A 46,891-nucleotide genomic window follows, 5' to 3' on the forward strand; every position below is an offset into this window, starting at 1 on the left:
GGTTTAAGCTTGAATTCGTAGGTTAGATTAAACACTTTACATCACCTCCGGACACCATTATACACACGTTTTAGCCATCGTCCAGGCGTTTGTTAAAGTCCCCCTAGAAGGGGGAGGTTTTAGACCCAAGTTTTCCGATAAAATCACCTAATTGTTTAATCTGGACACTCCCCCGGCTAAAGGCAGGGGGGATTCTAAGCGGATGTTTTGCAACGGGTTAAAACCACGTTGCTACACTTTTTCCTATGAGCTGACCAAGCAAGGTAGGTGTGCACTGCCCACCCTACCGTATATCAGCCATTGAACTTAGGAACCAACGATGCCACCATCCTTGCGAGTAATCACAACCGTTAGATCACGGGGTATTTTGCCGCTACCTTGGGGTGCCGGAAAGTTTGTCAAAGCTGGATTGCCATTACCCGGATGCTGAAGGTTGACAAACAGGGTTCGACGATCAGGGGTTCTGGTCAAACCCGTCACTTCACAGCCTGTTACCCCAGTGAAGAGGCGACAAATCTCACTCGTGTTTGTGTCAGCAACCAGCAGTTGGTCATTCGGTCTCACGCCATTGATTTCAGGCTGAGTGCCGTCGGTTTCAATGAACAGCCTGCCATCGGGATCAGACCAGAGACCATCCGGGCTACCAAAGGCGCTTTTGTCGGTATCATGGGTATCGACAGCGAGAACAAAGATGTCCCAGGTGAAGGTGGTGCCAACGTGGTTGTCGCTGTCTCGCCACTTGATGATGTGACCAAAGGGATTGGGTGCCAGAGGGTTAGGGGCATCAGGAACTTGACGGCGGCTGTTGTTCGTGAGGGTGCAATAGATATCCCCATTGGGAGCAGCAGCGATCCACTCCGGACGATCCATCGGTGTGGCACCCAGGGTGTCACCGGCGAGACGGGCAAAGGTTAACACTTCAGCTTGATCCGTAAACCGAGCCGCAAGGGCTGGATTTTTAATCGTGAGTTCCAGCCACTCGCCTGTGCCATCATCATTAAACTTGGCGACATAGAGCGTCCCTCGGTCTAATGGGCTGATACCCCGTGCCCGCATCGACCGCCAGTTGCTTTGTGAAACAAACTTGTAAATATAGTCAAAGCGTTCGTCATCGCCCATGTAAACCACGGCACGACCGCCTTGTCCGACGACAAGCTCGGCGTTTTCGTGCTTAAACCGACCTAATGCAGTCCGCTTAACGGGTGTCACAGAAGCATCCATCGGATCAATCTCGACCACCCAGCCAAAGCGATTCTCTTCGTTGGTGTAACTGGCGTTCGAGAGGTCAAAGCGCGGGTCAAATTTGTGCCAATCATAGCCAGAGCCTCCGGCACTGAAGCCGTAGCGCTCTTGTGCTTCCGTGGGTGTCCAGCTATCGGTAGCGCCGAAGTAACCGTTGAAGTTCTCCTCACAAGTCAGGTAAGTCCCCCAGGGAGTGTGACCATTCGCACAGTTGTTCACTGTACCTTTTGGGGAATTGCCTGCTGGTGTTTGCAACAGTGAATGATCGGCAACCGGTCCACTGAACGTTACAGGTGTATTGACATGGATGCGACGAGCATTCGAGCTGCCAACCCTTTGCCACTTGCCGTTAATCTTTTGAATTTCAACTATGGATACGCCGTGAGCATGCTGAGAGAGGCGCACATCTTCAAGACTGTCCGGTGCTTCCTTGCCGAGGACATGGAAGTTTCTACCAAACTCGTGGTTAATCGCCAGCATCCCCCTGTCATTACTATCCCCAATCGGGAACAGCCACATGCCATCGTGACCAATCCCAACTTGTTGAGCTTGCTCGGCAGCCGTCGGGCGTGTATTCGGGTCTCCATTGTATTCTGGATCACCGGGCTGAATCGAGGTTCCCCAGGGAATCAGCACGTCAAACTGGTAATCCGCTGAAATGGTGGGTATGGGTCCTGTACCCTTAACAGCAGGAACAGGTTTGAAGTTGATCAAACGGCTGCCTGGAGCTTGAGCGATCGCGGTAGACCTTTCAGCCGTCGCTGCCGCACCTCGATCTAAAACCCGATCGCCTACCAGTGCGGCTAAGAAGCCAGTGGCTGACAGCGCTGCACCACGAGCGAGTACGTTTCGTCGAGACATTCTGGCTTGGAGTACGTCCTGAAACGGACGATTGCCTGACTTATTGCTGCTTCTGTTGTCGTGAATCAATTGCACTCTCCTGTTAATATTGACGCTGTTGTGGGTAACGCTTGTGAACTGAAAACCGCTCTATACTCGAACTCAGCCACGTCAAATCAACCCCGTTTTAAACCTGAAGCTTTTCCCTGGCAGGACGCTACCTTTATTAATCGGGAAACGTTAAGATCTTTTGTGTCAGTGAAGGGTCATACCTAACTTGCCAAACATCACTGTCACTAATCCAATTCATCTAAATACTCCTGCGCCACTGTTCCAGCCAGACGACCTTCATCTAAGGCTTGATCAATTTGTGAGTTCGGACGTTGAGTCCCGATAGTCGCCCTAACTGGAGTTCTTGCCACTATTTCTGTCGGCTGCCTTTCATAACGCTGGAGTAGCGCGTAGGAGGCACTATAGTAATCAGTCCAGAAACTCACACGGGGAGTTTCTTGCCACTGAGTACGAGAAACAGTAATCCTGAGAATGGGAACAATTTCGCCGTCGCGATCGCCGACAACCACTACCTGAATCTCTGAAAGAGTGGGGTTTTGACTAAATTGATGACTAATTTCGTCGCTAGCCATCGCCTCTGCTCGCCCGAAAAAGTCTCCATACTCAACTTGACCATAGACAGACATATCAACAACGATGCTTTTCGCCTCTGCCTGTACCGATCGATAACTATCACCAACAAAGCAAAGGAACGCCGCCGCCACCACTATCAAAAAATGGCGGGTCAAACCTTTGCCAATCCACTCTGTCAAAGCGACTCTTACCACTTCTGGTTGCCGTGATTGTCTCAACGAGTTGATGTACATAGTTACAAAGGCTTTACGCCTGGAACTTGACCGCGAATCTGAATCAGTCATTTGAAGGCTGAACAGCTTGCTTTTTCCTTAGAAGAAGTTGACTCAGTTTGATGCAAATGCATCCCTAGCGGAATAAGTAAATGCACCTACCGTTCAAACCGACATCTTACAGGAGATGTCAGATTACTCTAAATAGAGACTTTATCTGTCCTAACTTAAAACCAGGTAATCTAATCGTTAAGGATTTTAAGAGTCCCTTGAGATTGAAGCCACCGTGAATCATCTGATACGGGAAAGGGATTGATGTCCAATTTTGAAGCTAGCTTTACAATATCTTGATAAACATTGGCATAGACTTAATTATCTCTTTATCGTCAAGCGATCTATTTCCGTCTACTGTAATGATGCAAATGATTGATTTTTCTGGGTTTTATTGCTTAGTTATCAAAAACTCACAACGTTTTCGTGAATTTGTTGTTCTAAGTCAGCAAGTTTTGATGCCTTGAAACTCGATCGCACAAAAAAGAGAAGATAGATGAAACTTAGCCAGGCTTTTATTCAGAGCGTTTCACTCATCGTCACTTCAGTCGGAATGATTGGCGGTGTTGCTACTCTACCAACCTTAGCCGCAACTCTGGCTACGTCTAAATCTCAGGTCAATTTGGATAACTTTAGTCACATTCCTTTACAAGTTTTAACACTAACAGACACCGAAACCGTGACGGTTGCATTCAATGGACAAGTCGCCGCCATGCGATCGCGGATGCTACATTTCTACCGAATCCATCGGATCAAATGACTCAAGCGAAAAACATCTCATTGAGTTTGATCTCTCGCTTTAAGAAGTGGGGATTGGGCGAAGCATTCGCGTAGGGATATTGACACAACACCGAAATATTTGGGCGCGAATGCTTACGCCCCTACAAGCCCTATGGTTTCTGCATTTTCTTACAGATCAAGCTGCTGCTGCGCTAGGTGGTAGTAAAGTCCTCCCTCGGCGATGAGTTGCTCATGATTACCCTGTTCAACCAAAATGCCTTTATCTAAGACTAAGCGATTGTAACCCAGTAGCCGCACCCGACCTTGACAAACCACGTAAAGGTCACTAGGGTTCAGTTCAGATTGAGCCGCATTCTGGGATGGGTTTGAGGCGCGATCGCTGAATAAGTCATCACCTAGCTCAAATTCATACCATTCCAAAGCTTGACTGAACTCAGATGCTAAACTTGAATCAGCTCCCCATTGGTTCAGCAACGAGTGGATAACGGCAACGTTCTGATTATCGGTCGGTGATGCTTGATGTAGCAATTGCCCCCGATTTTTGAGTTTCTGATTCATGGGTAACTCCTCAGCTTGGGCATATTCAAAAGCATCAGCAGCTACATTACCAAGTTATCCAATACGTTTCGAGTACCTGTAGGTTGTTGACAAAAACCTGGTTATCTTTTGCACCAGTCCTCCAAGGGCGGGAAAGATGGGGAAGGTGGGAAAGGTGGGGAAGATAAGATGGGGATGGCGAGCGAGTTAGGTTAAATTCCTGATTTTGAGTTCATCTGTCGTGATATTCTAAGACTTTGCCACTTGATCCCCAGGATCGGGCAAGTTTTTTTTCCTCCATGATCCTTGACAAAAACAGCATGTTCTCATCTAACTTTCCCCAAGACAATGGACAATCTGGTCACAGTAGTAGTAATGTGACGCTCACCGATGAAGCGGGGCGATCGCTCAGTTGTTCTATCGAGCATTCTTTGAATGTCGAAGGTACCGACTATTTACTCCTCCTCCCCGTGGATTCACCCGTAGAACTTGTCGCTTGGGATGAGGATGATCAAGCCGATGATTTAGCCGACGCTACCCTTGTAGAAGACGAGACAGAAATTGATGAAATCTTCTCAGATGCCCAAGCGGTTCTAGCTGAACAAAATCTCATACTGAAACGCACAGCCTTTACCCTAACCGTCGCGGGTGAAATTCCGCCAGTGGATGAGGACGAGATTCTCACCATTGAACTTGCCGAAGAAGATGTGGAACTCGAACCTGAACAATTGCAATTGTTAGCGAACTTTTACCATGAAGAACAAGAGTATGGAATTTACACCCCCCTCGATCCCCTGCTCTTTTTCGCCAAGCGCAACCCTACAGGTCAATTAGAACTATTATCTCCCGAGGAATTTCAAAAAGTCCAACCGCTTCTGGAAGAGTTATTATTTGAAGATTTAGATTAAAAATGACAAATGACAAATAGAACAATTCAACAATTCTCTAAGTGGACTTACTATCTTGCCTTACTCCCGGTAACCATGGGAATCAGTTTATGGCAGGGGTGGGCATGGTGGAGTTGGGTGCAGTCCCCTCCCCTCCTCGAGCAATCATTAGACACATCAACCAATACCCTACAAATTCAAATTCCCTCAGGAACCGCCGCCCAGCAAATCGGTTTTGATTTAGAAGCGGCGGGTTTAATTCGTTCGGCAAATGCTTGGAGACTCTGGAGTTATTGGTTAAAACTGCAAGAGCCAGAGGGTGGATTTAAAGCCGGCACCTATAAACTCTCCCCCAGTCAACCCTTATCCGAAGTTGCCCAAAAAATTTGGACGGGTGAAGTGATGCAACTCTCCTTCACGATTCCCGAAGGGTGGTCCCTCGATCAGATGGCAACCTATTTTGAATCCCTAGGATATTTTAAAGCACAAGACTTTCTCTCGGCGGCGAGTCAGATTCCAGAGGATCAGTTTCCCTGGTTACCCAGTAACTTACCGCACCTAGAAGGCTACTTATATCCTGACACCTATCAATTACCGAGCGATCGCGTCACGCCCCAACAAATTATTAACCAAATGCTCAAACAATTTGAGCAGGTGGCTTTACCCGTATATCAACAGGGACAACAGCAAACTCAGCTAAGTTTGCATGAGTGGGTCACTTTAGCCAGTATCGTGGAAAAAGAGGCAGTCGTTGCTGATGAACGTCCCCTCATTGCTGGGGTATTTACCGCCCGTCTAAGCCGAGGGATGAAACTAGAATCTGATCCTACTGTTGAATATGGATTAGGTTTTCGCCAAACGGCAGATCAGCCCCTGACTTACGCCCAGGTGAGAACACCATCTCCTTACAATACTTATCTCAATACCGGATTACCACCTACCCCTATTGGCAGTACACGATTAGACAGTTTAGCAGCCACACTCAATCCCCAAAATACCGACTATCTCTTTTTTGTTGCCCGCTATGATGGCACTCACTTATTTAGTAAAACTTTAGAAGCCCATGAAGCGGCAAGAGACGCCATTCGTCAACAACGGCAAGCCCAGCAAAATGAATAATATCACGTTTGATGAATCTTTATCGGGGCAACGTTTTTCATTATAACTGAATCAAAAAGGGGGGTGTTTTAGGGAGAAATGATGGAAGACCCCTTTTTTTAATATCAAAAAAATATATTTATGGTATGTAAAGCCAGCTAGAGCCGATGTAGCAGACAGCGTCGGAACAGAGGATTTTGATGAGTGAGATTAAACGGATCGGCTATAGCCAAACCCAGTTTCACCACGGCGATCACGAAGACTGCTACGCTATATGAAGGAGAAAAGCTGCTACAACCATTAGGTTGGATGAAATTATTGGTTGATGACAAATCACTGCTTATGTCTTGGGTATCAAACTTAGAAAAGATGGCTTGGGTATCAAACTTAGAACCTGACTTAGTTTTGGGAGGTCCGATCTTGAGTTTGACTCGAGAGATCCTGCAACACCATACGCTTAAGGGGTTAGTGCTGGATGTGGATGAAACCTTGGTTCCCCTGAAAGCCTCCCAAGCCTCAGAAGAACTAAGGGTGTGGGTTGAAGAAATTAGACCCGTAGCCTCCCTGTGGCTGGTGAGTAATAATCTGAGTGAGACGCGGATTGGTGGGATTGCTAATTCCCTAAATCTGCCTTACATCCATGGTGCAGGTAAGCCATCCCGACGCAAATTAAAGAAAGCCGCCGCCGCGATGAATTTGCCTGTAGAACAAGTGGCGATGGTAGGCGATCGCTTGTTTACAGATGTCTTAGCCGGTAATAGACTCGGTATGTTTACCATCCTCGTCGAACCGATGATAGACCCCACTCAAAGCGCCTATTCTTCTCCCATTCGCGACTTTGAAGTCTGGATCTCTCAACTTCTTGGGGTATCACTGCCCAGTAAGCAACATAAATTTACAAAAAATGATAAATCAAGACAAACTGAAATATAAAGAAAAGATTATAAAAAAGCAGACCGCCAAAAAGTCATGAGATTCTAATAATAGTTCAAATGGGGTCAGCCACTATAAAGACCCTAACCATAAAAAAACAACTGTTATAATTCCATTGCGAGCGTCAAATTCCTTGAATTAAGGTGATTTGGCGCTCTATTGTACATGAGTGAAGGAGATGGGGGAGCAGAGGGACTCCAGGTGCAGGGGGAGCTAGAGAAGATGGGGAAGGTTAAACGAATGACGAATGACGAATGACAAGTGACAATGACTGAAACAATTGTTGTCAAAGTTGGTACATCGAGTTTGACCCATCCAGAAACCGGTCAGCTTGCGCTTTCAACGATTGCGAGACTAGTGGAAACACTGACAAGGTTGCGTTCCTCTGGCTATGGTGTGGTCTTAGTTACCTCTGGCGCCGTGGGAGTTGGTTGTGGACGATTGGGATTAAAGACTCGTCCCCAAACCCTCGCCCTCAAGCAAGCTGTCGCGGCTGTGGGTCAAGGACGGTTAATGCGAGTCTATGATGATTTATTTTCCAGTCTAGAGCAAGCGATCGCGCAAATTCTCTTAAGCCGCCAGGACTTAGTACAGCGCAGTTGTTACGTTAATGCTTACGCGACATTTCGAGAACTATTGCAGCTTGGCGTCATTCCCGTGGTTAATGAAAATGATACCGTCGCTGTAGAGGAACTCAAGTTTGGCGATAACGATACCCTCTCGGCTATGGTTGCGAGTTTAATTGAAGCCAATTGGTTATTCTTATTAACCGATGTTGATCGACTCTATTCGGCTGATCCGCGTCAAGTCCCCGATGCTGAACCCATTACTCTGGTAAGCCGGATGGAAGAGTTAGCCGAACTTCAGATACAAACCGGGAACGCGGGTTCCCAGTGGGGAACGGGGGGAATGGTGACCAAAATTACCGCCGCCAGAATCGCCACGAGTGCAGGAGTGAGAACCGTTATTACTCAAGGACGACATCCAGAAACCATCGAAAAAATCTTACAGGGAGAACCATTAGGGACGCAATTTGTCCCCCAACCGCGAACCGAAAACGCCCGCAAGCGTTGGATTGCTAACAGTTTAGTTCCGGCGGGTAAGCTGTATTTAGATCAGGGTGCGGTGAGGGCAATTTGTCAAGGGGGTAAGTCTCTATTAGCTGCCGGAATTACCGCGATTGAGGGTAATTTTAACGCCTCAGATGCGGTGCAACTTTGTGATAGTAATGGGGTAGAAATGGCTAGAGGATTAGTGAACTACAGCAGTCTGGAATTACAGAAAATTCGGGGACATAAATCAGCAGACATTCCCGAAATTTTGGGCTACGGTGGTGCAGAAACAGTCGTGCATCGAGATAACCTGGTTTTGAGTAATGTCTGAACAATGCAACGTCTCTACATAATTCATCATTGCGCCTCATTCCGTTAATTCGCCCTATTGTTGGAAAGAAATCTAACACACGATGGCGGCGTGACACAGACAAAACCCGCCTCACCTTAATGCTGGGCTAACGCGGGTTAAAAAATCTTAATTTTAATTAAGGATTAGATCCTCAAGACGCCGTCACTAATCCACTATGCCGCAGTAAAGGTTCCGTACTCGGTTCCCGTCCCCGAAATTTCTTGAATACCTCCATCGGCGGCACACCACCACCTAATGCCAGTACCGTATCCCGATACCGCTTCCCTGTATCCGCTACGGCGGTTTCATTCTCTAAACCGACCTCCTCAAAGGCGGCGAAGGCATCCGCACTAAGAACTTCTGCCCATTTGTAACTGTAATACCCAGCCGCATACCCACCAGCAAAGATGTGGGAAAAGGCACAGAGGAAGGAATCTTCCGGTAAGGGTTGTAACACTGTGGTGGTTTTAGCAATACGGTGACGCACATCAGCTGGACTTTCCTCCCCACCGGGCTGATAGCGGTGGTGTAGTTCGATATCTACTAAACTAAAGTGTAATTGTCGTAGCATAGCACTACCACTCATGTAAGTACGGGCTGCCAAAAGTTTCTGATAATAATGCTCTGGCAGGGATTCCCCAGTTTCGTAGTGCTTCGCCATTCCCATCAGCGTGGGGCGATCATAACACCAGTTTTCCATAAACTGGCTGGGTAGTTCCACGGCGTCCCATTCCACGTTATTAATTCCTGCTGCCCCAGCATAATCCACTTTGGTAAGCATGTGTTGCAAACCATGACCAAACTCATGGAATAGTGTCTCGACTTCACCAAAGGTCATTAGGCTCGGTTTACCATCAACGGGTGGCGTTTGATTGCAAATTAAATAGGCTATCGGTAAGCGAGTTGTCGTTTTCCCTGCTTCCCTCAGTTTGGCACGACCCACACAATCATCCATCCAAGCCCCCCCACGCTTCTCGGCTGGGCGGCTGTAGGGATCTAAATAGAAGAACGCGATCGCCCCCCCTGTCTCATCTGCTACTTGGAAATAGCGGACATCCTCATGCCAAACCGGAGCAGGTTCATCCGCAGGCGTAACCGTAACCCCAAATAGCCGCTTAATTAAGGCAAACAAGCCATCGAGCACTTGAGGTAAAGGGAAATAAGGACGCAATTCCTCCGCACTGAAGGCAAACTTTTCTTCCCGTTGACGTTCTGACCAAAAACTGATATCCCAGTGTTTCAAATCCCTGGCTTCTGGTGCGCCTTTAGCCGCCGCAAATGCTTTCAACGCTTCTAAATCCTTAACGGCGGCATCGTAACTAGCGCCACGGAGTTCTTCGAGTAATCCCTCTACTGCCTCAACATTGGGTGCCATTTTGCTGGCAAGGCTTAATTCAGCATAACTTCTAAACCCTAGCAGCTTGGATTTTTCTTGACGCAATTCTAAAATTCGCTCAATCAGGGGACTATTATCCAACTCTCCGGAGGAGGCGCGACTAACAAAGGCTTTATAGAGTTTCTCTCGCAAATCCCGACGGGTACTGTGCTGCATGAAAGGGACGTAACTGGGATAGTCCAGGGTGATGCGCCAAGGACCGTGCTCCGGAGTCGCCTTTTCTTCCCCGGCTGCTCGTGCGGCTTGAGCGGCTAAACTCTTTAAGCTAGGGGGTAAACCCTCTACCTCTTCTGGACTTGTTAGGGTCATGCTAAATGCCTTGGTTGCATCTAGGACATGGTTAGAGAACTTTGTGGATAGTTCTGCCAACTCCATCTGAATTTGGTTGAAGCGCTCTCGCACCTCCCCTTCAAGTCCTACACCAGACAGTTCAGCATCTTTAATAGCAGCTTCTACTATCCGCTTTTGGGCTGGCTCTAAACTGCGCCATTCATCCCCATCCCGTAAGGTTTTGAAGGCTTTGTAGAGGGGTTGACTTTGGTTAAGTGTGTTGATGAATTGGACGACTTTAGGCTGAACCGTTTCGTAAGCCTCACGCAGTTCTGGGCTATTTTTCACCCCCATCAAGTGACCCACGATGCCCCAACTCCACCTGAGGCGTTCTGTCAATGTTTCTAGGGGTTCCACTAAACCATCCCAGGTTGGTGTTACCTTTTCCTCTAGGGCGGCTAATTCCTGCTGGAGTTCAGCTATTAGCTGCGTTATCGCAGGTACAACATGTTTTGGCTCAATCTGGTCAAAAGGGGGTAGTCCCTTTCCACGAAGTAATGGATTCTCAGTCACAGTTGGGTTAGCAATCATGGGTCGCATCGGATAATCAGACTGAAACGGCATGTAATGGCAATACAAGGCAAGCGAACTCTACACTTGTATCAACCCAACACCTGAACCCTCCCTGGGGAGGCGTTGAGGCGCGAAGATTAAATACTTAGCAAGAAGATTTTTTTCAGTCAGTGATCCTTATCATCGTTAATATGAATTTAAATGGTACAAGCCAAAGACTGAATTTATCCCTCAGTGCAGCCGAGGAAGCAATTTTCCAGACGTGCCATTCTAGTCTAGGAGCAGGGGAGAGCAGGGGGAATTCACTCACGCACCATGTCCGACTAGCGACGTGAAGGATCAAGTCGGGGCGGGCGCGAGTTACATCCCTTGTCAGGTAAGAAACGATAGTAGTTTCCGAAGTGAAGAGTCAAAACTCCCCCATTCCCTCTTCCCCCATCACCTACTTACGCTGGAATACTGATGAGAAGCGTTCTTTGACTTGGCTGACGGTAGATTGAATCAAATTCCCTGGCGTTGCTTGGGGACGAATTGCTACAACGATGGGTTCGTCTTTAAACTCTTTGAGTCGATGACCATATTCCAACTCGCTTTGGCGCTTCCGCAGTTTGGGGAACAGCCGAAATATTCCTTTGAGTAACTCCTCTTCTTGCTCAAATAACGCCTGGTTGATTTGACTGCTGCGATTCACTGCCATTGAGCCAGCCGGTAACCAGGCTTTCTCTCCCTTAATGCGGACATAGATATTGAATTCTGGTAATCCCGACTTTTGCATTTCATCATACTTGCGGGAAGCGGCTACCCGTTTGACTTTGTTTTTTTTTGCTTTGTGCTGTTTGGGTTGTACTTTGCCAAAGCCGAGTTGGGTCGTCATATTAAGTTCCTCCGAGAATGTCTTAACAAAAGTTTACCTCATTCTCATGAAACTTGTGCAGCCGACGTTTGGTGATGGGTCTGAAATACAGACACCACGCAAAACAAAGGGCGCACGTCGGTGCGCCCCTACAGATAAAAAATTTTTAAGTTGAACCTAGGGAAACTTAAGGAGTGGTTTCAGAAGTTGAGTCCTCTGCCTGAGGTTCACTCGTCTCGTCAGACATTTCTTTATCTTCAGTCGCCTTTTCCATGTCTGCCTTGTCTTCAGTAGCTTTGTCAGACATGTCTTTGTCTTCAGTCGCTTTGTCCATGTCTCCCTTTTCCACCGCCTTATCGGTTGCAGCAGGAGCAGCGTCTTCAGTTGCTGCGTTATCAGGGTTAGCTGGCTCAGTTTCCTCGATAGTCGTACTACCATCCGTTTCTGAGGGAGCGCTACAACCCGTGGCTAATCCCAGACTCAAAAGTGAAGCGATGGCAAATGTAGTAAGGTATTTAACGGTCATAGTCAACTTTTTTGGGTATCCTAGTGGGTTAGGCTTGCCAGACAATTACTGGCTTAAATGCAATTAAAGCGCATAAATGGGAATTTTGGTGAAAAATTTAGTATTTTCTCAAAGAATTACAAAAATTATGGCGCTGATGCCGCAAAACAACCTGTTCTTTGATATAATGGACTGTTTTAATGTCTTAAAAGTTAAGTTAGCGCATTTTTCCCAACAAGATACACTTAGATTTTTTCTTCCTGGCACGCTTAGACAGTGGGAAACTGCTCCAGAATTTATCAAAATAAAAATAAACCCATCTAAGTTGCATCAACGAGCATGAACCGTTGGCAGTTTACTGAAGCCTTTGAAGGATTAACACCACGACGCAGGCAGGTGCTGAAATTGCTCTTGGCTGGCGTTTCGGATCAGGATATCGCTCAATCGTTACATATTGAAACATCAACGGTGAGAAAACACGTTGAGAATCTCTGTTCGGCATTTGGTCTGAAAAATGAGTTTCCTGATGAACGGCGTTCTAAAAGAGGAGAGCTAATTGCGCTGTTTGCTAAATACCAACCTGAACTCGTAACACGGCAAACCCTGAGTGTCACTCACCAGGTGTCACCTGAATTTGTAGATGATGATAATCGAAAGATAGTGAGACGCGAGGATACGGAAATTTGCGTGACGAGTGAAGTGAGATTAACGATTAAGAATGTGTCCGATTCTCCACTTAATAACCGCGATATCTTTATCCTGATTGATCAGAGTGGTTCTATGGTGAGAAAGGATGAAGATACCGGAAAGCAAACTCGTTACGAGTATCTAGCGGAAGTTGTTGAAGGACATATCGCCGCCATTCTGTCAGTCGATTCTGAATCAGAGAATAAAGCAGATGAAAAAATTGCCATAAAGCAGGGTTGTCCGGCTGAAAATTGCGTTTCTGTTTACTTTTTCAGCCGGGAAAGAGTTAAACCTCAACCCATTGTGATTAACGATGCATCTCAAGTTTGGAAGCTGTTTGTCAAAAATAAACCCAAAACCAAAACCTTTGTTTCTCCGACTTTAAATCATTGTGTCAACACTTGGTTAACTGAAGGAAAACCCAAGGGGAAGGGAGCCTTTTTTATTATTTATACGGATGGTCATTTTGATGACGAAGAGGGCTTTGTTCAATGTATTTCTTCAGCATGTACCAAAATTGAGGATCATAAAGATATTAAGTTTTTTGTTTTGGGATTGGGAAAAGATATTGACATTGAACATTTTTTGTCCCTGGATTTTAATGTCAATCAGACGATGAAATTTAATATTTTTGTATTTGATTTGGTCAATGAAGTAGATGATATCATTGAGCTGTTAAAACGTCAGCTAACTAATGATCCGTACCTAGCATTTCCGGATTGGGTCAGAATTCGTCATCCTGATTTAGTTGAGAAGGTAATTAAAGGGAACAGGCAATAGGGAACAGGGAACAGGATTGCGACTGCTATAACTTAAAACTGAATAAGGGCGGGTTTTGCCAAAAAGTTAGGTAAAACAATTAGTGTTTGTCCTTAAACCAGCCCCTACAGACGCTTCAAAAGCACGTATCTACATTTCCTCATTCAACAAATGACGAACGACGAATAACAAATGATAAATCAACATACTCGACGTCCCATAATTACCAAGTCACGCTCAATTGAACCCATATCCGCTATTTGAGGTAAATAACCCCAGCGTTGGAAGCCATATTTTTGAAAGAGTTGCATGCTGGGTTGGTTGTGAGCAAAGATTAAGGCAACTAAAGTATTGAGTCCTACCTTGGGACTGTGCTTGATGGCTCGTTGCAGCAGTTGTTCTCCTATCCCTCGACGCCGGAAATCAGGAGACACGTAGACGCTAAGTTCAGCCGTAGCATGGTAGGCTGGGCGTACTAAGAAAGACTGAAAACTGAGCCACCCAGCAATTTGACCTGTAGAATTAGATCGTTCATGGCAGTCCATGACCCAAAGGGGGTGTCTGGTTGGTGTATGTTCTTGATACCAAGCGATACGGCTTTCAACCGAGATAGGTTCCAGATCGGCGGTGGCAATACGACTGGGGACAGCCGAATTGTAAATCTCCACGATCGCAGGCAAATCTGCCTCAGTGGCGTCACGGATATACATTAAGACAGGATTAGGGCGACAAACCATAGAATATTGATGCTAAAGGGTTATCTGCGCTCAAACAGGCTTCTTTTTGTGGCACTATTGATTTTTCTTTTCACGCTCATTTTGATTATCTGGCAACTGCAAGGATTGGGTATCGGATTGGGTGCATTGACAGGGACGATGTTTACCCCGATTAGCGGTGTGTCCTTTACCGAGGTTCTCACGATTAGTGCAACGGTGGGAAACACTACCATAACGTTGATTGCCCTACTCATTCTGTGCCGGATTTTGGAGCAAGCTGGGTTTTGGCGAGGGTTAGTGCTACAATTAGCGGTTCTGGGGATAGGTCAAGGGCGTCTACTTTTCCTTTTGTTCGCACTTTTGGGAGCATTGGGAACGATTGTTTTGACCAATGTGGGTATGGCATTAATCTGGATTGCTCCGGTGATGGAGATCCTTGTTCTACTACGCTTGGGGGCTAAAACCGCATTCGCTTTTGTATTTACGGTTAGTTTTATCACTGAAGCGGCTAGCTTATTGTTCCCTGTGAGCAATCCGGTCAATCTGCTTGCGGTAGACTACTCGGGGGTTTCTGGTTTTCGGTATGTTCTGGTCATGACCCCGGTAACACTGGTCGCGATCGCAACGAGTTTAGCGCTCCTCTGGTTCTACTTCCATCGTGACATTCGATGCACCTACGATCTCACTCACCTCCCACCACCACACCATGCCATTCGTGATCCGTTGGTTTGTCGATGGGGTATGGTTATCCTAGGCAGTCTACCTCTGGCATACTGGATGACCCAAGAACATTCTCTGCCAACTTGTATCGTTCCTGCGATCGCGGCGTTGATTATGCTAGCATTGGCGGGACGTTGGTTTCCCTCCAATACCACACCAACTATTTCTGTGGGCAAGGTTTACCATGACATTCCCTGGCAATTGATCGGGTTTAGCATCCTGATGTATTTTTTCGTCCTAGGTTTAGGTTACTTTGGGATGAGTCATGCTATCACCCATCAGCTAGAAACCCTCTCCAGTTGGGGGTTAACCCTGACAGCAATAGGAACAGGCTTTCTCGCAACTGGGCTATCAAACCTATTTCAAAATTTACCCACCGTGTTGCTCAACGCCATAGCAATTTCCGACACAACCGGGAGTGATCCAGCCATTCGGGAAGTAATGGAGTACGCTAATGTAATTGGATGTACCCTTGGGGCAAAAATTACTCCTCTGGGCAGTTTATCAACGTTAATTTGGTTCAAGATTTTAGCGCGTAAAGGTTTGCGCCTGCATTGGTTTTACTATATTCGCCTCAGCCTAATTCTTACTTTACCCATTCTATTTCTCAGCTTGCTGAGTTTAGCCATTTGGCTTCCCTGGCTAATTGTCTAAGTTTTGATTTATTTGAGAAAATAAACCTAGCGATAACAATCCAAAAGCTTTATCATAGCTCAAGGGTGTATCTGCTTGCCTGACCAAAACAGCTTTTGCCAAAAAACAGACAGACTTCAGACATCAAGCTGTTATTAGGCTTTTCCGGATAATATAGCGACTCAGCCAAGTCGGTTTAGGCTATGAGAGAAATGTAGTACCATTTCGAGTTGCTCTCACTCGCACAATTGACTCTCATCAATCAGGTAAGTAATCGATGATCATCCAAACAGCAGAACCCCCTATTCTTAAGTCTCAGGGAGATATAACACAAAAGAACCATGCGTTTTGTGGTAATCAAGACAAATTTTTAACTCTGACCCTCGATCTGTTTTTCATTGCCAGTCCTGATGGCTATTGGCAGCAAGTTAACCCGATGTGTGAGCGAATCCTGGGATATAGTACCCAGGAACTTCAAGCACAACCCTGGATTGAATGGGTACATCCAGAGGATCGGCAAATGACCTTGAATCAACTGCAAAAGCTCAAAGACTGTGAGGAAATTGTCTCCTTTGAAAATCGCTACCGCTGTAAGGATGGCTCCTATAAATGGCTGTCATGGAACATCACCCTATGCCCCAATCAGGACTTACTCTATGCAGTTGCTCGTGATAATACCCAGCGCAAGGAAGCTGAAGCCGCACACCGGGAAAGCGAAGAGCGATTTCGCTTATTGGTCGATGGCGTCAAAGACTATGCCATTATCATGCTCGATCCAGAGGGTAATATCGTAAGCTGGAATCCTGGTGCTGAACGAATTAAACAATATCACGCCGCAGAAATTCTGGGTCAACATGTCCGTTGTTTTTATACCTCTGAAGATATCGCCCAAGGACAACCCGGTAAGTCCTTAAAAATAGCCGCACAGCAAGGTCGTGTTGAAGAAGAAGGTTGGCGAATGCGTAAGGATGGCTCAATATTCTTCGCTAATGTTGTGATTACTGCCTTACGTGGGGAAGACGGACAATTACGTGGTTTTGCTAGGGTAACACGAGATATTACAGAACGCAAACTCGCTCAGGAATCGCTAAAACGAACAAATGATGAGTTGGAAAAACGAGTCGCCGAACGAACGGCTGAACTGTTGCAAATTAATCAGCGGCTCAAACAAGAGATTGCCCTACACCAGCAAACTGAAGCAGCGTTGGCAGAAGAAACTCACTACGTCACTGATTTATTACAGAAGCTGCAACAAGCTCAAACCCAACTGATTCACACAGAAAAAATGTCAAGTTTGGGGCAAGTGGTTGCTGGGGTTGCCCATGAAATCAATAATCCTGTCAGTTTTATTTACGGCAATATCGATTACGCCATCTGTTATCTGCACGACTTAATGGAGTTAGTCGAACTCTATGGTATTCACTATCCTCAACCCGTAGCCGATATTCAGAAACGAATCACAGAAATTGATCTAGATTTCTTGATGGCAGATATGCCAAAACTATTAAATTCAATGAAGGTGGGATCTAGCCGGATTCGCCAAGTGGTTTTATCTCTACAAAAATTTCTCAAGGCTGACCAAAATGAAATGAAGCCAGCGGATCTTCATGAAGGACTTGAAAGTACTCTTTTGATTTTGCAACATCGCCTGAAACCTAGCGTTGAGCATCCCGAAGTTACTGTGATTAAAGACTATGGCACATTGCCCCTAGTCGATTGTTATGCTGGGCAGATTAATCAAGTATTTATGAATTTGCTCACGAATGCTGTAGATGTATTGGAATCTTCAGGTCGAGATACTCCCCATCAAATCAGACTTAGCACTGAGGTTCAAGATATTAGTATCAAGAAACCAGGAGCAAGTTATTGCCAAAAAATACCTCATGCTGTGATTCGGATTGCTGATAATGGTTCGGGGATGAGTCAAGAGGTCTGCCAAAAACTTTTTGATCCATTTTATACTACCAAACCCGTGGGCAAGGGAACCGGATTGGGTTTATCAATTAGCTATCAAATTATTGTAGAAAATCATGGGGGTCAGTTAACTTGTTGTTCTCAACTGGGTGTTGGATCAGAGTTTGTTATCGCTATTCCGATTAATCCAATAATTACAAGGCGTCCTGAATTTTCATTGACGCCAAGTTAAAGATTGGTGATATTGATTGGTGACCCAACGCGCTCGCTTTTCGGACATGGCGGGTGGCTGTGTAGGGGCTATTTTCGCTACTATTGTCTCTTACCTCACCAGGGATGTGACTCGCACCCGCCCTATCTTCCTTGTCTGTCTCATCCCTCATCCCTCATCCTTTCTCGTGGTTTCATAACTGTAGCTTCAAAGGGGATAACTCCGACTTTTTCACTTTGAATAGAACGAGCGGCTTGTCGAGATAAATCCAGGGTTCTACCCGGAATATAAGGACCGCGATCATTAATGCGGACAATCACACTATGACCATTTTCTACATTTTTGACCTTCAGATAGGTATCAAACGGTAAGGTAGGATGAGCCGCCGTCAGATCGTGCTGATCATAAATTTCTCCAGTCGCCGTGTACCGACCATGAAAATAGGGTCCGTACCAAGATGCTACACCTTCAATGGTATTTGAAGTTTCGACTAAGTTGTACATCTGCTTTTGGGCGTCTGCCAAACTTAATGGTGATTGCCCTAAAGCTAGACGCAAATTATTTGCCCATTCAATTGCGAGAAGTTCTCGATGCGGATCTAAGTCTTTAGTTAAGATATCGTCCAATTTAAATAATACGCGATCGCCTGCCTTCACTACAGGTATTCCATCAGACAGCATGGCTCGTACCGATGAATTTTTTATCTCAGATACATCCGATGACTCACAAAACAACAGCGTGAGATTTTGCGCCATCTGTTCAGCTTGCTTTTGAGTCGGCAATTGGGCAATCACTTGTCCTTTAACCACAACCTGGAATTGCTGCTGCTCTGCTGAATGTTCTAGTTTATTCCTCCTTTGGGTATATTGCAAAAAGCCTCGTTTTCCCCTTCTTGTCTGACTCTTGTTTCTGCCACGAGGTTCTGTTTGAGAGTGAGAGCTGATGACAACTATGGACTCAGCCGAAATTTTGTCTTTTGAGACAACGGGTTGACCCCAAGAAAATAAATTCTCGATCATTTTCCAGATTTTCTGGGGTAGACTAGCATTTGAGAGACGATTGGCAGATGAATAATTGACTGAAGCTGATGAAGAATGATAGATGGATTTGGATTTACCCCCATCATCCGGGGAATCTGACTTGGCTGGACAGGTAGCAGGTTGAGCTGTAGTGTCCCTAAATGGATGAGTCCCAACCGTAGCCGTCTGGGCGAGGGGAAATGGTAAACTTAAATCATGAGTTAATCCTGAATAGGCAAGTGCCGTTACTGGAGACTTGTTAGACCAGACTTCTGAATAAACTGGGGATGAAAAAACACGAGGTGTTGGTTGTTCGAGTGGGCTGTTAACAACGGATAAAACTTTAGCAGGCAAAGCATTGGCAATATAATCGGGTACTCTGAATAGACCTTGGCTGGATGCCAGCAAACAGCTAACCCAGGATGTTGTCCAAACTAGCCCAAAAAAAGTCATGATCTTGAATAGTCCTGCTGTAAAATGCACTGCCTTGACTCACACAGTCATTCAGTATACAGAAATCTGTAGTTTTGCGCTCCCTTTTAAGAAAATTTACTCAAAAACAATTCCTAGAGGCAGAGTAACCTGATGATTGATTGCCTTTTTGACAATGAACAAAATTTATTGCTCTGGCTTATCAATAGAAAATTCTAATTGGTTTTATGAAATATTATTAATTAATAAAAACTAAATAGTTTAATTTTTATAGTAAAAAATTCGTCATTTGTCATTCGTCATTCGTTAGGGAACAGAGAACAGGGACCAGGGAACAGGTAATTCAAAAGCAGTTTCAGGTCTTATGCGATTGGTGCTTGGGCAATCCTCCCTCATCTTCCCCATCTCCCCGCCCTATAGCTTCCCCTGTTGCATGGGCAATGCTAGGATGACATTTGCCACTTCTGGTGAGGTATTGATGGCAGAAACACTTTTCTTTAATGCGTTGCGTGCAGCTATTGATGAAGAAATGGCTCGTGATGACACGGTATTCGTTCTCGGTGAAGATGTGGGTCACTACGGTGGGTCCTACAAAGTTACCAAGGATCTGTATAAAAAATACGGTGAACTGCGGGTTCTGGATACTCCCATTGCCGAAAATAGTTTTACAGGTTTAGCCGTGGGCGCAGCGATGACAGGGTTGCGACCGATTATTGAAGGCATGAATATGGGCTTTCTACTCCTAGCATTTAACCAAATTGCCAATAATGCTGGGATGCTGCGTTACACGTCTGGCGGTAATTTCAAAATTCCCATGGTGATTCGCGGACCTGGTGGGGTGGGGCGTCAGCTTGGGGCGGAACATTCTCAACGACTCGAAGCCTATTTTCAAGCGGTTCCGGGTTTAAAAATTGTCGCCTGCTCAACTCCTTACAATGGCAAGGGATTGCTCAAAGCGGCGATTCGGGATGATAATCCGGTTTTGTTCTTTGAGCATGTTCTCCTTTATAACTTAAAGGAAGATTTGCCAGAGACGGAGTATGTACTGCCTTTGGATAAAGCCGAAATTGTCCGAGAGGGCGAAGATGTTACCATTCTTACCTACTCACGGATGCGTCACCACGTCACCCAGGCGGTGAAGTCTCTGGAACAAGAAGGGTTTGATCCAGAGGTGATTGACTTGATTTCCCTGAAGCCCTTGGATTTTGAAACCATTGGCGCGTCTATTCGCAAAACCCATCGGGTAATTATTGTGGAAGAATGCATGAAAACTGGTGGTATTGGGGCGGAGGTGACTGCATCAATCAATGAACGGTTCTTCGATGAACTGGATGCTCCTGTCTTGCGGCTATCATCTCAAGATATCCCCACTCCCTATAATGGCACTCTGGAAAGCTTAACCATTGTCCAACCCCAGCAGATTGCTGAGGGAGTAAAAAAGATGCTGGAACTGCAGATTTAAGCCTGTTGAGGTTCATCGTTCGTTGGGCGGTGAACCATTACTTAAGATGAATGGCACGCTCAGATGAGGCTGGTGGGCAGTGCCCACCCTACATCACTTATAGGGCGGTGAGTGTGAATAGTGCAAGATATGAGTAAAAAGAGATTATCATAGCATTTGTTGCGGCGGGTCATAGTTATGCAAAGACAGCGTTCGTTAGTAGCCCTGATTCTAGTCCTGATCATTCTGGCAATTGTGGTGCTGGTGAAGATTCCTCTCCAGCAGGGACTCGATTTGCGGGGTGGCGCACAACTGACGATTCAGGTAAAAACTACAGAGGAGATTCCCGAAATTTCGCCGGATCAGTTGGAGGCTGTTAAAAGTGTTGTTGACCGTCGAGTTAATGCTCTGGGTGTTTCTGAATCTCAAGTCCAAACCATTGGCTCAGACCAGATATTGGTGCAACTCCCTGGTGTGAATGATCCACAGCAAGCCGAACGGGTGCTAGGGGGAACCGCACAACTTGATTTCCGCAAGCAATTACCGGGTACAGAAGCACAGCTTCAGATTGAAGAACAGTTGCGTCAGGAACTGCTATTTGAGCAAGCAGCTCTACGGGAGAGTGAAGAAGGTGGTGATCAAGAGGCGATCGCAGAAAATATAGCGGCTTTGGAACGCTCGGACGCCGCGATCGCACAATTGTTTGAGAAGACAAATGTAACTGGGAAAAACCTGGAATATGCCCGCGCTCAACCGACTCAAGCCGGAAATGGTTGGGAAGTCGCGATCCGATTTGATGCTGCAGGGGGACAAGGATTTGCCGAACTGACGAAAGACTTGGCGGGTACCGGTCGCAGTATTGGCATTTTCCTGGATGACTCCCTGATCAGCGCCCCCACCGTGGGTCCAGAATATGCGGAAACGGGTATTAGTGGCGGCGGTGCTGTAATTACCGGGAATTTTGATGTGCAAAGGGCGAGTGACTTAGCCGCTCAACTTCAAGGTGGTGCGTTACCGTTACCCGTAGAAATTGTGGAAAATCGCACCGTCGGCGCTACCCTGGGACGAGATAGTATTCAACGCAGCGTTTATGCAGCAATTGGCGGTTTAATTTTAGTCTTGGTGTTCATGGCAATCTACTATCGTCTCCCCGGTTTAATTGCTGATGTTGCTCTGACTATCTACGCCCTACTCACCCTAGCCACATTTGCCCTGATTGGTGTCACCTTAACCCTTCCAGGCATTGCTGGGTTTATTCTCAGTATCGGGATGGCGGTAGATGCAAATGTGCTAATTTTTGAACGGACGCGAGAAGAATTACGCGAGGGAAAAACCCTGTATCGCTCTGTGGAATCAGGCTTTTATCGGGCATTTTCCAGTATTTTAGACTCGAACCTGACGACTCTGATTGCTTGTGCGGCTCTATTTTGGCTAGGGTCAGGTTTAGTTAAGGGCTTTGCCGTTACCCTAGGGATTGGAGTTGTAATCAGTATGTTTACTGCTGTTACCTGTACTCGCACGTTCATGCTGTTGTTGGTTTTAGGATTTCCTGGGGTACGCCAGAAGCCGGAACTGTTTTGTCCGAATCTGATATCGTCTCAGTAAGAATGCAGGGGGAGCAGGGGGAGCAGGGGGAGCAGGGGAAGCAGGGGAAGCAGGGGGAGCAGGGGGAGCAGGGGGAGCAGGGGGAGCAGGGGGAGCAGGGGGAGCAGGGGAAGCAGGGGGAGCAGGGGGAGCAGGGGAAACAGGAACGGGTGAGAGGTATTCGTAGGGGAGAAGCATTCGCGCCCAAATATGTCGGTGTTGTGTCAAAGACAAGTTCGCGAATGCTTCGCCCAATCCCTAATCACCGATTCCCTAATCACCAATCAACAAATGACGAATGACAAATGACTAATGACAAATGACTAATGACAAATGACCAAATTTAGTGTAATCAAACAGCGATCGCTCTGGTGGATAATTTCCGCCGTAATTATCTTGGCTGGTATCGTTTCGATGGCGATTTCCACGGCACAGCTGGGAGCCCCTCTGCGCCCCGGTCTCGATTTTGTTGGCGGCACACGCCTACAGGTTGAACTTGATTGTACTGTACCCGGTAACTGCGACCAACCCATAGACCTGGCACAGGTGCGTGCGGTTCTCAATGAACAGGATCTGGGTAGTAGTACGATTCAGCGTATCGGTGCTCAACAACAAGGCTTGACTATTCGTACCAAAACCTTGGATGGTGAACAGCGCACTGAGTTACGCAAAGCTCTCAGTGAAACCATTGGCGCATTTGATCCCGAATCGACTCAAATTGATACCGTAGGTCCCATCGTGGGACGGCAGTTATTTACATCCGGTTTACTGGCATTACTCGTATCCTTTGCCGGTATTCTTGTCTACCTCTCCTTCCGGTTTCAGTTTGACTATGCTTTTTTGGCTTTTATTGCTTTACTTCACGATGTCTTGGTCACTGTGGGCATTTTCTCCATTTTGGGTTTAGTCCAAGGTGTAGAGGTTGATAGCCTTTTTGTCGTCGCTCTCTTGACAATTATTGGATTTTCTGTTAACGATACCGTAGTTATTTATGATCGCATCCGGGAAGTGATTGCCAAGCATCCCGACCAACATATTGATCAAATTGTTGATGATGCGGTTAATCAAACCCTAAGCCGATCCATTAATACCACCTTAACTACCCTACTCTCCTTAGTGTCTATTTTCTTGTTTGGCGGAGAAACCCTAAAATATTTTGCCCTAGCCCTAATTGTGGGGTTTATTGCAGGTGCGTATTCGAGTATTTTTGTTGCCAGTACCCTCTTGGCATTCTGGAGAGAGCGCACAGGTCAAACCCAAGCCACTCAGGTTATCGAAGCTGAATTTCCCGACAAAATGTAATTGGAATTGCCCTTAATAATGGAGCCGCCAGACACCCAGACTTCTCAAACAAGTCCAGATCACCTTGATCCAAGATTAAGAGTAAAAATTCAGCGACTCCATCAACTCACGGTTTATGGTCGTTGGTTATTTGTGGGTATCCTTTGGATTAGTATAGCTCCGCTGAGTCTCTGGGGTTGGCGTTATGAATTATCGTTGTTGCAAGAGCATTTTACTTGGTCAGGTTTACGGTATAGTATTGCATTTAACCGTCTGCCTATTTTGGGTCTAGCCCTCTGCATTGGGATGACGACGGCGGTTTTAGTTTGGCAAAGTCGTAATATTCTATTCGGAATTCCGCCCGTCGAAAAACAGCGCTTGGCGCATCAGGTGCGTCGGATTTGTCATCAAGGTCCAAGTCATCCCTTGTGGAAATGGGTTTGCGATCGCACTTAAGTATCCTAATGCGGCTTGAATAAGCTCTAATTGAATTTTTTCTTGCCATAGTTCCACGCCTTACGTCTCTACTCCCCCCGCCTTATGCTATATCACCTACTAACAAATTGCCGCTTTCCCGATATCATCATCGTGGCTTCGGTTGCGGCTATACTTAAGCCTGTCATTTCTTTTGCTGATAGATTAGTGTTCAAGTCAAATTTGAACTGAGCATCCTTGAGTTGAAATATTGGAACAATTTGCTCGACGATTTGAATCTGAAAGATTTGTTTGAGTTGTTCGCTATCCAAGACTCCGTTATTTTTTAGCCATAACCCCAAGGGTTGATGATTCAGGGAGCAACGCTGTAATAATTTGCTTAAGACGCGATCGCTCACCCATTGATCACGCTGCAGCAGTGATATCAAACCCCCTCCATCGCACCGATTGGCGGCGGCGACAATTTGACCTTGAGCAATCCAGATGTAGTGATTGAGGATTGGTGATTGGGGATTGAGATAATTATAATTCTGAAATCTACTTGGTTTCCTTGTCTCCTCTATTCTATTGACTACGTTTGACCGCAAGTTTATATAAGGCGCTAATGAGACAGCGCTTAAGGGGTGAATTGATAGTACACCTGTTTTCCGCCCTTGTTCGAGCCACTTAAAAATCGTTGGTAGAGGAAAATCTGTGAAGGTGCCTTGAGTACACATCCTTTTAACCCTGATAATTAGTAGTTGTTTTCTAGGATTCGAGCATAGCAATAGAGGTTTAATTTTATAGTCATGAACTGTTTACCCTTTTGGACGTTAGCAACCATTAAAACGGACTAAATTATTCTTAATCATTCGGATCACACATTCGGAGCACATAGGAGAAAACTATCTCACGCTTTCACTATAGTGATCCCTCTCCTCCTTGTCTGTTGGATAATGTTCTAAAATTTCCTCTAAGTAGTCGAACCAAATTAAACTTGAGCGTGAAGACAAGGGAAATCTTAACAGTAAGGATTTGACGCTTCTTAACATTTCTTATTACAGCGAAAAACATTTATGTCCAGGTACTTAGGATGTTAATTTTTTTATAAAATATACATTTTTGTTGGAAAATGTTGGTTTTTGTGGAAATGTCCATTAAAATAAAATATATGGTAACACAATTTTATGATAAATGAAGAGTACAGAAGCTCTAACGGTACTGAGTAAGATTCTCCGTGATCCACCACTGAGTAACATTCAAGAACAAGTCTTTCACTATACTTGGCAAGGGTTAACCTACACTGAAATTTCGGCTAAGATCGGGTATGAAGAGAGTTATATCCGAGATGTTGGTGCAAAACTTTGGCAACGCCTTTCTCATATTTTTGGGCAAAAAATTACTAAAAATAATATCAATACTGTATTTGATTACTATATTTTAAACGGAAAAAGAGATACTTCAGAGCAACCTCCTTTAGCCACTTCTTCAAATCCTACTATGTTAAACCCAACCCTAACACCGGAGCGGTTAGAATTTCCTGGTAGTCCCCTGCCGCTCAACTCAGCATTTTACATCAATCGCCCCCCCATCGAAGAACTAGCTTATGGGGAGATTGACAAACCCGGAAGTATCATTCGCATCAAAGCGCCCTCGAAGATGGGAAAAAGCTCTCTGCTCCAGCGGATTATCGCTCACGCTAAAGCCCAAGGGTTCCACACGGTTAATCTCGATTTCCAGCAAGCCGATGAATCTGTTTTTGTCAACCTAGATAAATTTCTGCGCTGGTTTTGTGCTAACGTGGCTCGGCAGTTGCAGATTAAACCTAACCTAGATGACTATTGGGATGACGATATTGGTAGCAAAGTTAGCTGCACCTTCTATTTTCAAGGCTATTTACTGGAGCAAATTGACACGCCGATTCTCCTGGCATTGAATGAAGTCAATCGCCTATTTGAATATGAGACAATTGTTAGCGAGTTTCTGCCGTTATTACGTTCCTGGCATGAAGAAGCCCAACTGGATGAGAGCTTGCAGCAATTGCGTTTCGTTGTGGTGCATTCGACGGAAATTGATATTTCATTAAATATTAATCAATCTCCATTTAATGTGGGACTACCAATTCTTTTGCCAGAGTTGACGTTAGAGCAGGTGCAGGAATTAGCCCGTCGTTACCAACTGAATTGGACAGATGGTTTTCAAGCTGCTGAATTGATGGCAATGGTGGGAGGACATCCTTATCTAGTTCAACTGGCACTTTATCACCTATGTTGCTCCGATCTCACCTTAGCGCAGTTATTAGAGGAAGCACCAACCCTTTCCGGAGTCTATAGTCATCATTTGCGACGTCAATTCGCCACGGTGGAAAAGAATCCGAAGTTACTGGCGGCGCTGAATCAGGTGGTTATGGCAACACAGACTGTGCATTTAGATGCGATCGCGGCGTATCAATTAGAGAGTATGGGGCTGATCACACTACAGGGAAATCAGGCGACAATTCGCTGTGAGTTATATCAGCTTTATTTTAAGGAGCAACTCTCCCTCAAATCACCGGCAGATCCGCGTATTGGACAGTTGGAGCAGGAGAATCAACAGTTAAAGTATTTATCGACGATTGATGATTTAACTAAGCTGGCTAATCGGCGTGACTTTGACAATCACCTTGCCCAAGAATGGCAAAGATTAGCTGAACAAGAAGTTCCCCTGGCACTGATTTTAGCTGATATCGACTTTTTTAAGATTTTCAACGATGCTTTTGGTCATTTGACGGGAGACTTCTGTTTGCAGCAAGTCGCCCAGGCAATTCGTGAGTGCGTTAAGTATCCAGGGGCTTTTGTTGCTCGTTTTGGCGGCGAAGAATTTGCCGTAATTGTGCCGCAAATGGAGGGGTGTCAAGGGGTACAATTGGCAGAGCAAATCCGAGAACATGTCAAAGCTTTAAATATTACCCATGATCCTTATCGCATCTGCGGCTATTCCTCAATTCTTACTCTGAGTGTGGGTGTAGCTTCGATAATTCCCCATCCAGAAAATGATCCATTAAATCTGGTGCAGGCGGCTGACGAAGCACTGTTGGAGTCAAAGCGACAGGGACGCGATCGCGTTACACTCAGGTAGAGACGTGAAGGTGGCAGGTTTGTCAATTGTAGGGGCGGGTTTAGCCACTCAATCTTGAATCCTACCGATAATGTATGTAGCAAAACCCGCCCTGACTAACCTGTAAACCAGGTTCCTCAAACCCTTACAAATGACCAATAAATGACGATCTCCGCCGTTAACTTTCATTGCGCCTACCTACTTATAGCAGTAGACACATCGATTAGGACTTTCGCCATCATTGTAGAGACGTTGCATGCAACGTCTCTACATAAATGATGTGCCCTAACAGCCATGGCGGTTGCTATACATTTGGGAAGGGCGGGTTTTGAACCAACCTGATTATCAATCGCGAGACGAAAGTCCCTAAACCCGCCCCTACGCACATAATTAAAACTTTTCGTTGGAGTCAGTTACAATTTGATTTTAGACTGGATGCATGTATTTTTGTAAAAAATGGAATCTTTTTTTGACAAGATGGCTGGGATGTAGTAAAAGGTTTGGGCGCGATCGCATCAATGCTCCTGTTGGCAAAGTCGAAAAAACCCATTCCCCAACCCCCTTGAATCTTTCTGCGCCATCATAAATTTGTAGGGGCGGGTTTAGGGATCAATCGTCAGGGTTTCCCCCAACTGGAGTACAAAACCCGCCCTGGCTCTAAATCGGGCTTGCTACATTAATGTAGTGGCGTGGTACAGCAACCTCTAATTGTCATTCATCGTCCAAAATGGGATATAACGTTGTCATTGAAATGGTTACCCATGAACATCCCCACCGCCCTAATCAATGAACTGAAGCTCTACCTCAAACACCGAACCGACAATGGTGATCTAGAAGCTAAAACCTTATTGACTCAAATCGAACAGTTCACGAACTCACCCACAGCCGCAGAGGAACAAACCTTGTATTCCCAACCGCCAGAGGGGTTAGATGTAGGGTGTTAATCTTTGTCAATCAGAACAAGTTTTCCCGACATATATTCAACATCCGCTGATCATTCTCACTCAGTTGACCAACTGGTTGATACTGATCAAGTCTAACTGTATAGGGATAGGTTAAAGACTCGTAAGTGCGGTCTAAATTTAGCTGACTCCCCGCCGCCACCGAGGTTTGTTGCTGATTCTCGATGGTGTGAGCTAAAGCGGTTTGGTCATAGGGGTTGACAACCTGGAGATTCATCTGTTTAGATTCTAGGGTGCCATAAAAACAGCTAAATTCAGATTGAGGTAAGTAAAGTGCCCCAACTAGCTTTCCTTTATTGGCTTGAAACACAATATATTCTTGACCAATCTGATCCGGTTGAGAGGATTGACCGTAGAGGTAAGTACCATCGGGGATTAAAGTGGCTGAGGCGGATACAGTAGATTGATTCGGTTCCACAGCAGCACTGTCCACGGCTTGCTTGAGTTGTTGAGCGACGGCTGTTGGTCTACTGGAGACATTCATTGTTAGTCCTAACGTTAGCAGTAACCCGGTTAAGGGTAAACGCCAAGGAAAAAACGGTTGACGTTGGGACTGTAAAAACTCAATGAATCGGCTAATCACCGTGGTATCCTCCTTGAAAATAATATAGAAACACCCTTAAAAAATCTGAAATCCTAGCACACAGTTGGTAGCCGCCCTAATTTTTGTTAAAGTAGACTTAAGCTAAAGTAGAGGTTAACAAGGCATCCTTTCTTTCTATCAAAGCTTGAATCTGTCTCTGTTTTCTCCTGCCTTTATCCGGTTTCTCAACCGTCACATTTGGCACGGGCAAGAGTATGGTTTTTTGTACTTTGATAGAGGTCTTCATTACCCTTAAGTTAAAAATAACGGATTATGCGCCAGTGACGATTCCCTCAAAGGAATGAAAACTCACTCAACCTTCAGAAAGGGTTCATAAGTTTTCAGAGGCTTCAATCCCTAGTCCTGGTATTGCCTAAAAAATTAATATTTTTTCACAAAAAAGTAGTAGGGGTTTGGTTACCAAACCCCTCCCCTATTGGTTACCAAACCCCTACAGTCGTCGAATGGGGGTTAGGCAAGACAGCGCAAATCCCAACGAACCCTAACTAGCTATATATTCCCGCACATTCCCATGGCGTCGTCTTAGCTGGGCTAAGGCTTGATGCTCTAACTGGCGTACCCGTTCGCGACTGAGGTTGAGTCTCTGTCCGACTTTTGCCAAAGACAGTTCATTCCCATCTTCTAAGCCAAAGCGGAGTGCCAAGACTTCCCGTTGTTGGGGGGTTAATTCTGCCAGGAGATTATCTAAATCTTGGCGTAGGGATTCCTGAGTTGTGTAATGAACCGGCGTCGGACCACTATCTTCCAAGAGGTCAGATAATTCTGTATCTTGGTTATCACCCACTCGCACATCCAGGGATACGGGTTGACGGGCAATGCTCAAATACTCGCGAATCTGGGCAGGTTCTAACTCTAACTCCTGACCAATCTCAGCCGGTGTCGCGTTACGACCCAATCTCTGAGAAAGTTCTCGTTGAACTTTCTTAATCTTATTCAACTTTTCGGTAATGTGAATCGGTAACCGAATAGCGCGGGCTTGCTGGGCGATGGCGCGGGTGATTGCCTGACGAATCCACCAGTAAGCATAAGTGGAAAACTTATAACCTCGCGTTGGGTCAAATTTCTCCACCCCTCGCTCTAATCCCAGGGTACCTTCCTGAATCAAGTCCAGGAATTCCATGTTACGCTTCTGATACTTTTTCGCGATCGCAACCACTAGGCGCAGATTTGCTTCAATCATCTTGCGCTTAGCTCGCGTTCCCTGGTTTATAATTTTCTTGAGGGCTGGTTCTTCTAAATTAACCTGTTCTGCCCACTCCTGTATCGTCGGTTCGCGCTGCATCGTTTCCGCTAAAGCATCTTTTGCCTCCAACAGCGGCATCATCTGCTGCACTTGCTTACCATAGACAATTTCTTGCTCATGGGTCAGTAGTGGCACGCGACCGATTTCATGCAGATACGTGCGAACCATATCTGCCGAAAATGTGGGCTGCTTGGTCGTTTTGGATTTGGTGTTAACAGTGGGCATCTGTGAGTAGTGACTCCGTAAACGAGCAATAAATCTGTCGCGGATTTTGACCTCAAAAGCAAAAGCTATAGCCATCTCTCACTTTGAGGATATGTGCGCGAAGCGGTGGTTTACATCTACTAAAAGATGTATAGACTCCTACCTGTATTGACTTGAGTAGGAGATCTAACCGTAGACAGGAGTTAAAGCGATTGACTCAGTAAATTGTCTCTTCGTTGATTCTGCTGCGTTTCCCAGCTTACTAACTCTGGGCTAGGAACAGGGGCGAATGCGAAGTCAGTATGAGTTTGCCTTAACTCTATAGTATTACACCTTTAGACGACGGTAAAGAGGTAAAGGTTCAACATTTCGGAAAAATGATCTGGGTGTCGCATCTGCTACTTCTCCTCCTGATACCGCAAAGGTCTAACCGATTGACATTCTCTCCTAATTACTATGATCACCTAAAACACCGAGAAACGGATAGAGTTAATCGGGGAAATAACCGAACTGATTCGGGTATAGATATCCTCCCAATCCCTTATTCTGGCACGATGCCTTTTTCGTGATTCGGGGACTGTTGAGCACGTACTGTTGAGGACGCGAGAAGGTGAGCCAGGAAAGATTCCCAGGAGATTAAACGCCGCTAAATTTATTTCATCTTTTTTCCCTATTCTCCCAATCACTCCAATACCAAATTCTCCCCCACCCTGTCCAGATGGAAGAGGTTTTTTGGCGCAACTTGATAACCATTGATAATAGCAGGAGTGAGCGCTAAATCCAAGCCTTTATGTCAGAATATTATCATTTTTCCTTTGTCATTTGTCCAATGTATCCCTTTTGTTCTCAGGTTTTGTTCTCAGGACAATAACCCAGGATTCAGAGGTAACCCTCTAGGAACTACTTACCAGAGACGTTCCCAGCAAACAAGCTCGCTCCAACTTCACACCATTTAGATTGGTGTCATCAAGTTCAGCACAAAGCAAATTGGCGCCCGTCAAATTAGCCCCCGCCAGATTCGCCCCACGCAAATCCGCTTCCTCACAATTGGCGTCACACAAGCTAGCGCCTTGTAAATCCGCCTGGGATAAATCCGCCCCCTTAAGATTAGCACTGTTGAGATTCGCCCCCCGCAGATCAGCCCCACGCAAATCAACGCCCTGGAGGTTGACACCCATCAGATTCGCACCACTCAAAAATGCTCCCGCAAAGGATACCTGTGCCAAGTTAGCGCCCATTAAATTCGCGCCTCGGAGATTGCTCCCGCGCAAATCAGCCCCAGTCAAATTCGCTTGCATCAGGTTAGCGCCCAAACAATTTGCCCGCACGTCAGCAGACACCAGTTGAGCGCACAGCAGCTTAGCGCCATCGAGACGGGCACCATTGAGATTCGCTCTCGACAAATTCGTACCCACCAGACTAGCGCCCGCCAAATTAATCTGTTCAAGTTGACCCCCAGACAAATCTTCGTCATCTAGATTAGCGCCTGAGAGTTGCTTGATTTTTCCTGCCCGAATTGCTTCGATTTCCATCAATTTTCCTGAGTGACTTAAACCTTACGACGAAACATTTGATTGGGCTTCCTGAGGGGAATGGGAATCAAGCAACCACATCCCTGCGGCTATTTTAGGTTGATTTGCCTGTAAACTCATACCCTGTTGCATTCCCATCACCAGTAGTTCTAGAGCCTCAAGCAGTTTGGGGTCAAATACTGTACCCGCCGACGCCTGAGAGTCGTTAAGTGCTTTTGCCAAAGGATTCTCTTGGGATTGATAGTCCTTGAGCCGCTGTTGAAATGTGGTCATCAGTGCTAAAATTCTCGATTCCAAGGGAATCGCATCATAAGCCAAACCATCCGGTTGTCCGGAGCCATCCCAATGTTCGGTTTGGTGGGTGATAATGTGAGCAATTGCCTGTAATTGGGGCATGAGGCGCAAAACAGAGGACTTGGGCATCGCCTCTTGTTGATCTACCGCCTGTTGCTGCACTGTGGATTTGGCTGGTTCTAGGGCATCCTCTACTCCTTGTAAGGGGGCGAGGCGATGCAGCAATCCCGCTAATCGCAGCCGTTTGATTTGCCAGGCGGGTAGATCAAGCAATTGACCCATCGCTTCACAAAGGGTTGCCACTTCCGCCGCTGCCATGGGATTGGTTACATCCGCTTGATCAATGAGCTGTGCCATCCGCAAAAATGCCTGCACCTTATTAGACACTAGATTATTATCTAAGTCTTGCTCGGCAAGGGGCAAGTTCTGAAGTGGCTCATCCTCAGTTTGGTGTAATTCTTGTTCAAAGCTTTCGAGATAATCGACGACGCGAGACACAACCTGCCCAATATCATCACGTTTTTTGCTACCAAAGGATGCCGTAATCTGTTGCGCTTGTTCGGTTAGGCTCTTTTGTAAGGATTGATCATAACCACCAATGTGTGCGATCGCCAACTCAATCGTTTCCCGAACCAGTTCCGGCTCAAATGTCCAGAACCCATAAAACTTGCGCTCCCGATCCTCTTGGGGTTGTCCTTTACTGCCATAATCAGCGGCGGATAACTCTTGACATAAGACCATTGCCGTGTATGTCTCCGACATGATGATCAAATGCCACTCTTGAGCCACTGGATCAGAGGGTTCTAAATCCACGAGCGTCACATTGGATCGCTGGCTGGTGGGATGTTCAGCAAAACTGGTATCCCCTGTCGCCATAATCACCACTTGAGACGAGTGTTCCGCCAAATCGTTATAGCGTTCTGCCTCTTGCAAATACCATTTTCCCTGTTGAAACGCCGCAATCAGCAGAGGTTTTCCTTGTGACTCCAATATGAAGTCTTCTAAAGCATGACACAGAGCAATCAGGGTGTTTTTGTGATAAACGCCAAAATTCAGCGGTCGCTTACCGCCGCGATGAGCTGTATCTAACTTGTGTAATATTGAGCCTTGCAGCATGATCAAACCTTGTCTGTTGGGGGTTCAGGGAAAAGGGGGCACAGGGACACTGGGGCGGGGGTGAGTTTTTACCGATTATTTTATGTTAATTATGATACATTTTCCGGTTGAATTTCTCCAGGCTGCCCCAGTGGATGATCGACTCAGAGAATCAATTACCCGGCTGTAACCAGTTGTTTAGGCAGCGTTTTGGCAGGGGCTTCAATCGGAGCCGCTAAAGCATCCTCCAAATCCGCAGACCCCAAACGTTCCTCTAAAATTTTCATCACTTCGCGACCAAAATCATCGGGATTTTGCCGCCAAGCTTGCAGACAAACCTCACCCAAGAAAGAGCCTAAGGGTTCGGGATTCCAGAGTAGCTTTTTCGCTGTCCAGGGCATTAAACTCATTGGATCATAGTCTTTTTGGATAACATTATGCTCAAAGGCATAGGCTTCCAAATGAGTATGAGGTTGCAGTCCGATAAAGAAGATAGCAGGTTCCACCTTATCAGCACCAAAGATTCGCTCTAACTCCCGGTGATAGGCAATGGTTTGGCGAATGGTGTCCGGTCGCTCATCTATTACATTAAAGGAATAGTTGACCGAAACCAAGTCATTAAACCCCGCCTCTTTCAAATCGCGACAATTTTGCAGCACGGTGCGGAGGTTATATCCCATCCGCATCTTACGCACTAATTCCTGGGAACCACTGGTAATGCCGATTTCAAAGTAGTTCATCCCGGTTTTTACCATCAAGTCGCACAATTCGGGGGTGAGATTATCCGCCCGAATATATGCCGCCCAGTGAATATCCCTCATCCCAGAGTCGAGAATTTTCTGCAACAGTTCCACCGCATCGTCAATAAACTTCCGCGCTGGGATAAACTGAGCATCGGTAAACCAGAAGTTGCGGATACCTCGATCATAAAGCTGGCGCATTTCGGCGACAACTTCATCAGCGGGATTGATCCGTACCTGTTTGCCTTCCACGACGGTATAGATGCAGTAGCAGCAGTTGTGGGGACAACCGCGTTTAGTTTGCACGCCAATATAAAAATCACTCTCTTGAAAATAATAATCAAAAGCCGACCAGATACTTTGGATATAGTCGTAGTTACAGGCGGTTTTTTCTAGGGGAGTTGGGCTCTCATGAATCATGCGATCGCGCGGCTGAGTCTCACCCACCACATAACAGCGCTCATCGGCAAAGGATGCACCCCGCAGGATCTTCTCTAATAGGGTTTCACCTTCACCCACGGAGACAATTGTCCCTTTGGGTAATTTAGTCTTCAGTTGTTCATAAAATACGCTAACCGCACCCCCGCCAACAATCAGACGTGCCTCTGGGTTATAGTTACGGGCGCGTTTAAGTCCCCGACGAATCAGCCCTAAGTTACGCCACAGTTCATTGTAATAAGCGGCGGCTAAACGTAATCCACCGATCGCTCCGCGTACCTTGACAAAAGGGTTACTGGCATAGTAGAACTCAAAGGCATTTTGTAAGGGGTTCCCTCCTCTACCGCCAACTGGCGCATAAATTTGAATATCCCGCCAAGAGAATACCAAAAGCGTCGGTTGAAATTCGTCAATACAAGCATTGAGCGATCGGGAAAAATCCAGGGGAGGTACGGTGCCTAAGTCAAAGATGCGCTGTTTTACCTCTGGGAAGAGTTTGTGAACGTGATCGGCTAAATAAACAACCCCAATCGGGAAAATTGGGTTGCAGGGTAGGCGAACATAAAGAATTTTTTCTGACATTGTAAATTTCATCTGGGGTAAATCGGCTTTTATGAATACGGTTGGCTGTCTTGAACTTGGCATGTATCAAGTGCAATTTGGCTGAAAACCCCGTGGACGCGGACGCTTAAGTCATCATCTACCGGGGTGAGAACCCAGCCCCAACCCAGCTTTCTCAGATATTTGATTTCTTTTTCACATAACTTAACTTTACTCTAACAAGATTGCCCTGTGACCTCAAGGGTATGGTATTTTTTTCATGGAGTTCATATCGGGGAGTCTGAGGGAGGTAACCTAAGCAATATTACCTAAAATGACCCAATTTAGGGTCTCAACCCAAGGGATGGGACAAACTAACCATTTAGCTGCGATCGCATCAGTGCAATTGGCAAGAAAGAAGTTAAATTGGTAGTCGGATTTACAGCAGGTACGGGATCGCAAGTGCTAAGTTAGGTGAAGTAATAAGAAGCACGATTCATTTAGTACCTCACTCAGCAGTTATGACTCAGATACTTGATCCCCTACCTTGTGATAATCAAACTCACATTCTCTGTTGCTACGTAAACGCCACGAGTCAGATTCAAATTGCTCGGATTACAAATATTCCCAATTGGTATTTTGAGCGCGTGGTTTTTCCGGGACAGCGCTTAGTCTTTGAAGCCTTACCCCAGGCGCTACTGGAGATTCACACAGGCATGATGGCAAGTGCGATTCTCTCGGATACCGTACCCTGCACTCGCTTACAGGTCGATCAAGAAGTTAATCCGGCGCCGTCCTCTGACGCTAAAGCCGTTGTACCACCTGCGGATGATAATAAGCTTAGTGAAGAAACAATTCGTCATAATAGCCCCGCAAGCAAAGCACGTTTGGCTGTGGCAACAGCTAGCTGATCCGGCGATAGGTTCCCCACGTTTGACCCGACAGGCAGCGTGGGATGAATATTGCCGAGAAAACGCCGGCAGCGTAATCCTAGGATTACGAGCCAGGAAGCCTACACCATAAAGGACACAGATCTTGTAAGAGGATCTCACCTAGATAAAAAAGCCATTTAAAAACATCAAAGAGGTTGTTCAGTTCAACAACCCTAAACTAGCTATCGCTTGAGTCTAGGGATTGTCGGACAAACGACAATTTAAACCGTTGAATACCGCATAGAGTTTCGGTTTGGCACAGACTCTCGGATACTTCCCTAGTCCGAGTTATCTCTAAGACTTTTTGTCGGGTCGCTATTTAGTTAGGACATCTTAACCGAGAGTTCCATCCAAAGGCGGCAAACGGCGTAATTATGGTGGTACGGTTACTCGTCATGATTATAGGAAGGGAGACAAGGTTATAGCCGAAAAAGCTGGAAAGATTTATATAGGCTGGTGTTCTGGAGACACCAAAACTCAAGTTTCAGTTAGTGACGTTAATTGGAAAAGACTAGGGCAATTTACTGCCAGCAAAGTGCAGTTGTTGCAGCGAAGCACGGGGTTAATCGTCGTACCTTCACCTGGACTGTCAAACCTTACCACATTGAGTGGCACGGTTTGACCTCTATTCCTCCCCACATTCAGCGAAGCCATCTGGGGTCTCACGAGGTTAGCGATGAGCAACCTCTTACGCTAGGATTGGGGACGGTAAATAGGCTGAATTTGAGGCATCAATTTGTGAATCTGCCCGACTTTATCTGGTTGTGGAAAATAGCGGCTTGGTCAATGGGCTTGTCCCTAGCGGCTTATTTGCTGTTGGCGGTGACGGGCAGTGTTCTGTTCTCGAAACGCCACTCTCAACGCCCAAGACCTAAATGGTTGCGACCATTACATTACATCATCGGTTGGCTAATGGTCACTCTGGTCTTGCTGCTCCTGGCAATTGGTTTAGTGGGTACAATTGGTCATTATGGCAATCTGGGGCATTCTGGACACTTGATTGCTGGGTTATCTGTCGTGGCGCTGGTTGCAGTGTCCGCCGGCAGTTCCACCCAAATAAGTCCCCAAAAGCCTTGGGCGCGGGCAGTTCATCTGGGAACCAATATTGCCTTATTCCTAGGATTTGCCTGGGTGTCCTATTCCGGGTGGCAGGTGGTGCAGAAATATTTGTCGGGGACGTTTTGATCCTGGGCAACCCTTGATGAAACCTGGTTTTGAGTGATAGCTGCCCCCTTTAGGACAACAGAGGGCTATATAATAATATGAAGGCGTTAGCTTTTTCAACTACCTCACCGTTTAGACGGCAGGGATTGCTCAGGGCTTGCCTTGATCAGGAACGTTTTGAATGGGTGGCGAAATCAGGATGATTAAGACTTATGGTGATTAAAAAAGTAAGTCAAAAACTATCTATAATAAGCTCTAGTTATTGCCAAGCCGAGCAAACGCCACATAGATTAGATGGATTGAGAAGAAATGAACAAATTAATTGGATTAATTATCATCGCAGCCGCTCTAGTGGGAGCAGCTTTAGGTTGGCAGGGAGTATCCCTTCCTTTTTTTGGAGAACTCTTTGGGGGAGACAATCCCACGGCTAACCAAATTGAGTCAGATCCAGACACGACAGGCAACCAAGCCGTAACACAAGAACCAGGAAATCAGCCAGCAGCCCAAGCTCCCACAACGATTAGAAGCGTTCCGCAAGCTCAAAATAATCAGGGTACAGCCCAAGCTCCTCAAACAACAATTGGTCAAGCAGATACAGGCGAGGGTGCAGCGACTGAGGATTCCGAACCGGTTACGGCTCTCTGGTAAAGTTGTTGACAAAATCTGTATGGACTGGCTAGGGCGCGTCTCAATTTTTATCTTCTAATGAACTTTTGCAGTGATATTTTAATTGTGGGCGGTGGCGTCATTGGTTTAGCACTCGCCCTAGAATTGAAGTGGCGGGGGGCGACAGTCACGGTATTAACCCGCGACTTTAAAGCCGCATCGACTCTAGCCGCCGCTGGTATGTTAGCCCCTGATGCGGAAGCCATTCCTGAGCCTCCCATGCGGGAATTATGTCAGCGATCGCGATCGCTCTACTCTCAATGGTGTACCAAACTCGAACAACTTACTGGTGTGGCGACAGGTTACTTGCCCTGCGGGATTCTCGCCCCAGTCTATGAAGAGATTTCAGCTTCTCACCCGGAAGTTGGTAACTGGCTAGATAAAAATACGATTCATTTATATCAACCCGGTTTAGGGGCAGATGTGATTGGTGGCTGGTGGTATCCCGAAGATGGACAAGTCGATAACCGCTCATTGGCGCAAGCCCTGCGATTAGCGGCTCAAGAATTAGGGATTGAGCTGCGCGAAGGGGTTACAGTTGAGGCAATTGAGCAGCACAATCGTCGTGTTTGTGGCGTTAGAACCTCGATCGGGGAATTTCAGGCTGATCATTATGTATTAGCAACGGGGGCTTGGTCAAACCAACTGCTACCTATACCCGTGTATCCCAAAAAAGGTCAGATGCTGTCGGTACAAATGCCAGCTAATCCCCATCAGCCCTTACCCCTGCAACGGGTGATCTATGGACCGGATACCTACTTAGTTCCGCGTCGGGATGGGCGGTTACTGATTGGTGCAACGAGTGAGGATGTGGGATGGCAACCTGATAATACGCCAGCGGGAATTCACACCTTGCTCTCACGGGCAATACGGTTATATCCGCCCTTACAGGATTGGTCAATTCAGGAATGCTGGTGGGGATTTCGACCGGCAACTCCAGATGAATGTCCGATTCTGGGAGTTAGCCCTTGTGAAAATTTAACATTAGCGACAGGACATTACCGCAATGGAATTCTCCTCGCCCCGGTGACAGCACAGCTACTGGCAGACTGGATCGAAAGGCAAAGGGTTGATCCGCTCTTAGACCATTTTCGTTACGATCGCTTTTATCATCAATCCTGCTCAAATTTAATGATTAGTTCTCCCATTACTCCCCTATCTCCCCAGAACACCTCAGTTACAGAACCCGCGATATCTGACCCGTTAATCATTGCCGGTCGCACATTTCACTCCCGTCTCATGACCGGTACAGGGAAATATAGCAGCATTGAACAAATGCAGCAGGGTATTGGGGCGAGTGGGAGTGAGATTGTCACAGTAGCGGTGCGGCGGGTGCAAACCCAAGCCCCGGGTCATGAAGGATTAGCCGAGGCGCTGGATTGGACGAAAATCTGGATGTTACCCAACACCGCAGGCTGTAAAACCGCAGAGGAAGCCGTGCGAGTGGCGCGGTTAGGTCGGGAAATGGCAAAGTTATTGGGGCAAGAGGATAATAATTTTGTCAAGTTAGAAGTTATTCCAGACGCGAAATATTTATTACCAGACCCGATTGGTACCCTGGAAGCGGCTGAGAAATTGGTGAAAGAGGGGTTTGCCGTTCTGCCTTACATTAATGCTGACCCCATGTTAGCTAAACGATTGGAAGAGGTGGGGTGTGTCACGGTAATGCCCTTGGGTTCCCCGATTGGTTCGGGACAAGGGATTAAAACGGCGGCAAATATCCAAATCATTATCGAAGAAGCGGGAGTTCCTGTCGTCGTGGATGCGGGGATTGGCTCACCAAGCGAAGCGGCGCAAGCGATGGAGATGGGGGCAGATGCTTTACTGGTCAATAGTGCGATCGCGCTAGCTAAAAATCCCGTGGCGATGGGGAAAGCCATGGGTATGGCGACTCAAGCGGGGCGTTTGGCTTTTCTGGCTGGGCGGATTCCAATTAAAAGTTATGCTAGTGCGAGTTCACCGTTGACGGGGACGATTAATTAAGGGTTTGAGGATGTCTGTGCCACGGTTATTAGAGGCTTTTTAGGGACTATAACAATTTCTTATCCAAACAGGAGAGTATTTATACTGAGAGTTTGTTACAATTCTATAAGATGAGTAAAAAAGGTTATCATTCATGCCCTATACCACAGAAGAAGGCGGACGTTTAAATAACTTTGCCCGTGAACCCAAAGTTTACCAAGCGGAACCCCCAAGCAAAACAGAGCAGCGCAACTATGTATTCTGGGGAATTGCGGCTCTAGTTTTAGTCAGTGGATTGATGTTCGTCGCTGTCTCTGTATCAAGCGTTAGCTAATCTTTACGCTTCCCTGAATCGGGAACACCCCTGTTAATCCAGCGATTTTGGACTAACAATGAAGTGAAATCTGATCAAGGAAGGATTGAGCTAAAGATTAGTTCGATTTAGCATAACCTACCAAAATCAGTAGGATCAGGGGTTAGTTTCCCCCTTGCATCATTTGCAGCGCATTCATAACAGTTTGATAACTGTCTGATCTGCCTTGTTCTTGAAAAAGTTCAGCCGCTTTTTGCAAGTCAGCTTTAGCGGCATCGATATTCTCCAATTTGAATTGAGTCAGCCCCCGATTGTAATAAGCTTCAGCAAAGGTGGGTTGCAGTTCAATCGATTGAGTGTAGTCCGCGATCGCATCAATATATTTTTCTAAGCGATTGTGCGTTAGCCCCCGATTATAGTAAGTGCGGGCATTTTCGGGGTTGATATCCAGCGCTTTGGCGTAATCGTTGAGAGCGGCTTCAGCATCGCCCAACTCATCATAAGCATTCCCGCGACTAATATAGGCGGTGTCATTTTCCGGATCAATTTCAATCGCCTTGGTGAAATCCGCGATCGCTTTCTGGTAGTCCCGGCGGACAAAATGGGTATAACCTCGGTTACTATAAGCTTGACTAAAATCGGGATTTAACTTAATCGCCTGGGTATAGTCATAAATGGCGCCGTCGTAATTACCGAGACTATGATAAGCGTAGCCACGATTATAATAGGCATCTGCGTCTTCGGGGTTAAGTTGTAAAGCATCGGCGAAGTCAGAAATTGCACCAGCATAATCACCCTTTTCCAGTTTATCAACACCTCGGTTATACAGTTGCACGGCACTCAACTGCTCTGGGGAAGCTTGTACAACCCTGATTGGCTCTTGGGCGCGAACCGCTTCAGACAAACCCGTCAGGACAGTTACCAATCCTAAAATGGTCAGTATTCGATAGGTTGGGTTCATTGTGTTTTAGTTTTACTGCAATCTTAATCAGGTTAGCTTTAGAGTTTGATAGACGCCGACGCAAACCTCCCCAAAGAGGTTCCTTTTAAACGTCAACCATTCTCAAGCCAACGTGACTTATCTTGATCAAAACTCAATCATAAAGTGTACCCGGAAGATGAGACAATAAAAACGCACCAATTCAAAGGATATAAAGATGCTCAAGACCATTGCCGCCATTTTGCTGCTAGTATTGAGCTTGGGTCTACATGGCTGCACTGACGGCGTTAGTGGACTTAAAAGCTATGTCGATACGGCTGACGGTTATGAGTTTCTCTATCCGAATGGTTGGGTGCCGATTCAAGTCACTGACGGACCCGATGTCGTATTTCGGGATTTGATCGAGCAAACCGAAAATGTCAGTGTGGTGATTAACCCCGTTCCCGAAAATACAACCCTCACCGATTTAGGAACGCCTGGGGAAGTCGGTTACCAACTCCAACAAAATGTGCTATCGGCTGCTTCTTCCCATCGTCAAGTTGAATTAGTCGATGCAAAAGCTCGCGAGACGGAAGGCAAAACCTATTATCTTCTCGAATATAGTGTCAAACTTCCTACTCAAAATCGCCATGACCTAGCCACAGCCGTCATCAGTCGTGGTAAGCTCTACACTCTGAATGCTTCAACCACTGAAGAACGTTGGGATAAAGTGCAAGACCTGTTTACCCAAGTCGCTAGTTCGTTTAATGTTTACTAGATTAGGGGTCAGTTGTCAAGATAAATGTAACGAATGACGAATGACGAATGACGAATAAGGAATGACACAGTTTGTTTTAGCCTCAGCTTCGCCAGCACGCCGCCGTTTATTAAAAAATGCTGGCATTGAACCCATCGTTTGTCACAGTGATTTTGATGAATCTCAGGTTAAGGTTACTGATCCGGTAGAGTTAGTCAAAACCCTAGCATGGCACAAAGCCAAAACCGTTGTGCCTAAATTTAATCAGGCGCTAGTGTTAGGCTGTGATTCAGTGTTAAGCATTCAGGATGAGATCCACGGGAAACCGGCTAATCCCCAAGAGGCGATCGCACGTTGGCAGATGATGCGGGGTAAAGTGGGTGAACTCTATACGGGTCATGCCTTAATTGATGTATCACAGGATCAGACAATTGTCCGTTGTCGGATAACACGAGTCTACTTTGCCAATGTCAGCGATCGCGCAATTCAATCCTATGTGGCTACAGGCGAACCTCTAAACTGTGCCGGCTGCTTTGCCCTAGAAGGGCGGGGCGGCTTATTTGTCGAAAAACTAGACGGTTGTCACAGTAATGTCATTGGTCTAAGTTTACCTCTGTTGTATCAGATGCTGACTGAGCTGGGTTATGAAGTGACAGACTTTTGGTAGTCTTATGTCTTATGTCTATGTGATAATTAAACAGTTAGGTCGGGGCGGGCGCGAGTTATATCAGGGTGAAAACGAAACCTTAGTCGTAAAACCCGCCCCGACAAAAGATGTTTCATCGGAACTCCCCAGCGCTCTCATCTCCCCCAGCTTCCCATTCCCTGTTCCCTTGTGAGAAAATTTGTTCAGGTGAGGCGGAAGTTTGTTATAGTCAAAGCACTTTGAGTCTATTGTTAAGCTGATATAGCTGGAGCGAATTGTATGACAACCAGCGAAGAATTCAAACAGAAACTAAGGGCGGGCAACATTGGAGATGCCTTCACCCTAGCTTTGTCGGAATCGGTTGAATTGGAAATTACGACTTGGGTGTCTTCCGCCAATTCGCCACAAACAGAGCAGCCTGGGGCTAATTCCTGTATGCGTACCCGGATCAATATTGTAGAAGGCTCCATCGATAATGAGGTAGGATCTCAATTTATTGGCAATGGTCCCTACACGGAACTACGCCAATTTCATACCCAGCAAGTTCAGGAAGGACGCCAGATTATCCAGAATAATCTAGAAAACTTGCAACAACTCTTTACCGTGTTGACTCGTGTATTATACCAACCCCAGCAGTCAACCCAGCCGCAACTTCGGGAGAGTAATCCGGCTCTGTCGCCTTCGAGCCAGGATAATTTACCCTAATCTTTAAGATAGAGGTTGACAAATCTGCCAGTTTCTGTAGTGGTAATCGCCCAAATTCAGGTGAGTGTATTATGGCGTCGAGTGAGGACTTTAGGCAACAACTCAAAGCAGGCAAGGTTCAAGAAGCGTTTGCTGGGGCTTTGGCGGAAGCGGTGCAGTTGAAAATTACAACCTGGGTGGCTTCTGATGCTGAGGATGGCGCCGAAACAGCTGCCAAACCGGGTTATCGCCTGCGGACTCAAATTAATACGATTGAGGGAGCGATCGCGAATGAGATTGGGGAGCAGTTTATTGGCAATGGTCCCTATCGAGAACTCCTCCCCTTTCATATAGAACAGGTGGCACAAGGCAATCAGCTAGTTGAGAATAATCTTAAAACTTTGCAAAAGCTATTTGAGATTTTAATCGCGCTGCAACGCCACAGGACAGGGTTGAGTGAGGTAAAATACCCACCCTTAGCCATCACCCAGGAAGAGACAGCCGCCCAGCCGGATGGGGGAGTAGCCGTCGTCGCCGCCGCCGAATTGGCAACCCAGACGCCAGATTTAACGATTCAGGAAGAGGTATCTGCTGAATCGACTCCCTCTAGCGAGACAATGACAACTTGGGAGCAAGAGGAAGAAGAAGATGATGATGAGGATGACTCGGTGCTAGATTTGCTCGAGTCCTTACCCCCTCCTCCACGCCCACCTCTAGACGATGAAGAGTCCTTCACGAGTGAGGATGCGAGAGACGAATTCACTGAAGCAGAACCGCTATCGTTCAACCAAGCGGAGTTAGATGAGCAAGATTGGCAGGTTCTCAACGACGATTGGGGAACATTGGAACTTGATGAGTTGGAGTCGCCCCCCTCGGCGGAACTGGATATCCCACCCCAGACAGACATTGAACCCAAACCCAGGGGATCAGAACCTCAAAAAATGCCCAGTTGGCAATCCTTAGAAGAACTAAACCAGGATACTGACGACGATGCAGACTGGGATGACTGGGTAGTAGACGAACCGGAATTAGGCGATCACTCTTTTGCCCAGATGGATACCGATGAAGACTGGGGTGACTTAGTAGAAGACTTTGATCCCTTTGCTGCACCCCCACCCGCAGAGGAGTCTCCCTCGCCGTTAAATATTCAGGAAGATTGGGATGAATTTGCGGTTGAGGAACTTGAACCCTATTCTGATTTAACTGAGGTTGATAGTGAGATTGAATGGTCAGATTTGAGTGAGAGCCAAGCCTCTGAGTCGGCAAGCTCAACGGCTGATCCTCTCGCTGGGTTAGATGCTTTACCTGAAGACTCTCAGGAAAAAGAAATGGATTCAAAATCATTAAGTGATCCTATAGATTTGTTGGCAGATCAAAACCAATCTGCCGAAAATGTGGATGAGCAGGATTATGGATTCGGGGAACTCTCCTTTGAAGAATTTTCTGTTGATGATTTTGATTCCCTCAGCCATCCAGAGGACGATTGGGAAGAGAAGCCCAAATCAACGAAGCAAGGAGAGCCACCACCACCTCCACCCCCTAGCCGCTTTCAGGATAAAAACCCCGAACCCTAGCGCGGCGAGGGGGAGCAATGTAGAGACGTAGCATGCTACGTCTCTTAGCAATGTAGAGACGTAGCATGCTACGTCTCTTAGCAGAGGGAGCATTTAGGGACTTTCCGGTGGAACGCCTGGGTATTTGGAGCCATGCTGCACTAGAGCGATACAATGAAGTGTTGAGCCGCGAATGTTTCCATTTTGGGGAATTTCGGTGGATGATTGGATGAGTGAACAGGTGTTCTAGAGAGGTGTGGGTTGATGACCAATCGAAATCGACAAGATTCACAGGATGTACCCGCCTCTAAAACCCGAGGCAATAGTTCGGGTGTGAATCGAAGCCTAAATCACTTCTTGCAGTCCTTGGGCGACACGCTAATCGACTTCACGGCGCTAGAAGTGAATACGATGGTGGTAGAACATATTAGCGGTCATAAGTTTATTGCTTGGGAAGCGTACCGGGATATTTATCCGATTTCGCCGGAGTATTTAGAACAACAAGGTATCCATGAGTCATTGCGCCATCGCTACCTGGAGTTACGCACCCGACTAGAACGGGAATACCGGGGGCAATTGAGTGATCCAACCTCTGAACTTTATGATCCGACAATATTCAATGAGAATCACTCCAGTCTCGCTGATGATTTTGATCGCATCCCCACTCGTCTCCCCAATCCCATCGATCTGAAAAGTCCAGAGACAATTGTTACCATTCAAAGACTTTTGAGTAATTGTCGTTTTTTACGCGGTTTGCGTAAACTAGCTGAACTCAAAGCCGCCTTGGATGATCGGAATCAAACAGTGCTACGCTTAGTCTCTGTTCAACCCGATCAAGCTGATATAATTCAACGAATGATCACCACAGATACCATCTGCGCTCAAACAGTGATTCAACTCGATGGTGATGTGATTAACCGTTACGATCAATCCCTGTTTCACCATCCCCAAAAAGAGGTAATTCTGCAAATTCACCGAGAAGGGGTAATCGCCAGTGAACGACAATGGCGCGGACTGTTGGAGTTTATTATTGGTTTGCTCAAAGCTACATTACATCGGTCATAAGTTATAGCGCTGTACACAGGGAACAAGGAATAGGGAACAGGGTTTAACTTTTTACTTTGAACTTTTATGAACCAGTATCCTCCTCTAGCCACGCCCTCTCGCCTACCTTCCCCGCGCCAGAATCTAGCGATCGCGGCTTGTATTCAAATCGAGGTAGAACGCATTTCTCGCTCTCAGTTTCTGTTTCATGGGGTTCGCTTCACCTTAGATAAAGAAACTCTACGACACATTCAACAGGCTCAACAGATGGGAGATTCTCTGAAGCTTTCCCGTCAATTGCTCACAGATTTGCGGTATTACGCTCTCATTGATGACGAAAACCGTTGGCAATCAGGATTAACGTTTTGTACCTACTATAAGCGAGGAAGCTCCGAAGAGGCGCTGATGCGAAGTGTTATTGGCTTGGATGGTGATATTATCCATCAAATCCAGCGCAATTGTCTAGAACGTCCCAACTTTTCCCATCAGATTTCAACGGCACATTATTGGTTAATTGAACAAGTCATGCGTCAGTTGCGTTTCGGTAAATATGTTCCCTTAACTGGGCTGATTAATGGGCTGGCTGGGGGATTGGCATTACTGATTGCCATGCTGCTGGTGATTTCCTTTATCCCCGTTTTCCTGAATAACCCTTGGATGCTGATTGCTGTTTTAATCATGGTGGGGTTATTTTATATTGGTTTTCGACGCCTATTTCATTTATTGCAACCAAAAGCAAGGCGCTGGATGATGCGGCGAATTGTGGCTGGATTTCTTTCTTCCAAACCCAGATCCAAGCGGTTAGCTAGGCGACTATTAAGCGGGTTGTTTTCTTCTTGATGATCTTAGCGTTACCATTCTCTATTCCCCACTCCCTATCCTTATTACAAGACTGATTTAGCCAGCCCTTACCCAATGATGATCCAGCACAAGACGCGATCGCACTTGGGAGAGGGGAGCAAGAGGGGAGTTGAGGCTTCCCCTAAACCGAGCTGTAGGGGTACGGCATTGCCGTACCCTTATCCTATCTCCTCGACGACGCTCAAAGAGTCATCCGCCACGCTCAGACTGTCCCCCCACCACGCTCAAAGAGTCATCCGCCACGCTCAGACTGTCCCCTCACCACGCTCAGAGCGTAATTAATCACTCTCAGCGCTTGACGCCTCCCCTGATGAACTCCCATTTCCTCTTGTTTTCACCCCTTTAAACCGTTCTTTTAACTGCTCCGCCACGCTTTTTAACCCAGGTGTGGTTTTCGATGCCATTTTCACGTAGTCATGGGCACGATATCATCGTGCCCTTCTCAATCAATTGGTATAAACCACAGTTGACATACTCCCCCGGCTAAAGAGCGCGGGGGATTTCTCACCACGCCACCTTTAGCCGGGGTGGTCGCTGATTGGGGTTGACGCTTCGCTGAAGGTTGCCTCCAAATGAGGTCTTACACCCTCTCCACGTCCGTTTATAGTCTCGGAATGCCCTCCCGCGACTTGTATTTACATTAC

General features: G+C 46.4%; 44 protein-coding genes and 1 pseudogene. 29 read left to right on the top strand and 16 right to left on the bottom strand.

Going from position 1 to position 46,891, the window contains the following annotated elements; all coding sequences use genetic code 11:
* Positions 1–306: 306 nt before the first annotated feature.
* A complete protein-coding gene (locus tag RLO19_RS19145; protein WP_446358983.1) occupies positions 307–2,172 on the bottom strand; it encodes a PhoX family protein in 1,866 nt (621 codons plus the stop codon).
* 206 nt (positions 2,173–2,378) lie between these two features.
* Positions 2,379–2,945 carry a hypothetical protein gene (locus RLO19_RS19150; RefSeq protein WP_446358985.1) on the bottom strand — a complete coding sequence of 189 codons (567 nt, stop codon included), beginning with the start codon at positions 2,943–2,945 and terminating at the stop codon, positions 2,379–2,381.
* 541 nt (positions 2,946–3,486) lie between these two features.
* Here RLO19_RS19150 and RLO19_RS19155 point away from each other — a divergent pair.
* The gene (locus RLO19_RS19155) at positions 3,487–3,750 is read left to right on the top strand and encodes a hypothetical protein (RefSeq protein ID WP_446358986.1); all 264 of its coding nucleotides are present in this window, start codon (positions 3,487–3,489) and stop codon (positions 3,748–3,750) included.
* A 149-nt stretch (positions 3,751–3,899) separates the two neighbouring features.
* Here RLO19_RS19155 and RLO19_RS19160 read toward each other — a convergent pair whose 3' ends face one another.
* Positions 3,900–4,289: a hypothetical protein gene (locus RLO19_RS19160; RefSeq protein ID WP_446359056.1), complete on the bottom strand. Its 390-nt coding sequence runs from the start codon at positions 4,287–4,289 to the stop codon at positions 3,900–3,902.
* A gap of 299 nt (positions 4,290–4,588) precedes the next feature.
* Between RLO19_RS19160 and RLO19_RS19165 the strand changes: the two genes are divergently transcribed.
* The 4 genes from RLO19_RS19165 to proB all read left to right on the top strand — a co-directional run bounded on the left by RLO19_RS19165 (position 4,589) and on the right by proB (position 8,569).
* Positions 4,589–5,176, top strand: coding sequence for a DUF3727 domain-containing protein (locus RLO19_RS19165; protein ID WP_446339395.1), 588 nt, complete (start codon positions 4,589–4,591; stop codon positions 5,174–5,176).
* A gap of 9 nt (positions 5,177–5,185) precedes the next feature.
* Positions 5,186–6,274: an endolytic transglycosylase MltG gene (gene mltG / locus RLO19_RS19170; protein WP_446358988.1), complete on the top strand. Its 1,089-nt coding sequence runs from the start codon at positions 5,186–5,188 to the stop codon at positions 6,272–6,274.
* A 348-nt stretch (positions 6,275–6,622) separates the two neighbouring features.
* Positions 6,623–7,186, top strand: a complete 564-nt coding sequence (locus tag RLO19_RS19175) for a YqeG family HAD IIIA-type phosphatase (protein WP_446359046.1) — start codon at positions 6,623–6,625, stop codon at positions 7,184–7,186.
* Between the two features lie 267 nt (positions 7,187–7,453).
* Positions 7,454–8,569: a glutamate 5-kinase gene (gene proB / locus RLO19_RS19180; protein ID WP_446359048.1), complete on the top strand. Its 1,116-nt coding sequence runs from the start codon at positions 7,454–7,456 to the stop codon at positions 8,567–8,569.
* 172 nt (positions 8,570–8,741) lie between these two features.
* Here the strand turns inward: proB and RLO19_RS19185 are convergent, their stop codons facing one another.
* The 3 genes from RLO19_RS19185 to RLO19_RS19195 form a co-directional block, all read right to left on the bottom strand.
* Positions 8,742–10,847, bottom strand: a complete 2,106-nt coding sequence (locus tag RLO19_RS19185) for a M3 family metallopeptidase (protein WP_446359050.1) — start codon at positions 10,845–10,847, stop codon at positions 8,742–8,744.
* 424 nt (positions 10,848–11,271) lie between these two features.
* Positions 11,272–11,703, bottom strand: coding sequence for an HHL1-like protein (locus RLO19_RS19190; protein ID WP_446337277.1), 432 nt, complete (start codon positions 11,701–11,703; stop codon positions 11,272–11,274).
* 166 nt (positions 11,704–11,869) lie between these two features.
* Positions 11,870–12,208 carry a hypothetical protein gene (locus RLO19_RS19195; RefSeq protein ID WP_446358990.1) on the bottom strand — a complete coding sequence of 113 codons (339 nt, stop codon included), beginning with the start codon at positions 12,206–12,208 and terminating at the stop codon, positions 11,870–11,872.
* Positions 12,209–12,284: 76 nt separating this feature from the next.
* Between RLO19_RS19195 and RLO19_RS19200 the strand changes: the two genes are divergently transcribed.
* Both RLO19_RS19200 and RLO19_RS19205 read left to right on the top strand, forming a co-directional pair.
* Entirely contained in the window at positions 12,285–12,530 is a 246-nt protein-coding gene (locus RLO19_RS19200; RefSeq protein ID WP_446358991.1) for a hypothetical protein, read from the top strand.
* On the top strand, positions 12,527–13,654 hold the full coding sequence (locus RLO19_RS19205) for a LuxR C-terminal-related transcriptional regulator (protein WP_446358993.1): 1,128 nt from the start codon (positions 12,527–12,529) through the stop codon (positions 13,652–13,654). Before RLO19_RS19200 ends, RLO19_RS19205 begins: the two co-directional genes overlap by 4 nt.
* Before the next feature lie 179 nt (positions 13,655–13,833).
* Here RLO19_RS19205 and RLO19_RS19210 read toward each other — a convergent pair whose 3' ends face one another.
* Positions 13,834–14,370 (bottom strand): N-acetyltransferase family protein, encoded by a 537-nt coding sequence (locus RLO19_RS19210; RefSeq protein WP_446358995.1) that lies wholly within the window; start codon positions 14,368–14,370, stop codon positions 13,834–13,836.
* Between the two features lie 48 nt (positions 14,371–14,418).
* On the opposite strand from RLO19_RS19210, the gene RLO19_RS19215 reads away from it, so the two are divergent.
* Positions 14,419–15,723 carry an ArsB/NhaD family transporter gene (locus RLO19_RS19215; protein WP_446358997.1) on the top strand — a complete coding sequence of 435 codons (1,305 nt, stop codon included), beginning with the start codon at positions 14,419–14,421 and terminating at the stop codon, positions 15,721–15,723.
* Between the two features lie 256 nt (positions 15,724–15,979).
* The gene (locus RLO19_RS19220; protein WP_446358999.1) at positions 15,980–17,848 is read left to right on the top strand and encodes a PAS domain-containing sensor histidine kinase; all 1,869 of its coding nucleotides are present in this window, start codon (positions 15,980–15,982) and stop codon (positions 17,846–17,848) included.
* A 140-nt stretch (positions 17,849–17,988) separates the two neighbouring features.
* On the opposite strand, the gene RLO19_RS19225 is transcribed toward RLO19_RS19220, so the two are convergent.
* Positions 17,989–19,299 carry a septal ring lytic transglycosylase RlpA family protein gene (locus tag RLO19_RS19225; RefSeq protein WP_446359000.1) on the bottom strand — a complete coding sequence of 437 codons (1,311 nt, stop codon included), beginning with the start codon at positions 19,297–19,299 and terminating at the stop codon, positions 17,989–17,991.
* A 457-nt stretch (positions 19,300–19,756) separates the two neighbouring features.
* Between RLO19_RS19225 and RLO19_RS19230 the strand changes: the two genes are divergently transcribed.
* The 4 genes from RLO19_RS19230 to RLO19_RS19245 all read left to right on the top strand — a co-directional run bounded on the left by RLO19_RS19230 (position 19,757) and on the right by RLO19_RS19245 (position 24,040).
* Positions 19,757–20,740, top strand: a complete 984-nt coding sequence (locus RLO19_RS19230) for a pyruvate dehydrogenase complex E1 component subunit beta (protein ID WP_446337280.1) — start codon at positions 19,757–19,759, stop codon at positions 20,738–20,740.
* Positions 20,741–20,917: 177 nt separating this feature from the next.
* Entirely contained in the window at positions 20,918–22,324 is a 1,407-nt protein-coding gene (gene secD, locus RLO19_RS19235) for a protein translocase subunit SecD (protein WP_446359002.1), read from the top strand.
* Between the two features lie 312 nt (positions 22,325–22,636).
* Positions 22,637–23,605 carry a protein translocase subunit SecF gene (gene secF / locus RLO19_RS19240; RefSeq protein WP_446359004.1) on the top strand — a complete coding sequence of 323 codons (969 nt, stop codon included), beginning with the start codon at positions 22,637–22,639 and terminating at the stop codon, positions 23,603–23,605.
* A gap of 18 nt (positions 23,606–23,623) precedes the next feature.
* Positions 23,624–24,040 carry a hypothetical protein gene (locus tag RLO19_RS19245; RefSeq protein WP_446359006.1) on the top strand — a complete coding sequence of 139 codons (417 nt, stop codon included), beginning with the start codon at positions 23,624–23,626 and terminating at the stop codon, positions 24,038–24,040.
* Positions 24,041–24,132: 92 nt separating this feature from the next.
* On the opposite strand, the gene RLO19_RS19250 is transcribed toward RLO19_RS19245, so the two are convergent.
* Positions 24,133–24,735 carry a DUF4388 domain-containing protein gene (locus RLO19_RS19250; protein WP_446359008.1) on the bottom strand — a complete coding sequence of 201 codons (603 nt, stop codon included), beginning with the start codon at positions 24,733–24,735 and terminating at the stop codon, positions 24,133–24,135.
* Between the two features lie 457 nt (positions 24,736–25,192).
* Here RLO19_RS19250 and RLO19_RS19255 point away from each other — a divergent pair, with 457 nt between their 5' ends.
* Complete coding sequence (locus RLO19_RS19255) at positions 25,193–27,115, top strand: AAA-like domain-containing protein (protein ID WP_446359010.1); 1,923 nt, start codon at positions 25,193–25,195, stop codon at positions 27,113–27,115.
* A 668-nt stretch (positions 27,116–27,783) separates the two neighbouring features.
* Entirely contained in the window at positions 27,784–28,038 is a 255-nt protein-coding gene (locus RLO19_RS19260; protein ID WP_446359012.1) for a hypothetical protein, read from the top strand.
* Positions 28,039–28,048: 10 nt separating this feature from the next.
* Here RLO19_RS19260 and RLO19_RS19265 read toward each other — a convergent pair whose 3' ends face one another.
* From RLO19_RS19265 to RLO19_RS19285, 5 genes are all read right to left on the bottom strand, one after another.
* On the bottom strand, positions 28,049–28,639 hold the full coding sequence (locus tag RLO19_RS19265; protein WP_446359014.1) for a hypothetical protein: 591 nt from the start codon (positions 28,637–28,639) through the stop codon (positions 28,049–28,051).
* Between the two features lie 502 nt (positions 28,640–29,141).
* Positions 29,142–30,128 (bottom strand): RNA polymerase sigma factor, RpoD/SigA family, encoded by a 987-nt coding sequence (locus RLO19_RS19270; protein ID WP_446359052.1) that lies wholly within the window; start codon positions 30,126–30,128, stop codon positions 29,142–29,144.
* An 872-nt stretch (positions 30,129–31,000) separates the two neighbouring features.
* Positions 31,001–31,639: a pentapeptide repeat-containing protein gene (locus RLO19_RS19275; RefSeq protein ID WP_446359016.1), complete on the bottom strand. Its 639-nt coding sequence runs from the start codon at positions 31,637–31,639 to the stop codon at positions 31,001–31,003.
* A gap of 24 nt (positions 31,640–31,663) precedes the next feature.
* A complete protein-coding gene (locus RLO19_RS19280; protein WP_446359018.1) occupies positions 31,664–33,049 on the bottom strand; it encodes a DICT sensory domain-containing protein in 1,386 nt (461 codons plus the stop codon).
* Between the two features lie 155 nt (positions 33,050–33,204).
* On the bottom strand, positions 33,205–34,788 hold the full coding sequence (locus RLO19_RS19285) for a photosystem II high light acclimation radical SAM protein (protein ID WP_446359019.1): 1,584 nt from the start codon (positions 34,786–34,788) through the stop codon (positions 33,205–33,207).
* 479 nt (positions 34,789–35,267) lie between these two features.
* Between RLO19_RS19285 and RLO19_RS19290 the strand changes: the two genes are divergently transcribed.
* The 6 genes and pseudogenes from RLO19_RS19290 to psb34 all read left to right on the top strand — a co-directional run bounded on the left by RLO19_RS19290 (position 35,268) and on the right by psb34 (position 39,804).
* Positions 35,268–35,657, top strand: coding sequence for a DUF1830 domain-containing protein (locus RLO19_RS19290; RefSeq protein WP_446359020.1), 390 nt, complete (start codon positions 35,268–35,270; stop codon positions 35,655–35,657).
* A gap of 364 nt (positions 35,658–36,021) precedes the next feature.
* Positions 36,022–36,300, top strand: a pseudogene (locus RLO19_RS19295) (RRXRR domain-containing protein); the annotation flags it as partial.
* Between the two features lie 116 nt (positions 36,301–36,416).
* Complete coding sequence (locus RLO19_RS19300) at positions 36,417–36,863, top strand: DUF4079 domain-containing protein (protein ID WP_446359054.1); 447 nt, start codon at positions 36,417–36,419, stop codon at positions 36,861–36,863.
* Between the two features lie 288 nt (positions 36,864–37,151).
* Positions 37,152–37,490 carry a hypothetical protein gene (locus RLO19_RS19305; RefSeq protein WP_446359021.1) on the top strand — a complete coding sequence of 113 codons (339 nt, stop codon included), beginning with the start codon at positions 37,152–37,154 and terminating at the stop codon, positions 37,488–37,490.
* Between the two features lie 57 nt (positions 37,491–37,547).
* A complete protein-coding gene (thiO, locus tag RLO19_RS19310; protein WP_446359023.1) occupies positions 37,548–39,491 on the top strand; it encodes a glycine oxidase ThiO in 1,944 nt (647 codons plus the stop codon).
* 133 nt (positions 39,492–39,624) lie between these two features.
* Positions 39,625–39,804, top strand: a complete 180-nt coding sequence (gene psb34, locus RLO19_RS19315) for a photosystem II assembly protein Psb34 (protein ID WP_446359025.1) — start codon at positions 39,625–39,627, stop codon at positions 39,802–39,804.
* Between the two features lie 142 nt (positions 39,805–39,946).
* Here the strand turns inward: psb34 and RLO19_RS19320 are convergent, their stop codons facing one another.
* On the bottom strand, positions 39,947–40,744 hold the full coding sequence (locus RLO19_RS19320) for a tetratricopeptide repeat protein (protein WP_446359027.1): 798 nt from the start codon (positions 40,742–40,744) through the stop codon (positions 39,947–39,949).
* Positions 40,745–40,940: 196 nt separating this feature from the next.
* Here RLO19_RS19320 and psbP point away from each other — a divergent pair, with 196 nt between their 5' ends.
* The 8 genes from psbP (at position 40,941) to RLO19_RS19360 (ending at position 46,226) form a co-directional block, all read left to right on the top strand.
* On the top strand, positions 40,941–41,480 hold the full coding sequence (psbP, locus tag RLO19_RS19325; protein ID WP_446359029.1) for a photosystem II reaction center PsbP: 540 nt from the start codon (positions 40,941–40,943) through the stop codon (positions 41,478–41,480).
* 61 nt (positions 41,481–41,541) lie between these two features.
* The gene (locus RLO19_RS19330) at positions 41,542–42,126 is read left to right on the top strand and encodes a Maf family protein (protein WP_446359031.1); all 585 of its coding nucleotides are present in this window, start codon (positions 41,542–41,544) and stop codon (positions 42,124–42,126) included.
* 4 nt (positions 42,127–42,130) lie between these two features.
* Entirely contained in the window at positions 42,131–42,298 is a 168-nt protein-coding gene (locus RLO19_RS19335; protein ID WP_446359033.1) for a hypothetical protein, read from the top strand.
* Between the two features lie 86 nt (positions 42,299–42,384).
* Positions 42,385–42,810, top strand: a complete 426-nt coding sequence (locus RLO19_RS19340) for a hypothetical protein (RefSeq protein ID WP_446359035.1) — start codon at positions 42,385–42,387, stop codon at positions 42,808–42,810.
* A gap of 71 nt (positions 42,811–42,881) precedes the next feature.
* The gene (locus RLO19_RS19345) at positions 42,882–44,363 is read left to right on the top strand and encodes a hypothetical protein (protein ID WP_446359037.1); all 1,482 of its coding nucleotides are present in this window, start codon (positions 42,882–42,884) and stop codon (positions 44,361–44,363) included.
* Positions 44,364–44,428: 65 nt separating this feature from the next.
* A complete protein-coding gene (locus RLO19_RS19350; RefSeq protein WP_446359038.1) occupies positions 44,429–44,575 on the top strand; it encodes a hypothetical protein in 147 nt (48 codons plus the stop codon).
* A gap of 31 nt (positions 44,576–44,606) precedes the next feature.
* Positions 44,607–45,407 (top strand): hypothetical protein, encoded by an 801-nt coding sequence (locus RLO19_RS19355; RefSeq protein ID WP_446359040.1) that lies wholly within the window; start codon positions 44,607–44,609, stop codon positions 45,405–45,407.
* 66 nt (positions 45,408–45,473) lie between these two features.
* Entirely contained in the window at positions 45,474–46,226 is a 753-nt protein-coding gene (locus RLO19_RS19360; protein ID WP_446359042.1) for a hypothetical protein, read from the top strand.
* Between the two features lie 299 nt (positions 46,227–46,525).
* Here the strand turns inward: RLO19_RS19360 and RLO19_RS19365 are convergent, their stop codons facing one another.
* Positions 46,526–46,651: a hypothetical protein gene (locus RLO19_RS19365; RefSeq protein ID WP_446359044.1), complete on the bottom strand. Its 126-nt coding sequence runs from the start codon at positions 46,649–46,651 to the stop codon at positions 46,526–46,528.
* Positions 46,652–46,891: the final 240 nt, after the last annotated feature.

The sequence above is a fragment of the Coleofasciculus sp. G2-EDA-02 genome (assembly GCF_040226375.1).
Taxonomy (GTDB): Bacteria; Cyanobacteriota; Cyanobacteriia; order Cyanobacteriales; family Coleofasciculaceae; genus Coleofasciculus.

What these genes read in the sequence shown, in the direction of transcription:
- RLO19_RS19155 (WP_446358986.1), top strand. Translation starts at nt 3,487, where the DNA reads ATGAAACTTAGCCAGGCTTTTATTCAGAGCGTTTCACTCATCGTCACT.
- RLO19_RS19160 (WP_446359056.1), bottom strand. Translation starts at nt 4,289, where the DNA reads ATGAATCAGAAACTCAAAAATCGGGGGCAATTGCTACATCAAGCATCA.
- RLO19_RS19165 (WP_446339395.1), top strand. Translation starts at nt 4,589, where the DNA reads ATGTTCTCATCTAACTTTCCCCAAGACAATGGACAATCTGGTCACAGT.
- mltG (WP_446358988.1), top strand. Translation starts at nt 5,186, where the DNA reads ATGACAAATAGAACAATTCAACAATTCTCTAAGTGGACTTACTATCTT.
- RLO19_RS19175 (WP_446359046.1), top strand. Translation starts at nt 6,623, where the DNA reads ATGGCTTGGGTATCAAACTTAGAACCTGACTTAGTTTTGGGAGGTCCG.
- proB (WP_446359048.1), top strand. Translation starts at nt 7,454, where the DNA reads ATGACTGAAACAATTGTTGTCAAAGTTGGTACATCGAGTTTGACCCAT.
- RLO19_RS19185 (WP_446359050.1), bottom strand. Translation starts at nt 10,847, where the DNA reads ATGATTGCTAACCCAACTGTGACTGAGAATCCATTACTTCGTGGAAAG.
- RLO19_RS19190 (WP_446337277.1), bottom strand. Translation starts at nt 11,703, where the DNA reads ATGACGACCCAACTCGGCTTTGGCAAAGTACAACCCAAACAGCACAAA.
- RLO19_RS19195 (WP_446358990.1), bottom strand. Translation starts at nt 12,208, where the DNA reads ATGACCGTTAAATACCTTACTACATTTGCCATCGCTTCACTTTTGAGT.
- RLO19_RS19200 (WP_446358991.1), top strand. Translation starts at nt 12,285, where the DNA reads ATGGGAATTTTGGTGAAAAATTTAGTATTTTCTCAAAGAATTACAAAA.
- RLO19_RS19205 (WP_446358993.1), top strand. Translation starts at nt 12,527, where the DNA reads ATGAACCGTTGGCAGTTTACTGAAGCCTTTGAAGGATTAACACCACGA.
- RLO19_RS19210 (WP_446358995.1), bottom strand. Translation starts at nt 14,370, where the DNA reads ATGGTTTGTCGCCCTAATCCTGTCTTAATGTATATCCGTGACGCCACT.
- RLO19_RS19220 (WP_446358999.1), top strand. Translation starts at nt 15,980, where the DNA reads ATGATCATCCAAACAGCAGAACCCCCTATTCTTAAGTCTCAGGGAGAT.
- RLO19_RS19225 (WP_446359000.1), bottom strand. Translation starts at nt 19,299, where the DNA reads ATGACTTTTTTTGGGCTAGTTTGGACAACATCCTGGGTTAGCTGTTTG.
- RLO19_RS19230 (WP_446337280.1), top strand. Translation starts at nt 19,757, where the DNA reads ATGGCAGAAACACTTTTCTTTAATGCGTTGCGTGCAGCTATTGATGAA.
- secD (WP_446359002.1), top strand. Translation starts at nt 20,918, where the DNA reads ATGCAAAGACAGCGTTCGTTAGTAGCCCTGATTCTAGTCCTGATCATT.
- secF (WP_446359004.1), top strand. Translation starts at nt 22,637, where the DNA reads ATGACCAAATTTAGTGTAATCAAACAGCGATCGCTCTGGTGGATAATT.
- RLO19_RS19245 (WP_446359006.1), top strand. Translation starts at nt 23,624, where the DNA reads ATGGAGCCGCCAGACACCCAGACTTCTCAAACAAGTCCAGATCACCTT.
- RLO19_RS19250 (WP_446359008.1), bottom strand. Translation starts at nt 24,735, where the DNA reads ATGTGTACTCAAGGCACCTTCACAGATTTTCCTCTACCAACGATTTTT.
- RLO19_RS19255 (WP_446359010.1), top strand. Translation starts at nt 25,193, where the DNA reads ATGAAGAGTACAGAAGCTCTAACGGTACTGAGTAAGATTCTCCGTGAT.
- RLO19_RS19270 (WP_446359052.1), bottom strand. Translation starts at nt 30,128, where the DNA reads ATGCCCACTGTTAACACCAAATCCAAAACGACCAAGCAGCCCACATTT.
- RLO19_RS19275 (WP_446359016.1), bottom strand. Translation starts at nt 31,639, where the DNA reads ATGGAAATCGAAGCAATTCGGGCAGGAAAAATCAAGCAACTCTCAGGC.
- RLO19_RS19280 (WP_446359018.1), bottom strand. Translation starts at nt 33,049, where the DNA reads ATGCTGCAAGGCTCAATATTACACAAGTTAGATACAGCTCATCGCGGC.
- RLO19_RS19285 (WP_446359019.1), bottom strand. Translation starts at nt 34,788, where the DNA reads ATGTCAGAAAAAATTCTTTATGTTCGCCTACCCTGCAACCCAATTTTC.
- RLO19_RS19290 (WP_446359020.1), top strand. Translation starts at nt 35,268, where the DNA reads ATGACTCAGATACTTGATCCCCTACCTTGTGATAATCAAACTCACATT.
- RLO19_RS19305 (WP_446359021.1), top strand. Translation starts at nt 37,152, where the DNA reads ATGAACAAATTAATTGGATTAATTATCATCGCAGCCGCTCTAGTGGGA.
- thiO (WP_446359023.1), top strand. Translation starts at nt 37,548, where the DNA reads ATGAACTTTTGCAGTGATATTTTAATTGTGGGCGGTGGCGTCATTGGT.
- psb34 (WP_446359025.1), top strand. Translation starts at nt 39,625, where the DNA reads ATGCCCTATACCACAGAAGAAGGCGGACGTTTAAATAACTTTGCCCGT.
- RLO19_RS19320 (WP_446359027.1), bottom strand. Translation starts at nt 40,744, where the DNA reads ATGAACCCAACCTATCGAATACTGACCATTTTAGGATTGGTAACTGTC.
- psbP (WP_446359029.1), top strand. Translation starts at nt 40,941, where the DNA reads ATGCTCAAGACCATTGCCGCCATTTTGCTGCTAGTATTGAGCTTGGGT.
- RLO19_RS19330 (WP_446359031.1), top strand. Translation starts at nt 41,542, where the DNA reads ATGACACAGTTTGTTTTAGCCTCAGCTTCGCCAGCACGCCGCCGTTTA.
- RLO19_RS19335 (WP_446359033.1), top strand. Translation starts at nt 42,131, where the DNA reads ATGTCTTATGTCTATGTGATAATTAAACAGTTAGGTCGGGGCGGGCGC.
- RLO19_RS19340 (WP_446359035.1), top strand. Translation starts at nt 42,385, where the DNA reads ATGACAACCAGCGAAGAATTCAAACAGAAACTAAGGGCGGGCAACATT.
- RLO19_RS19345 (WP_446359037.1), top strand. Translation starts at nt 42,882, where the DNA reads ATGGCGTCGAGTGAGGACTTTAGGCAACAACTCAAAGCAGGCAAGGTT.
- RLO19_RS19350 (WP_446359038.1), top strand. Translation starts at nt 44,429, where the DNA reads ATGCTACGTCTCTTAGCAGAGGGAGCATTTAGGGACTTTCCGGTGGAA.
- RLO19_RS19355 (WP_446359040.1), top strand. Translation starts at nt 44,607, where the DNA reads ATGACCAATCGAAATCGACAAGATTCACAGGATGTACCCGCCTCTAAA.
- RLO19_RS19360 (WP_446359042.1), top strand. Translation starts at nt 45,474, where the DNA reads ATGAACCAGTATCCTCCTCTAGCCACGCCCTCTCGCCTACCTTCCCCG.
- RLO19_RS19365 (WP_446359044.1), bottom strand. Translation starts at nt 46,651, where the DNA reads ATGGCATCGAAAACCACACCTGGGTTAAAAAGCGTGGCGGAGCAGTTA.